Here is a 57,671-nt window from a genome sequence, read left to right as displayed (position 1 = left end):
ATGTCTGTATTTTTTATGAGAATAATGATACGGTCTTGCCGGTTTGTAATAATGCTTCTTATAATGTCTTGGAGCTTTATAATAAACTACTTTTTTATACTTTGGCTTGTGATGACCGTGATAATGATGCTTTTTATGTGATCCATGACCATGCCCTCTTTGAAGAGGTGCAGCCTGAGAAAGCATGATTGAGAAAACAATCAAGAATAGCCCAATTACTTTAGATAAGATTTTCATATTAACCAATTTCAAATTAAAAATCAAAATTACAATACTAGTGCCAATAATTGTTTACCACTGTATTTTTCACAATTTTTAAGAAATTTTATTATTATTTCAGAATAATCATAGTATAAAATCAATTATCTATTTCTATTTCTTGGATGATGCTCTTTTAATTTTTCAACTTTCTTATCATGACCGGGAGGCATTGGTCTTCGGCTCGGATGTGGAATACAGGAAGATATAAATCCTGCTGTAATAATGATAGCGATTGTATTTTTCAGGAGTTTCATAATTTTAAAATTTAAATTGATGAAATGAATGGTACAATCAAAATGCCAAAAGACTGCTATTTACTATTTAAAAAATATTCGGGCTCCTTTTTTCCAGCATAACGAGGTCTTTCCATTCACCATGAAGTTGACCAACTTTATCTCTTTTACCAACGATTCTGAAACCGTTTTTCTGATGAAATTTTATAGACGCTTCATTTTCAGGAAAAATATTTGATTGTAAAGTCCAGAATCCGTGGTTTTCACTATCGAGAATCAGTTTTTTTAAAAGAACCGAACCCAAACCTTTCCCAAGGTAATTATTATCAAAATAAATACTTACTTCGGCAACTCCTTTAAAACAATCTCTTTTACTTACAGGTTTTAAAGCGCACCAACCAATCACTTCGCTGTTTTCATTTTCCAAAACCCATCTGCAGTCATTTAAAAAGCTGGAATTCCAGGCTTCTGAACTTGGCAATTCGGTGTCGAATGTGGCAATTCCGCTGTCAATTCCCTGTTTGAAAATTTCTAAAACTCTGGTTTCGTCATGCGGAAGCATTTCTCTTATCTCGTAGTTCATTTTTTAATGATATTTTCTTTTATTTTTTCTTTTAATTCTCGAATAGTGAGTCTGTTGATCCTCTTTATCTTCAGAAATCACACTGATGTTTCCGTCTACCTCCAAAATAGCAAGCTTTACATTTTCCATTGTTTCTACTCCATGCTCTCTGATTGCTTCATTCAGTTCATCAAAAGTAATTTTCACTTTTCTTAAAGCAACCTGATCCACCCTTCCGTCTTTTACTAAAATTACAGGATCGGCTTCCATAAAACTCGCAAAGCTACGATTGGAAAACATCAATCTTTTTAAAGTAAAATTAGCAGCAAATAAAACAAGCGCCGCTACAATTCCACCTTCTAAAGAAATGTTTTCACCAACCATTGCATTCTGTACTGCATTTGAAATCAACAACAACAAAACAACATCTCCTGCGTTGAGTTGTGAAAGCTGATTTTTCCCAAACAAACGGATGGCGATTACCATAAAAAGGTAAACGCAAAGTGAGCGGATAACTACATCAAGAATAGGATTCACGGCAGATAATATTTAAAATCAAATGTATACAATTACCGGAAATAAAAAAACTGCTTTTTCAAGCAGTTTAAGGAAAATTATATACAATTTTATGTATTATTTTATCTATTGTTGATGTCTACTCTTACAGGCATTACAAAAGAAGAAGCCAGCATATTTTCATTCAGTCTGTTGGCATTTATTTTATACTGAAGATGAGACAATACATTTTCTATTTCTTTACTTACATTTTTGCAGTCTCCTTTTGAACGTACATTTACAATTTTACCATTTTCTGCAATATCAAATTTCACTTCAGAATTTACAATTCCTTGTTTATAATCCTGATTGGTAAAATCAAAATTAGCCATTAAGAGATTTCTGATTTCGCTGAATGCATCATTTTTATTTAATTGAATCTCTTCAATCGTATTGTTTGAACTTGTCTGAGCTTTTACGTTACCTGCGATTGCTGTTAATCCTAATGCGAAAAGAGAAGCAACAAATATTTGAATTTTATTTTTCATAATCATCTGATTTTAAATTATATATTAAACTAGTTTTGAATTCTAAATCAAAGATATAAAAAAATATTCATACAAATTTCACATTGAGTTAACATTGAGTTAACATTAAAATACAAAAAACTGATAATCAAAGCATTATTATTTAAAAATATTTAAAAAGTTAACATTGGAGAATAAATTAGTTTTAAATTATAGATAATTTCCAACTAATTTTAAAAGAAAAAAGCTACAAACAAAAGTTGTAGCTTTATATAATTTTAATATTAATTATTTTACTTATTTTGTCCGGGAGCAAAAGGTTTTGCAGATTTTGTCCCATAAATCTTTTTAGCCTGTCCCGGAGGAATAGGTTTTGATTTTGAAGTTTTAACATGCGTTGTTGATCTTACTTCACAAGACACAATAGTCAAGGAAAAAGCCAACAGGGCTAAATAAATTTTAATTGATTTCATAAGATTTTCTTTATATAAGGCAACTATGAGACCAATTTACATCTCCTTCTTCAAATACTTCCCTGTCAAAGATTTCTTAGACTTAATAATTTCCTCAGGAGTTCCTTTGGCAATAATCTCACCGCCGTATTTTCCGCCTTCTGGTCCAACGTCAATAATATGATCGGCTAATTTGATGACATCCATATTATGTTCAATAATAATAAATGAATTTCCTAGTTCTACCAATTTATTAATCGCATCCATTAGAATCTTCACGTCTTCAAAATGAAGCCCGGTTGTTGGTTCATCGAGAATGTATAATGTATTTCCGGTCTGTCTTTTTGCTAATTCTGTTGCCAGTTTGATACGTTGTGCTTCGCCTCCGGAAAGTGTGGTCGATTGTTGCCCCATTGTAATGTAACCCAAACCAACATCCTGCAGAGTTTTTACTCTTGCAAAAATTTTAGGAATCGGCTGGAAGAAATCTACTGCTTCATCAATCGTCATATCCAACACATCGGAAATCGATTTTCCTTTGTAACGAACTTCCAAAGTTTCTCTGTTGAAACGTTTTCCGTTGCAGGTTTCGCAATGCACATAAACATCCGGTAAAAAGTTCATTTCGATTACCTTCAAACCGCCACCTTGGCAAGTTTCGCATCTTCCACCTTTTACATTAAAAGAAAATCTTCCAGGTTTATATCCACGGATTTTAGATTCAGGCAATTCTGAAAATAAATTTCTGATGTCGGTAAACATTCCTGTATAGGTTGCAGGATTTGAACGTGGTGTTCTTCCAATCGGAGTCTGGTCTACATCTACAATTTTATCGATATTATCAAGACCTTCCACTTTTTTGTAAGGTAAAGGTTCCTGAACTGCTCTGTAGAAATGTTTGTTTAGAATCGGATATAAAGTTCCGTTAATCAAAGAAGATTTTCCACTTCCTGAAATTCCCGTAACCACAACCAATTTTCCTAACGGAATATCAAGCGTTACATTTTTAAGGTTATTTCCTGTTGCTCCTTTTAGTATAATATTTTTACCGTTTCCTTCTCTTCTCACTTCCGGAATGGCAATTTTTCTTTTTCCTGTAATATAATCTGCGGTAATCGTATCGGCATTCAGCAAATCTTTCGGTTTTCCCTGCCAAAGAATTTCTCCACCAAATTTTCCGGCTCTCGGACCAATATCTAAAACCTCATCGGCTTCCATGATCATATCTTTATCGTGCTCTACAACCAAAACAGAGTTTCCGATGTCACGAAGATTTTTTAATGAATTAATCAGTCTTTCGTTGTCTCTTTGGTGCAATCCGATACTTGGTTCATCCAAAATGTAAAGAACGTTGACCAATTGCGAACCAATTTGTGTTGCCAAACGGATTCTCTGAGATTCTCCACCAGAAAGGGTTTTTGAACTTCTGCTCAAACTTAAATAATCTAAACCTACATCCAGTAAAAACTGAAGTCTGGTTTCGATTTCCTTTAAAATTTCGTGAGCAATGATCGAGTTTTTTTCTGAAAATTTATCTTTTACATCAGCTAACCAATCTTTTAAGTCCGATAAACTTAAACCGTTGATTTCAGCAATATTTTTTCCATCAATTTTAAAACTCAAACTTGAAGGTTGAAGACGCGCTCCTTTACATTCCGGGCAGGTTTCTTCAGTAGTGAAATGTCTTTCCAGCAAAATTGCTTCGTAAGATTCTCTTTCCTCAATCAATTCTTCCATAAAAGGAATCAAACCATCAAAACTGATTTTGATTTTTTTGGAAATTCCTGCGTATTTTAAGTCTTTATTAAATTCCTTATGACAACCATTGTATATATAGTCCAATGCTTCTTCCGGAATATCTTTAAAAGACGTTGCCAATCCTAAACCAAAAATCTCAAGAATATTTTTGATTTGAGAAAGCACATATTTATTAGACTTAATATCTTCCAAAGGCAACAAAGCACCCTGATTGATTGATAATTTAGGATTTTCAACGAAATAATCGGTGTTGATTTTTTTAATTGTTCCTAAACCTTTACAACTTGGGCAACTTCCTTTCGGTGAGTTGAAAGAAAAAGTGTTTGGTTCCGGTAAAGCCAATGAATGACCAGTTTCAGCATCCATTAAATTTTTTGAGAAATATTCAATTTCTGTACTTCCCAGTTTTTGGATCCCGATTAAACCTTCCCCCATTTCCATTGCGGTACGCAACGATTTTTCCATTCTCGCTTCGGATGCGCTTTCTCCAATAATCCAACGGTCGATGACGATATCGATGTCGTGGGTTTTGTAACGGTCAAGTTTTAAATCATATTCAATGTCCTGCAATTCACCATCAATTCTTGCCTGTCCATATCCTTTTTTAGCCATTTGAACAAAAAGTTCGTGATAATGTCCTTTTCTGGAACGCACAACCGGTGCCATCAACATTATTTTTTCGCCTTTATAATTCTCTTTAATCGTATCAAGAATCTGATCTTCGGTATAGCTTACTAACTTCTTTCCAGTCGTTTGAGAATAGGCATCTGAAACTCTCGCAAACAAAAGACGAAGGTAATCGTAAAGTTCCGTAACGGTTCCTACAGTTGAACGAGGGTTTTTATTAGTTGTCTTTTGTTCAATAGCAATTACGGGCGAAAGACCTTCGATTTTATCAACATCCGGACGTTCCAATCCACCCAAAAACTGTCTCGCATAAGCAGAAAAAGTTTCGATGTAACGACGCTGACCTTCCGCAAAAATCGTATCAAAAGCCAATGAAGATTTTCCGCTTCCCGAAAGACCTGTAATTACAACCAATTCGTTGCGCGGAATTTTTACATTAATATTTTTAAGATTGTGTTCACGAGCTCCGTAAACTTCTATATATTCAGTTGATTTACTCATAATTTGGGGTGACCTTACCTGAAAATCACGATGTGCAAAATTACGGAATTTTATGGAATTTATCGTGTTAAAAAATGTTAGTTTCTCATCTGTGAAATTAGAGATATTTTATCCATTTTAATTTTAAATCTATAGACTTGTTATTAATAATTATGCCTATATATTTTAATTTTCTTTTTAGATTTTCGTTAATTCGAGTGTTTTTTCATAACGAAGTGGAGAAAAAATGTATCGAGAATAGAATTTGTTCTCGACATTAAGAGCTTCTCGATACAATTTTTTTCAAAATTCTACTCGAAGTGACGAAAACAAGTCAAAATGCACAATGGGTAATAATTACCTCTAAAAATTTCCCGTGTTTTCTGTATAAAAAAGTACCGATGAAATTTTCCATCGGTACTTTTTATTTAGATGATATTTTAATTTATTTCACAAACGAGTTGTAAGAATTTAAGACAGATTCGTAAGCAGAATCCATTTCCTGAATATTGCTATCCGGAATTTTTCCTGTAGATTTTGAATCTCTGATTAGTTTTCTGAATTTATCTAAAAAGTCAGAGGCTTTTTGGTTTACACTTTCAAACTGAGTTTTTTTGTAAGCGTACTGCTGTTCTTTTACATTAAAAACTTTTTTGCTGTTATCTGCAACCACTTTTTCAAACTCATCATACTTTTTCTGTGCTTCAGCTTCATTAAAACTTCCTGTATATTGCTTATCTAAAACATCCATCACAGAATCCATAGAACTCATCAAACCTTTAGAAGAAACTATAAACTCTTTCATCGGATGATCTTTAAGAATCACTTCTTCTGCTGCATCGGTTGCGGGTTTTATTTTTGTTAAAATATTTTCTCCCGCCGTAAAAAATGCCTGTGCTTCTGCAGTAATATCTTTTTGCAAAGCTTCAGCTTTCACACCTTTATCATCTTTATAATCTTCGGAAGTAATATATGATTTTAGTTCTTCGTATTTTTTTTCTATGCTTTCTCTTTTTGTTTTGTAGGTGTTAAAATCTGTCTCAATTACCTTTTTATCATTTTCAAAACCAGACGGAACATCTTTTATTTTGCTGAGCGAATAATCCATAGAGCCAATTACAACCGGCATGCTGTAAACTGTTTCGCCTTTAGATTTTTTAACGGCAGCTTCTGCATATTTTACGATATTTTCAATATGTCTGGAAGAAGTTTTGTAAGAATCTAAAAAGTCATTATTAAAATCTATAATCGCCTGAGATTCATTTTCTCCGGCTTTCAGAACGGCATTTCCTATTTTATCCATTCCTTTTTTACAGCTTACACTTGCTGCGCTCAGCGACAAAGCGAGTGCAACCATCATTATTTTTTTCATATTTTATATTTGGATGTTAAAATTAATTTTCAAAAAAATCGGTGTCTTCGTTGCTTATTTTCACGAGATACTCTATTCCGTCGATTGCTTTTGCTACGATTTGGTTCCGCAAAATGTTTGCCATATTTTCCCAATACATTCTTCCGTAGAATGAATAATTGTTGGGTACAATTTCCACCTCAACGGTTCTTACAAAACCTTCTTTTGGTTTGTTGCTGATCATGGTTCCTCGTTTTACACGAACATCTTTCAGTTCATCTTTCAAAACCATTCGGCAATAGTTTTTAACATCTTCCAGAGAAATGATTTTATCTCTAGTCGTTAAAGCATATTTATAAGCCTGAATACTGTCTGAACCTTTCTGTTCTTCTGCTCCGCCAATTGTTTCTGTCAGCAAAATCATAGACTGTGACTTCAACTGATTTGAAAGCTCAGTTCCGGGACGCATGTGATTGGCAAAAGTGCAATGCGTAATCCAAAATGCTGCGTAAGTATGATCTGTTTTTTCAACAGGTTCCATAATCACGTAATTGAGTTCCTGTCTGATGTTTCTTTTGGCGTTGTTTACTTTTTGCACCATCGATTTCATTTTATCAGACATTTCTCCCAACATTCCTTTTACATTATCACGGTTTAATAATGAAAATGCTGCAATTTCGTCTCTTGTCAGTTCAAGAACATTAGAAATCATATCTACTGCATTTCTGTTGTTGAAACGTTCCATTCCGCCTTTTCTTACAGTGTACAAACCTTTTTTAAGATTATCTGAAGGTGTGAAAGGGATTTCGGTATATTTTCTTCCCTCTCCATCCTGAACTTCATCTACATATAGGAAATATTCAGCTTCTTCGGTAATCAACGGAATATTATTTCCCATGATATCTAAACTGTATTCTGTCTTTTTCCAGCCACGGTTGTACACCGGAAAAGCATTTAAAACAAAAGTAAAGTTGTCTAAGATTTCTGCGGAAAACTGCGGAGGAAATTCAAAAGTTAACCATAAATATTCTTTTCCGTTCAGGTATTTCTCAATTTCTTCTCTTCCTTTTAAAAAATCTAAATCCTGCGGAAGTTCTTTTGTGAAAAGATCTCTTGAAAGACCTGTAACCTCAACAAACTTATGACTGTAAATGCTTTTGATATCCTCAATAATTTTTGTTTTTATTGATTGCTCATGAAATATCTGTTCATATCCTTCCCTTTCATTATTTTTCACATAAGATATTCCTTCCTTAATGAACATAGGATTTCCGTTGCTTGAGACCGTGCTGTAAGGTAAAAGCTTATACACAAAATCAAGATGTTCAAAGGCAGGATTTGAGCAATAAAGGCTTAACGTTTTCGGAAACTTTTCGTTGGTAAACTTCGAAACGTCGATTCCGATGGTTACTTTTCTGTAATCTTCCGGCCTTCCCTGAAATCTTGAGATTGGAATTTTATTCAATCTTTCATCTAAACTGTAGCATGTATTCCCGACAAACATAATGGCAGTCTGTGCTTTATTTGTTCTTACGCTTCCAATGGGTGTAAAAGGAATATTCAGCTGTTTATCTGATTCTGATTTTACCGTGGAGTTCATGTGTTTTTTGAAAAAAAACTCAGTGTGCTCCAGCAAAATTTCAGAGGACTCATCGGGTGAAGTATAAGCCAAAGCATGAGCCGGAATCGGGTGGGTATAAATTGACGGTGTTAATAGCTTGGCAAGTTTTTCTAAAATTCTTGCATTAACGGTTTGAATTTCATTATTCGCTTTAAAAACTTCGGTGCTGAATGCATCAATCAGTAATTTTACAAAAGGATCTAATGACTGTGGACTTTTCAGTCCCCAAACTTTTGTAGCATTCTGAAGCATTCTCGCTTTTACGGATTCTTTGGAATAAATATTCTGATCTAAATTCATAAAATTTTATTACAAATAAATATTTAGTCGATGGACATCGGGCTTAGAAAAAGTTCGGTAGAAAAACTGAAACGCTCGCCTGTAGCTTCCATTTTTGCATTGATTCCTATTTTTACTTTTTTCTTGATTTCCGTATGTTCTTTGGTATCATAGTTATGCTCTACAAGTTTTACATGAGCATCAACTTGTGGCTGTACAATTCGCGGCTCGTATTGTAAGATCTGTCTTTTAAGACTTTTTACAAATACACTTTCCCAAACTGCTGATGTTACGCCATTATCGAATTCCAGATTCCAAACATCGTTTCCGTAGTTGTCATCATATCTGTTTTCGCCTTTTTTTGTCGTGATTAGAAGCATGATGTTATGAGCGATGCTTTCCCCCATATCGCAGGTATCGATACTTCCCCCTTCAGACATGAGTGTAGAAGGCACAAAAGGCATTCTGTAATTTGGTGTGTCCATAAGTGATATTTCGTTATTTCTCTTTGGTGTTAATTAAAACGAAATACCAATTTAATCATTTTTGATAAATAATGAGTTATTGAATATTAAAATTATTATTAAAAGAAGGTTTTTTGTCCGTTTTGAAAATCTACGAACTTTCACATGAAAATTCATTGATGTATTAAGCGAGATTTGGAATAAAAATATTTGTGAATTTTTATATAACAGACAAAAACTTTTTAACGCAAAGATTTATATTGAAATTTTATATTTAAGAAGCAAAGGCAAATAAATTTGCTTCGCTAAGCTTGACAAAAAACTGTAAAATCAGCTTGGTGATTTTCTTTAATTATTTTTAAAGAATAGGAATTAAATTTTGTGTGAAAAAATACGCCGATAATAAAATAAATACTTTTCAGTTACTTCTTATTTGGACTGTTAAAAAAAAACCCTGTCAAGGTTTGAAACCTTGACAGGGTTGATCTTAAATTTGATCAGTTGATGAATGGGATACTTTTTTAATAGTGCCGAATTTTATAGCCCCGATTGAACGACATATTTGAGCTCTTTTTATTTCTTTTTTGGCGGCGGCTTTGCCGCCGCCAAAAAAGAAATAAAAAAGCGAGTAGTGAAAGCGGGAATTAGCTCCTAAAAAAATTATTGATCTGTTTTTTTATTTCTATTGATAAGATAATAAACAGGTAACCCGAGAAGAACAATTAAAAATCCCGGCCAAGTGTATTGTTGTTTATAAATTAAAAGCAATACGCAAAAAGCGGTTCCGATTAAAAGGTAAATTATCGGAGTAATTGGATATAGCCAAGTTTTGTAAGGTCTTTCGAGATTAGGCTGTTTAATTCTCAAGTAAATTACTCCGAAAACAGTGATCATGTAAAACAATACAATGACAAATGAAATCATGTCTAAAAGGTTTCCGTATTGTCCGCTCAAGCAAAGTAATGACGCCCAAATTCCCTGCATCCAAAGTGCATTTCCGGGAACCTGATTTTTGTTGTTGTCAACTGCAGATTTAAAGAACAATCCATCTTTTGCCATCGTCTGAAAAACTCTTGCTCCGGCTAAAATTAATCCGTTGTTACATCCGAATGTAGAGATCATCACCAAAACAGCGATAATTACTGTTCCTGCGCTTCCAAAAATATTCTGTGAAGCAGCAACCGCCACTCTGTCATTGGCAGCAAACGCAATAGAATCTCTGTCTAAAGCATTAATGTAAACAAAATTTACGGCGATGTATAACAACATTACTGCTGAAGTCCCCAAGATCATTGCTTTCACAACATTCTTCTTAGGATTTTCAATTTCTCCTGAAACAAAAGTTACGCTCTCCCAAGCAACCGAACTAAACACCGAACCAACCATTGCGGCAGCGATTCCGCCCATCAAAGTCATTCCGGAGATAGATTCCCAACCCGATTGTAAAAAGATGCCTTTATCGTCCTGTTTTAAGTTATTGAAAGAATCTGTTCCAAAGCTGAAATTTTCAGCCAGGTGAGAAACGTCTACTAATATGAATCCTAAAGCAATTAATCCAAGGAGCGCAATGATCTTCGATCCTGTAAAAACATTTTGAAGTAGTTTGCCACTTTCTACTCCTCTTGTATTGATGTAGGTCAATAAAATAATCACTGCGATTGCCAAGATCTGAATCCAGGTGATCTGAAATGTTCCGCTCTGGAAAATGGGTGCTGCATTATTTAACTCCGGGACAAGATATGCGGTAAACTTTCCGAATGCCATTGCAACAGCGGCAATTGTTCCGGTCTGAATCACGGTAAACAATCCCCATCCGTAGAGGAAACCCATTTTTTTACCGAAAATCTCTGTAAGATACGTGTATTGTCCGCCAGCTTTTGGGAAAAGCGATGACAGCTCACCATAGCTAATCGCTGCAGCAACGGTCATAATTCCGGTGATTACCCAAACAACGATCATCCAGTATCCGGAACCCAGATTCCGCATCATATCGGCGCTTACGATAAAAATTCCACTTCCGATCATCGAACCCATTACCAACATAATGGCGTCCCATAGTTTTAGTTTTTTCTGCATATTCAAATATTCCGTTCAAATATAGATAAATATGCAATTGTTTTTCATTTTTGTTTTCGATTTCTAAATGACCTGTTATTTATCAAGTTTATAATCATTCTAAATTCAAATATTATTGTTAATTTTGGAAAAAATATTAATAATGAAATTTAAAGCAATATTAGTTTTAGCAGCAGTAAGCGTATCGACTTTAGCTTTTGCTCAGGAAAAGAAAAAAATGGGTCCGCCGGAAGGTAATGCAATCGTAGGAGATACTTATGGTTCTGCGGTAGCTTCTTCTGTAGAATCTAAAGCTATCTCTGTTGAAAAATTAGGCAAAAAGCTTAAGAAAGAAAATAAAAAAGTTGAGAACGTAGCGGTAAAAGGAAAAGTAACTGACGTTTGCGAGAAAAAAGGATGTTGGTTAACTATTCAAACTGAAGATAATTCTCAGTTTTTCGTAAAGATGAAAGATTATGCATTTTTCGTTCCGACAGCTTTGAAAGGAAAAACAGTTGTACTAGATGGAACTGCAGAAAGAAAAGTAACTTCTATTGACGAGCAGAAACACTATGCAGAAGATGCTAAAAAACCTCAGGCAGAAATTGATGCAATTACTCAGCCTAAAGAGGAAATAAGATTCGTAGCCAACGGAATTAAAGTGGTCAACTAATCAGATTTAAAAATACTGTTTTAGTATGCTTTGATTTTGATCAGCATGAAAGAATATAAAAACAAAAACGCGGAACAAATTGTTCCGCGTTTTTTAGTCTTCTATTTTGAAATTTACTTCTGCATCAAGTTTGGGATATTTCGCATCAGAAACATATTTTTTTCCGGTACAGTCAATTTCCAACCAGCCCTTTCTTTTCTTCACATCTCCCGCCTCTATCACAAAAGGGATAAATGAAATTTCATCTTTACCTTCTTCATAAACTTCTCTGTACTGAACCGCAATGTCTAAAATGCATTCATGATCCGTATTTAATTTTACGTTTCTGTACACAACATCATAATGCGTTTCCTGATTCTCGGGAATCTCTTGATAAGCTTCCCAACCTGTAATATTTGAGTCAAGTTCACTTATTGATTTTAGAGCATAATACAAAGCAATCGTATAATATTTTCTGGTTTCTTTTCTGGAATAATCATCTACAAAATGTCCACCTTCAAAAAGGATGGTCGGCATTCCTGCTTTTATAAAATTATCTCCCGTAGAAGTGGGATAAAACTCATCAGAATATCTTCCAATTTGATTAGGAATTAATTCTTTCAAGTGGTTGTAAACATCCGCAATTACTGCCATGCATTTTTTCCGATTATCGGTAACAGTTCGCTCTACATTTTCTGATGGAGCCAAAAATGATAATGTTGCCGGATGAATTCCATCGGTGGTAAAAATCGTACGTTGCTCGTGAAGATTCAGAGCATAATCGTATTTCTTTGAAGTGGCCAGATTTTTCAGAAATTTGATCTCCTTACTTGCTTCATTATGGAAGTCTCTATTAAGATCTATTTCCGATGCATTAAGCCTCGTCCATTTTTCAGAACCATCTGGATTTAGCATAAAGATAAAGTCTAAACTTATCTTACTGAAAAGATCTTCTTTTAATTCGGGTGCTTTATCTAAACTCTTTAATAGATCCAACATCGCATGCGTTGCATTAGATTCATTTCCGTGCATTTGTGACCAAGCTAAAATATTGATCTTACCAGTTCCTATACTTAACTTATAAATGGGTTTATCTAAATAAGACCTTCCGATCTCTTGAATATAATCTTTGAGATTCGTCTGTAAGTAAGAAAATAATTTTTCAGGAGAAATATAGCGATTAGGAAAATCAGAATTTGCAGTGTAGAAATGTTCAAAGTTCATTAATAATAATTTACATTTTTCAAAATTAACCATTTTGGTTTTAAAAATAAAATTCACATTTGTAAAAAAGACAAACAGTATAAACTGCCATTTTGTCTGTTAGTAAAATTGTTAATTAACAATATTTTAATTTAATAACATCAATTAACTAATATTCAAATAATTACGATGTTTAAATAAAGCGAAAAACGAAATGTGCTTTAAGTGAATTTACACATGTTTTCATAAAAATGTGCTTAAATAAATTAAACAAAATATTTGTTGATAAAATCATTATTTAATCAATATACAAATGTTAATTGTGAATAACTTCAGTTCTAAATCACCTTAATAAGTATAGAAAAAGACTTTTAATTAAGATTTTTAGGAAAAACTCTAAAATAATTATTCATTTATTATTAAAAGTGTTTATCAATTGTAAATGACAACGGTGCATTAAAATTTATCGGTAAGAATAATGTTAAAACCTGCTTTTAATACTACTTAACTCAATAGAGTTTTTAAAGGGATTAACGGTACTTATTAATCTCAAAAAAAAGAATTTAACTATGTCGTTTATCTTCAATTATTATTCAAATTTACATTAACAATCTTGCTTCTTCAATTAGTTTAAGTGGAATCTTATCAGCAAAAGATTGTGGAAACGTTGTTTAATAATTTATGGGAATAAATTTTACATTTGTGTAAAAACACTGTACTACAGTAACTTATATCAATTTACTTTTGTATAATTATCAATTTATAGTTATTTACATCTGTATTTGCGTTTTGTAAATTTATTTTTTACATTTGTAAACGTTATTTTAAAGTTATTTTATGAGTTTAAATGAAAGAATTTCAAAAGTTATAGAATATTCAGGTTTTACTCCATCGGAATTTGCAGATGAAATAGATGTACAACGTTCGTCTATTTCTCATGTAACTTCAGGAAGAAATAAGCCGTCTCTAGAATTTATTATCAAAATAAAATCTCGCTTTCCAGAAATCTTATGGGACTGGTTGGTGACTGGTGATGGTGAAATGCTGAAGTCTGAACTTCCCAATACGGAAGAACCAGTAACGCAAGAAAAACAAAAACCAACTTCCCTACCCGATTTATTTACGATGATGAATAACGATAAAGATTTTGGCAGTAAAGAACCTGAAGAACCAGTCATAATTGAGAGCCCTTCAGAATCGGTTAAAACGCATCAAAATAAAGCAAACGAAAAAATATTCGATTCTCAGCGATTAGAAAAATTAAACGAAGAAATCATTAGTCAAGTTGTTGAAAATCAATCGAATAAGATAAAACGTATCATTTTATTTTATGAAAATGGAAAATTTGAAAGTTTTGAGCCATAAAATCTTGATTTAAAAAAAAATCTTTAAAGATGAAATTGTAACAAAATAAGTTTAACAATTTTTGTAGTTTCTTTACTTTTAACTTTTAAAATATATATCCATTACGGTAAATTTAATACAATATATTTTTCCTGATTTTTTTTAAATTCCCATAATTTCTCCAGCTAAATTCATAATTTTAATAGAGATAATTTGAACTTTTCAGAATTATTTATCTAAAAAATTCGAGAAAAAATCACAATAATTTAAACTCAATTTTTAGTTTTCAAAGACAAAAAAACAACTTTTATTTTAGCAATTCTCGACCTTAAAAACACACTTTTGTTCCGTCGATTTAATACAATTTGATCATCTAAAAATTTCAAAATTCCTATCTTTTCAATCGGTAAACACATAATTTTAATAGTGGAAGTTTGAGCTTTTTGATGAATATTTATCTTAAAAATTCGAGGAAATATCGTAATAATTTAAGCTCGTTTTTAGTTTTTCAGATATAAAAAAGTAACTGTTATTTTGGAAATTCTCAGCCCTGAAAATACACTTTTGTTCCTTCGATTTAATGCAATTTGTATATCTAAAATTTTAAAAATCTCCGTAATTATCTCTGCTAAATTCATAATTTGAATAGAGATAATTTGAGCTTTTTCAGGATTATTTATCTGAAAAATTCGAAAAAAAAATTATAGTAATTTAAGCTCTATCTTAGTTTTTAAACTCAAAAAAGCAACTGTTATTTTGGAAATTCTCAGCCTTGAAAACACATTTTTATTCCTTCGATTTAATACAATTTGTACATCTAAAACTTTTAAAAATTCCGTAATTTTTTCACAGTAATTTAATATTTTCAGTAAAGTTTATTTGAACTTTTCCAAGACTATTTTCTTGAAAAATTTGTAAAAAAACACAATAATTTAAGCTTCATTTTTAGTTTTCCAAACACAAAAAGTAACTGTTATTTTAGTAATTTTCAACTCTGAAAATGCATTTTTGTTCCTTCGATTTAATGCAATTTGCTCATCTAAAAATTTCAAAATTCACGTAATTATTCTTGCTAAATTTATAATTTCAATAGAGGTAATTTGAACTTTTTTCAGGATTATCTATCTAAAAATTTTGAGAAAAATCACAATTATTTAAGTTCAATTTTCAGTTTTCAAACACAAAAAAACAACTGTTATTTTGGAAATTCTCAGTCCTGAAAACGCACTTTTATTCCTTTTATTTGAGGCAATTTATTCATCTAAAACTTTCAAAATAACCACAATTTTTCCTGTTAAATTCATAATTTGAATAGAGATAATTTGAGCTTTTTCAGGAAAATTCGAAAAAAAAATTATAGTAATTTAAGCTCTATTTTAGTTTTTAAACTCAAAAAAGTAATTGTTATTTTAGTAATTTTCAACTCTGAAAATACATTTTTGTTCCATAGATTTGATGCGATTTACCCATCCAAATCTTTGAAAATTTCCGTAAATTTTCATACTAAGTACACAATTTTAATAGAGTTTATTTGAACTTTTCCAATGCTATTTTCTTGAAAAATTTGTAAAAAAACACAATAATTTAAGCTTCATTTTTAGTTTTCCAAACACAAAAAGTAACTGTTATTTTAGTAATTTTCAACTCTGAAAATACATTTTTATTCCGCCGATTTAATGCAATTTTTTCATCTAAAACTTTCAAAAGCTTCGTGATTTTCTCTACCAAATTCAGAATTAAAATAGAGGAAATTTGAGCTTTTTTAGGACTATTTTTCTTGAAAAATCTGTGAAAAAAAACAATAATTTAAGGTCTATTTTTAGTTTTTAAACCAAAAAAAAAAACTTTATTTTAGAAATTTTCAACTCTGAAAATGCATTTTTTGTTCCATAGATTTGATACGATTTACTCATCCAAATCTTTGAAAATATTTATAACTTCCACCAGTGAATTCATACTTTTAATAGAATTTATTTCAACTTTTTTAGGGCTATCTTTCTTTAAAATTTAAAAAAATCATAATAATCTAAACTCAATTTTAAGAATATTATACACTGATCTAAATTTTAAAAACGAAAAAGCTCGATCAAAATGACCGAGCTTTTATATTATTCTAAAGAGAAATTATTTTCTTCTTCTGTCTAATTCTTTTTTAATTAAACCCAACTCTCTTCCTGTTTGTCCGGCAACAGAAGTGTTTTCTCTGGCTCTTCTGGTAAGATAAGGAACTACGTCTTTTACAGGTCCATAAGGAAGATATTTTGCTACATTATAGCCTTTATCAGACAAATAGAATGTAATGTTATCACTCATCCCATAAAGTTGCCCAAAATAGATGTGAGGATTGTTATTTTCCAGTCCTTTAGCTTTCATTTTATCCATCACCAATTCAGATGAAATCTCATTGTGAGTTCCGAAAAATGCAGAAACTTTATCTAAATGATTCATCACAAAATCGATTCCGGCATTGTAATTTTTATCGGATGCATCTTTGGTTGGTTGAATAGGATCTGCATATCCTTTTTCTGCAGCTCTCGCTCTTTCTTTTTCCATGTAAGCGCCACGAACGATCTTATAACCAATAAAATAATTCTTTTCTTTGGCTCTCTGAAGATTCTGTTCCATATACTCAAGACGGCCGGTTCTGTACATTTGAATGGTGTTCCAGACAATCGGTTTTTCCTGATTATATTTTTCCATCATCTCTTCACAAAGCTGGTCTGCCGCATCCTGCATCCAGGTTTCTTCAGCGTCAACCATCACTTTTTTATCATGCTCATGACAAAGTTTGCATACCTCGTCAAATCTTTTTACCACTCTCGCCCATTCTTCTTTTTGGCTTGAAGTCAGTTCTGCATTTTTCCCGACAGCTTCATACAAGTCAATTCTTCCGAATGCGGTAGGCTTAAAAACAATAAAAGGAATTGCCGGATTTCCTACAGAAAATTTAATGATATCTTTAATTTCCTGACACACTGCATCAAAGGTTCCTTCGTCTTCTTTCCCTTCAATCGAATAGTCGAAAATACTTCCAACTCCTCTTTTGAAAAGCTGTTTTACCACTTTCATGCTCTCTTCACGAGTTTCTCCACCTACAAATTGCTCGAACAAAGTGTTTTTTACAATTCCGGTAACGAATGGAAAATTATTATGAACGGTAAAATTCAGGACAGAAGTTCCAAGACTTGTTAAAGCAGGCTGTTCAATCATTTTAAACATCCAATAGGCTTTTCTTAATTGTGCATCAGTTTTATCGGCAAATGCAACTTTGGTATCGTTGAAAATGGGCATTCCTTTTTGTTAATTTAATTTTGCAAATGTAAGAATAACCTGAGCTTTTTTAAAGCTTTTTTTCTACAATTTACCTTCAATTCCGTTAAGAAGCATGGCAAGAATTCCAATGAAAACCCAGAAACGTAAAACATTGAGCGTAAGAAACTTAGTTCGTCTTGAGGAGTTTAAAAGCAGATAAACACAGATAACCATCACAAACAGACCTCCGGTAAAATAATAAGACATAAAACCTGAAATTCCGGTTTTGAGAATAAGTTTCATCGAAACTGCCATCGTTACAATCAGCAAAGAGATAAGAATGATCTTGGTATTTTTACTTTTAAAATAGTTCGGAATTGTAGTATATCCAAAAGCTTTATCAACACTTTTCGTTAAAGTATCTTTCACAATATCAATACATAAAAGAATCAAAAACAGAAAAATAGCCATTAAAAAAACTTTCTTTGAAAAAGTCTGATAATAAACCATCATTCCAAAAAAAGGATACAATGTTAAACTAACAAAAGTGAGATTATTTAAAATTAAAATCCGGCTCAGTTTATGGCTATAAAACCACATAAAGAACTGATAAACCACAAAGAAAATCAAAACTCGGTACGAAATAAAGCTTGCTACTCCTAGCGAAATTACTGTTAAAGCCAAATACACATACAGAAAATATTTCTGCTGAATAAAGCTCTGAATTCTTGTACGGAACGGTTTTACAATATGATCTTTTTCAAAATCGTAGAACTGATTGATAATTCCTCCTGCAAGAATACTTAAAACAGTACAGAAAATAATGCCGTGAACTTTGAAGTCAAAGACAAATTTCCTGAAAGATTCTTCTTGGTTAAAAAGGAAAAAAGTAGAAACATACAGTGCAAAAGTAAGCAAAACAGCCACAAAAAAACGTGCGCCTAAAAGAAAGCCCACGAATTGTGATAATCTGTAAAATAACGATTTTCGGATATAATTTTTCTGTTGGAAACTCTCTTTTTCAGAACTCATTCCCAACTTTTTAGAATCTATAAATCACTTCTTTCTGGAAACCGTCAAGCATTTTTTCTGCTTTTTCGTAGTCTTTGGTGAAACCTAAAATATAACCACCACCGCCACTTCCACACAGTTTAAGGTAATAAGCATTAGAATCTAAACCTTTTTTCCAGATGTTGAAAATACTTTCAGGAATCATCGGACGGAAATGTTCGTAAGCCCAATAAGAAAGCTTTTTAAGGTTTCTAAAAAACGGATTCATATCTTTTTTAAGGAAAGAATCAATACAAGCATTATTGTAACGAATAAACTCTTCTTTCAGCGTTTTACGGAAACCTTCGGTCTTCATTTTTTCAAAGAAGATCTGAATCATCGGTCCTGTTTCGCCTGTAATTCCTGAATCAATCAAGAAAATTGCTCCTTTTCCTTGTTCTTCTTTTGGAATCGCTACTTTATCTAAATTTTCCTTGTTTTCAATAAGAATCGGAAGATTCATGTAGCAAATTAAAGGATCCATTCCTGAACTTTTACCATGGAAATAGCTTTCCATTTCGCCAAAAACGGCTTTTATATTTTTAAGATTTTCTTTTGAAATACTTTCAGGATCGTGTTTTGTGAAGCTATATTTTTCGAAAATAGCCGCAACCAAAGCTCCTGAACTTCCAACTCCATATCCTTGAGGAATATTAGAATCGAAGAAAAGTCCGTTAGAAATATCTTCTTTCAGACGATTTACATCTAATTTGAATTGTTCGGGAAGACTTAAGTTCTCCAGAAAATCAGCATATTTTTGTAAATGAAAGTTTGATTTTTTCTCAAATTCTGAATCTGAGTCTGAAAACTTTAAAGTGCCTTTATAAAAACTGTAAGGAACTACAAGACCTTGTGAGTCTTCTATCATTCCGTACTCTCCGAAGAGGATAATTTTAGCGTAAAATAAAGGGTTCGTCATTTTGTGTTAAAAATCTTTATGCAAAGTTACTATTATTCTGCTGAATATTAACAAATTTTAAGCCATTGTAGAACTTATATCTTCGTTTTTAAGAATCTGATAAGAATTGCTCCTGCTGCAAAAAATGCCGACATCGAAATAAATGCATATTGCATATTATGAAACCTTTGAATAAATACACTGAAAATAAGCATTCCACAGATGATAGCAATTTTTTCCAGTACATCATAGAAACTAAAATAAGTTGTATTTTCCATAGAATTTTCTGGTAAAAGTTTTGAATAAGTTGATCTCGACATTGCCTGAAGACCACCCATTACCAAACCAATCAAACCAGCTAATCCATAAAACTGAAGCTGTACATTTGGATTTTCTTTGTTTAAAGAATATGCAGATAAACAACAAGCAATCCAGATAATCACAGCAATAGTAATTACATTCTTATTCCCAATTTTTTTAGATAATCTTGAAAATAAGAAAGCACCGAAAATCGCAATGATCTGAATAACTAAGATTGTAATAATCAACTTGTATTTATCAGCTTCTTTAGGGAAAATTACTGTACTTCCGAAAGGAACTGCCATTAAAAAGATGGTCTGCATTCCGACACTGTAAAAGAAGAAACTCGACAGGAAAAACTTCAAAGCTTTATCTGAAAATAGCTTGTTTCCCACACTGAATAATTCTCTGAAACTCTCTTTCGCAATATCTTTATAGAAACTGATATTATCTTTTAATACTTCAAAAAAACCTCCCTGTTCCTGGTGTTTTTTAAAGATGTTTTTATAGTTTAAAAGCACTAAATCTTTAGGAAGTTTTTCTTTCACATCACCAAACTGCGGTAAATGTTTGAATGTATATTGTGAGAAGCCAAACCACCAAGCTCCCGTTAATAAAAAGCTGATTCTGATATAAATTTTAGCCTGATCCGGTCCTTTTGCAACCACCTGAATTAAAACCAAACAGATAATCAATAAAACTACAGAGCCAATATATCCGTAAATATATCCTTTTGCAGACAATGCATCCTGTTTATCCGGAGTAGCGATATCTGGTAAAAATGAATTATAAAACACCAAACTTCCCCAAAAACCTACACTCGCCGTAATACTGAACAGCAATCCTAAAAAGATATTTTCCATGCCTGTAAACATGGCTAATCCCATACAAGAAGTTGCTCCTAAGTAACAGAAAAACTGAAGAAAAGATTTTTTGTTTCCAATCGTATCTGCCAAAGAAGATAAGAATGGTGACAATAAAACGACTAAAAAGAATGAGATTGCGTAAGAAAAACTTAAAACCGCTTCCGGCTCATAAGCGTCTCCGAAGATCTTAATCATATTTCTTACAGGAATTTCCTGAACTTCTCCTGCTTCCGGAACAAACTCCTTTTTATTGTAAGCTGTCGTAAGAATCGTATAATAAATCGGGAATATCGCAGATGTAATTACCAAAGAATACACAGAGTTTGCCCAGTCGTAGACCGCCCAAGCTTTCATAATCTTTGGATTGTTTTTTATATTTTGAGTAGGTTGAATTTCAGTTTCAGACATTTTCAAACGAATTAGTTGCACAAAAATAGAAAAACCGCTGAACATTCGGCGGTTTTTATTTTTTTTAGTCTAAATTTTATTGATTTGTTAAAATTAGAAGTGTTTTAAAAATGCATAAGCATTGATAAAGGTGTCGCTCCTCCGGAGCTCAAAATATTCTGGGAACTTTATCTACAAAGGTTTTGCTCCTACGGAGCAAGTTTTTTTATTATTAGATATAAAAAAATCCGAAAACTTTCGCTTCCGGATTTCCAAGATTTATATAAAAACAATAATTATATATTTTCAATAACGATTGCCGAAGCACCACCACCACCGTTACAGATAGCTGCAGCGCCATATTTAGCGTTATTTTGTTTTAAAACATTAATCAATGTAACAATGATTCTTGAACCAGAACTTCCAAGTGGATGTCCTAAAGCTACCGCTCCACCGTTTACGTTTACTTTAGCAGCATCTAATCCTAAGATTTTATTGTTTGCCAAACCAACTACAGAGAAAGCCTCATTAAATTCGAAGAAATCGATATCTGAAATTTCCAAACCTGCTTTTTTAAGAGCGATTGGTAAAGCTTTTGCCGGAGCTGTTGTAAAGTTCTCAGGCTCGTGAGCTGCATCAGCATAAGAAACGATTTTTGCTAAAGGCTTCAATCCTAATTCTTCCATTTTCTCTTTAGAAACAAGAATTAAAGCAGAAGCACCGTCATTTAAAGTAGATGCGTTAGCTGCAGTAACCGTTCCTTCTTCTTTTTTGAAAACGGTAGGAAGTGTAGGAAGTCTGTCGAAATTTACCGCTTTATATTCTTCATCTTCAGCGAAAATGATAGGATCACCTTTTCTTTGTGGAATTGAAACGGGAACAACTTCTTCAGCGAATTTCCCTTCGCTCCAAGCTTTTGCAGATCTTGTGTAAGATTGTATTGCAAAATTATCCTGATCTTCTCTTGTAATGCTATAATCTGTTGCACATTTTTCTGCGCAAACTCCCATGTGAACTTTGTTGTAAACGTCTGTAAGACCGTCTAAAATCATTCCGTCCTGCATTTTTACATCACCTAATTTTGTAGCATTTCTTGCATTATAGTAATGAGGAACCATCGACATGTTTTCCATACCTCCTGCAACAATTACGTCTGCATCACCAGCTTTAATTGCCTGTGCAGCCATTGAAACAGCTTTCATTCCTGAAGCACAAACTTTATTTATAGTTGTAGATGGAGTTTCGTTTGACAACCCTGCTCCTAAAGCAACCTGTCTTGCCGGAGCCTGACCTTCGCCTGCCTGAAGAACATTCCCCATATAGATTTCCTGAATGTTTTTAGGATCTAGATTAATTTTATCTAATGCTCCTTTTACCGCTGCAGCGCCCAATTTTGTAGCAGGAACTGTAGCCAAACTACCCATAAAACTTCCTATTGGAGTTCTTACTGCGGAAACGATGAATACTTCTTTCATATTTTTTCTCTTTTATACTATAGTTTAATTTTCTCTTTTAGATTTCACGAAAAGCATAATTAATGCTCCCAAAAACTCTGCAAACCATCCCCATTGCAGTTTTACTGTTCCGGCCAAAGCTTTCGTCCAAGATTTGAATGGTAAAAAACTGAAGTAGCTTGAAGCCTGATATTTTATTGCAAATAAGCTAAATACAAATAAAATAAGTAGAAATACAGCAAAAGTATTGACAAGTTTTGCGCGGTTATTTACAATCCCGAAAAGTGCACATGCACAGAATATCCAGCAGAAAATTGCCAAATAATGATCGAGTTGCCAGTAGTTCCAGTTTCCTATAATAGGAACATGAACGAGTGGTAAAAAGCTGCCCACCACGACCAAAAGCAATCCTAAAAGCTGTAAATTTTTCATTACTTTATTTTACAATTTTAAATGAATCTCAGAATGCCAAAATACAAAAAAAAACATACTTTTTGAAAGTATGTTTTAAAATCATTTATTTAAGAATGATAATATTATTTAGACAAAAGTATTGCGGAAAATTTATCAATTATTTAATACTAATTTAATTTTGATAGATATTTAAAAATTAATATTTACTATTCATAAACCAATTTACAATCAATATTAACTGTTTACGAACCATTATCATTAAAAGTATTGTAAAATCTTTCTGAAAATTAAAATGTTATTGCCCAAAGATCTATACCAATCTGCACTCCTCTTTTGTTACCAATCAATGCATCATTATTGAAAATAGGTGTAAAATCTTTCATTACAAAAATATTAAACCCAAAATATTCTATCGAAATTTTACCTCCAAATATAAAAGGATTCAATCCTTTTGATACTCCTTCACGGTTATAAACACGATTTCCAAAATCATTTTTGTATTGAAGATGAATTTTGTCATTTATTTTAGTTCCACCATAAAGCCCTAATCCTATACGCAATTGTTTTTTGGTATTATCAATATAACGTACTCCTTTGTACTCTTTATATTTTGGATTTAACACGAAAATTGCTTCTACAGGAACATAGATATAATCGGTTCTTAACCACGCACTCTTAAAATTATTGCCCGTAAAATCTGTCAAATAAAGGTTTTTATCGTCTTGTGCAAAAATTCTGTCGTTGGAAGGAATTATGCTTTCAAGTCTCCATCCTAATCCTACACGATAAAAAACAGGGCTTGTCGTTTTACCCAACTGATTTTCGTAACGGAGAGTAAAATTTCCAGACATAGAATTTTTCAGTTCGTTTCCTTTAGAGAAATTAAAAAACTTATTATCTGTGAAGTTAATTAGGGAAATTCCTGCAACGTATCCAAAACTTTCAAGATAATTTTTAGGATCTTCGGGATCATCAAACTCAGGCTGTTCGAATGTAAGATCCAGTAAAGCACCTCTTGCTGTTCTGAATAGATTATTATTTTTAGTAATATTGCTTTTGAAAAGCGCTCTTCTTACCGTTTTCCCTGTTATTTCTTCGTATTCATCTTTCTGCCGATCAATCTCATCATTAATAATCGCTTCGTATCGAATGGCTGCTGTATTTTTCTGTTCATTCATCTCTTTTTCAGAGATTTCACCGGCTTTCATTTTCTTTTCAAGCAAATCAAATTCAGCATTCATTTTGTTTCGTTCTTCAACAACCACGCTGTCGATTTTGTTTGTATAATTCTCCATCTGTTTTCTCAAAGTTGTTTTACTTTGGGAAAAGCCGATTAAGAACAGGAACATAAAAGCTCCTGTTAATAGTATTTTTTGTTTCATATCTGATGAGTTATTTTTGTTCGCTTGTATTATTATTGCTACCGTTAAAAATGGTAATAAACTCCGGACTTACGTTGATTCTGTTAATCGTAATAATCCCAAGCCTTTTCCCATTTTCCTGAGCATTTTCCTTCTTTTCAGTGCTGTATTTTCGTTGGAAAATAAGATCATTTGCAGTAACATATTTTACTTTGTTAGCTTTCACAACAGGTTGTGTGGTTGCTAATTGATGAGATTCGGGGATTTGCTGTTCAGGTTTGTTATTAATCTCAACTTCAGGTTTTAGATTGATTTGAGGTTCTGTATTGACGATTTTCGGAGTTTCTTTTAAGACTTCAGATTGTATATGAACTAATATTTCCGATTGTTTTTTCTGAGCTTTTTCTGATTTAATACTTATTTCAGAAGTATTGTTGAGTTCCTCAATTTTATTATCAGCAACAGATTCAATCCTGTCTTTTGGCTTACTGTTATTTTCTACAGGCTTTTTAACTGCAATTGTTTCTTTAGGTTTAAAAAACTGATCAGAATTGTAGTAAAACAAGGTTCCAAATGATAGTAAAAGAACAATTACTGCAGCATATTTCGACCATTGAAACGAGGGTCTTTGCGCCGTTTCAGAATCATTATCTAATCCAACTTCAATTTGGTCCCAAAGATTCACAGAAGGTTTTATTTCGAGGTCTTCGTAGTCAGTTTTTAACTGTTTCCGTATTTTTTTGTTCATTTTCTTTTGATTTTAAATAATCAGCAACTCATTTTTTGGCTTTGCTGAGCTGACTTTTACTTGTACCTTCTGAAATATTCAGAATTTCTGCGATTTCCTGATGTTTTTTATCTTCAAAAACGTAGAGATTAAAAATCAATCGGTAACCCGTCGGCATTTTAGAAAAAATTTCTTCGATATTGATTTCACTTAAATTGTCATCCAGTTCTTCTTCAGAAAATTCATCAGCAACTTCAATATCTGTGTACAAAATATTCTTGTTTCTCCTGATAAAGGATATTGAGTCATTTACTACAATTTTTCTCAGCCAAAACGGAAAGCTTTTCCAATCTTTGCAATCGTTGATTTTATTGAAACATTTCAGAAAAGCATTCAACAAAACATCTTCTGCATCATGAATATTATTAGTATAAGAATTTGCAACCGCCAACATTTTAGCTGAAAATAAATCGTAAAGTGCTTTCTGAGCTCTCCGATCGTATTTTTTAGCAAGTTTAAAATTCTCTTCTAAATGCTTCATTGATTAGTTTCTATCTATAAGACGGCGTAATTTGAAAATGGTTGCCTAAAAGTAAAAAAAAATTGCACTTTTTTTCAAAAGTGCAATCTATATTTAGTTTATCATCAAAATTAATGACTAATATTTTCGACAGCTTTAGGATCGTGTTTATGTTTAAATAATACCCAAAAAAGGATAGAAAGAACCAAAGCATAAGCTGCAAAAGAAAGCCAGATATGATGCCAGTCTTTCATCATCACTACTGTTGATAAAGTTCCGTCTGCATTTACCACAGAATTAAAACTATTTTTAAGAATATCTAAAAATGACTGATTATCTGGTGTTGTTTCAAGGTAAGTTGATAACTCAGCTGCTGTTGTAAATCTATGTGTGAAAAATTTATCAATCGCCCAACCTGCAATATAACTTCCGAAAACCGCTCCAAAACCGTTGGTCATCATCATAAATAAACCTTGTGCCGAAGAACGGATTTTTTTATCTGTAGTAGTCTCAACAAAAAGAGAACCTGAAATATTAAAGAAATCGAATGCCATTCCGTATACAATACACGACATGATAATTAAACCCAAACCGTAACCTTCAGGAACGCCATAAGCAAAGAATCCGAATCTTAAAACCCAGGCAAACATTGAGAAAAGCATTACTCTTTTAATCCCAAATCTTTTCAGGAAAAACGGAATTGCCAAAATAAATAAGGTCTCTGAAACCTGAGAAATCGACATAATAATCGTTGATCTCTGTACTACAAAAGAATCTGCATATTTCGGAAAGTGTGAAAACTCACTCAAAAATACATCTCCATAAGCGTTTGTCAACTGTAAAGCTGCTCCCAAAAGCATTGAAAACAAGAAAAATAATGCTGTTTTATAGTTTTTGAAAAGCTTAAAAGCATTTAACCCAAGTTGTTCAGATAAAGGCGCATCTTTATCAATGAGTTTCTGAGGTGGACATTTTGGTAATGTTAAAGCATAAATTCCAAGAATGATTGCTGCAACTCCACCAATATAGAATTGACCTTCTGTCGCTTTGTTTCCTGTAAGATTGGTAATCCACATTGCAACAATAAATCCTACAGTTCCCCAAACTCTGATGGGTGGGAAATCTTTTACAACATCTAAATTACTGTTCTTTAAAACCGTATAAGAAATAGAGTTTGCCAAAGCAATTGTAGGCATATAAAAGCACATTGCGACCAACATTACAGAAAAGAATGAGTTGGGATCGTCACTATGCGGTAAAATAAAAAGGGTGATTCCGTAAAGAATCTGTAAGGCAGAAAATATTTTTTCGGCATTTATCCATCGGTCAGCAATAATTCCGGTGATGGTCGGCATAAAAATCGAAGCAATTCCCATGGTTCCAAAAACAGCACCGAACTGCGTTCCGTCCCACTGTTTTGTTCCGAACCAAAAATTTGCCATCGTAATAAGCCAGGCTCCCCAAACAAAAAACTGGAGAAAGCTGAGGATGGTCAATCGTAATTTTAAATTCATTTTTTAATTGTAAATATCTCTTTAATCTATTTTCTTTTTTCGCCTTTTGATCTCCTCCTGAATTTCAAGAGCGGTATCAAAATCTTCTTCTTTTACGGCTTCATCCAGCAATTTCTGTAATTCTTCCATTGAGACAGACGTCAAGCTGTCTTCTGGTTGTACTGTTTCAGAAAAAGTTTCTTCTTCTTTAGCTACTTCTTCCAGTTCCAATAAAATCCCGGCTTCGTTTAAAACCTGCTGTGTTGTGTAAATTGGTGCATCAAATCTTACTGCCATTGCAACAGCATCTGAAGTTCTTGCATCAAGAATCAGCTCTTCCTCGGTTTCGGAATTTTTAAAATTAATATTTGAAAAGAAAACGCCGTCTACAATCTGATAAATGATTACCGAAACCAATTTATAATTCGTAGAAATAATAAATTTTGTAAATAAATCGTGTGTAAGCGGACGTGGCGGATGAATGTCTTTTTCTAAGCCTAAAGAAATGGATTGCGCTTCAAAATTACCGATAACAACGGGCAATTTAATGTTTGTTTCTTCATGTTCCAATAGCAATGCGTAAGCGCCCGATTGGGTCTGGCTGTACGATATTCCGCGTATGATTAGCTGTTTATAATCCATGACTACAAATATAAATTAATTTTTTATTGTAGGTTTTACTTTTTAGACAAAAATAAAAGCCCGGAAGCCGAGCTTTTATTGTAATTATTTAAATTGTGAATGGTCAAATGTCAATTCACTTCGTTGTCAATTTTAAAATTCACTATTGACTTGCGAAGCAAAATTCCCCATTAACCTTTCTATCCTTTAAGTGCTTTAATTTTCTCAGTTAATGCAGGGATAATCTGGAAAGCATCCCCTACAACACCGTAATCAGCCGATTTGAAGAACGGAGCTTCAGCATCACTGTTGATTACCACGATTGTTTTAGAAGAGTTTACTCCAGCTAAATGCTGAATTGCTCCAGAAATACCAATTGCAATATAAAGATTAGGTGCAATTGCTTTACCAGTTTGACCTACGTGCTCTGTGTGAGGTCTCCATCCGATGTCTGAAACCGGCTTTGAACAAGCTGTTGCAGCACCCAAAACATTTGCTAAATCTTCTACCATTCCCCAGTTTTCAGGACCTTTCATTCCTCTACCTGCAGAAACTACTACTTCAGCTTCTTTCAAGTCTAATTTACCTGCACTCTGCTCGTGAGAAATTACTTTAGTATCTTCATTAGCAATAGAAAGATTTTTCACCTCTTCTGAACCAGAAACTGCATTTTCTTTAACACCGAAAGCATTTTGAGAAACAGTAAGAATTACTCCTGTTCCTTCAGCTTTTGCATGCATGAAACCTTTCCCAGAGAAAGCTTTTCTTTTCACCTGAAACGGAGACTGACTTTCCGGAGCTTCCAAAACATTAGTAATTAAAGAATAATTCTTCATTACAGCCAACATTGGTGCTACAGAAGAAGCATCTGTTGTGTGAGGAAAAACAAGGATATTTCCGTCTGCAACTTCACTTACAGCTTGTGCATAAGCTTTTGCTGAGAAATTTTTAAGACCTTCGTCTTTAATGTTGATTAAGTTTGTTGCTCCATATTTATACAATAAATCTGAAGAATCTGTTGGGTTTACAGAGATTGCCGTAACGGTATCACCCACCTGATCTGCCACTGCTTTAGCATAAGAAACTGCTTCAAAAGCTGCTTTCTTGTAAACACCGTTTATATTTTCTGCGTATACGAATACTGCCATTTTAATTTTGTTTAAAGTTTAAGGTTTAATGTTCAAGATTTGAGATTTGACGTTTGAAATTTAAACTCCGAATCAAACCACTTGAATCTTTTTACTTTTTACTTGGTTCTTATTAAATAACTTTAGCTTCCTCGTGAAGAAGTCTTACCAACTCATCTAAATTATCCGGAGAAACGATTTTCACAGCTGCTCTTGGTGGAACAGAGTCATAAGAAACTCCCTGAACTTTCACTTCAGAAGAAGTAGGCTCTACAACCTGCAAAGGTTTTGTTCTTGCAGACATAATTCCTCTCATGTTTGGAATAATCAAATCTTTTTCGTCAACTAATCCTTTCTGTCCAGCAATTACAGCAGGTAATTTCACAGAAATAGTTTCTTTACCTCCTTCAATTTCTCTTACTGCAGTCGCCTCAGCTCCGTTCACATCTAAACCAACAGAAGCGTTTACAAAAGGCTGATTCAACAACTGAGCAACCATTCCAGGAACAGAACCTCCATTGTAATCAATCGATTCTTTACCACAAAGAATTAAGTCGTATCCTCCATTCTGAGCTACAGAAGCAATTTCTTTCGCTGTAGAATAGCTGTCTTTCGGGTCAAGATTTACTCTTACTCCGTCATTTGCACCAATTGCCAAAGCTTTTCTGATTACCGGCTCAGTTCCAGCATCTCCTACGTTTAAAACCGTAACAGTTGCTCCCTGAGATTCTTGTAATTTAATTGCTTTCGTTAATGCGAATTCGTCTAACGGATTGATTACCCACTGAATTCCGTTTTTGTCGAATGCAGATTTATCTGCTGTAAAATTGATTTTTGAAGTAGTATCCGGAACACTACTGATGCAAACTAATATTTTCATATGTAGATTTTATTGTTTTTAATTGCCATATGTTATCGCTTGTTTTCATTGGTAAAAGCGTTTCCAATTCATGGCGATTTCATATGTGGTTTTAATTATTTTCATTTACCAAATGTCACCTTACGGCTCCATGTGTGTTATAAATTTTTATTTTCAGCCTATTAAAATCCTGAGATTTTCGGAAGCTATTTTTGTTTGTTAAGTTTTGTAAATATAAATAAAAAATATATTATGCATGCATAATACTTATTTAATTATTATTCAGCGCATTATAAGTTTCTAAGACTTTGGTTTTGTTGCTCTAAACTCTATCTTGCTTGGTAAAACTCTTGGATTCATCTTCAAAATATCCAATACCAAATTCCCCATATCATCCGGCTGAATTTTCCAGGCATCTTTTTCAGAGGGGATATTTCCGTTAAAATTTGTAGCAACCGAACCCGGCATTATTACGGTAGATTTGATATTATACTTTCTTAAATCGATCATAGCAGCCTGAGTAAAGCCCACTACGCCGAATTTTGAAGCATTATAACCTGTTCCGTTTTCAAAGAAATTAGCTCCCGCTAAACTTGAAATCGTAATATAATATCCTTCTGTTTTTTTTAATTCTTCAACTGAAGCTTTTAAAGTATGAAAAACTCCGGTTAAGTTGGTATCAATCATCTCATTCCATTCTTCAGAACTTAGTTCATCAACAGGTTTGAAAATTCCTAAACCTGCATTAGCAATGACAAAATCTAATCTTCCGAATTTGTTTATGATGCTTTTGACTGCATTAGACTCATTGTCCAGATTTTAAACATCTGAAATCAAACCTAAAACATTGGCTGAATATTCTTTTAATTCATTCTCTACTTTGTCAACCTCTTCTTTTTTTCTTCCCGAAAATGCAACTGAAACACCATTTTGAAGCAATACTTTTGCAATTCCGTATCCTACTCCTTTTGTTCCTCCTGTAATATATGCTGCTTTATTTTTTATCATTGATTAATCTTTTAAAACTCTAAAATAACAAAAACGCCCCAATTGGAGCGTTTTTAATATACTGAGATTGATCAGTAATTTATTTTTTGATGAATTTTTTAGTTTTCTTCCCTTCTTTAGTTTCAATGTTAATAATATAGCTTCCTGCCTGTAGATTTCTCACATCTATCTTATCATTATTTAATACAGCATTAACTTTTCTGCCAGTTATGTCAAAAATTTCAATATTTCTAATATCAGTTTTAGATTTGATTTGTAAATAATCAGTTGTAGGATTAGGAGAAATAATCAGATCTGTTGTTGAGCTATACAACTCACTTGTTCCTAAAACTGCAGTTTCACCCTCAATAGAAAAAGCAAGACCGTCAAGAGCTGCACTAGGAGTAAGTGCAGAAATATCAGTCCATGTAGTCGCTCCCGCTCCAAAAGCATCGCTTGGGTCTACAAGTTTAGCCGCATTTCCAGCTACTTGGCCAGCAAACCAGTTAAACCTCGTTGCAGCAGTATATGCTGTCAAACTTGTTTTTGGAGCAAAAACTAACCAATATACTGTATTTTGCTGTAAAATTACAGGAGTACTTAAAGCTGCAGTAAAATCAATTTCATAAGTATAATTACTACTGTTTTTTACTAAATTATAACCTGCAGCTCCTTTATTAATATTTATACTTGCTATTGGAGCTACTGCTGGATTATTAGGAATTCCAGCTGGACTACCAGCATTATTCGCATAGATATAGAGCACTGCACCTGTACCTATCGTTGTTTCTAAATTTGATTGATTCTGAAACCCTTGAACCTTTATTTTAGTAATTTTACTTGTCAAAGGGAGTGTAAAATCATCAGCTGCTGCTACAAAATTCCCATTTGACAGCACGTCAGAGACAATACCATCTGTCGTGGTTGTAGGTTGATTAAAAATAATTGTTTGTGATTTTAGACCTAAAGTAGAAACTATTAGGCCAAGGAAGTAATATTTCTTCATTTTTAATAAGTTTTATTTAAATATAAAGATATAAAAAAAAAATATCCAACAAAAAATATCAACACAAAATGAATAATCCTCAAGAAAAAATTCTTAAGGATTATTATTTAATAAATTAATTCACTTTTAAGGCTTATAATAATTCTCAAAACATTGGGATATTTTAAAAATTAAACAACCAATAATGTCAAGAATCAAGAACCACTCTAAAATAAAGTCAGGAATGAAATTCTGTTTGGTTTTTTTCTCATCAAAAAAACGCTCCAAATAGAGCGTTTTTTTTAATATACTTAGATTGATCAGTAATTTATTTTTTGATGAATTTTTCCGTAGAAACACCATCTTTTGTTTCAATATTGATTAAATAAGTTCCTGCAGGAAGACTTCTAACGTCTACTTTATCACCATCTAATTTTACATTCACTTTTTTACCTGTAAGATCTGCAACAGAAACTGCATTAATTTTAGAGTTAGTTTTGATATTTAAAAAATCAGAAGTTGGATTGGGAGAAAAATACGTTTGTTTTTTTACAATATCATTTGTTGCAAGCGTATTTGCAGATGTTACTTTAATATTATCTAATAACATTATGTATTCGTCATTACTGTCATCTCTGAAAGCTATATAAACATTCTGCCCTACATATGAATTAAGATTAACTGTGTGATACGTTCCAGTAACTGATTCATTAGTTACTGTTTTCAAAATTGTAGTAAAATTTGCAACTTGGTTACCTGTAGTAGAAATATATACTTTATAATTCTCTAAATATGCAGCTGCACCCATACTAGTTGCCGACCATGTTAAGTTTACACCTGTTGCTCCTGCCGGAATATTAATTTGTGGAGATACAAGCCAATCATTTGCCGTACCTGCCGGATCATACCAAGAATTTGCTACTGCTACATTACCTGCCATACCTGTTGCTCCTGCTGGATAGGTATATGTAGCCAAGTTTGGTCCAGAGTTTTGAATTTGAGTTAATGACAAAACATTCCAAGCATTTGTAACAAGAGCTGGCAATCCATCGTTATTAGCATCAAAAGGATCAATTGGTGTAAGACCATCTACATTATAAAGAGTCCATGAGCCAATTCCTGGACCTTGACCATCCCAATTTTCTTGAAAAAGGGTTGATTGAGCATTCAATAATCCTAACCCTAAAAGGGCGCTTAATAGTAAAATTTTTTTCATAATATTCTCATTCAAAGTTATATGCTAAAATTAAAGAAAATAATTCAATCCAACAAAAAAACACCAATATAAAATAAACAATCCTCAAGAAAAACTTCTCAAGGATTATTATTTAATAAATCAATTCACTTTTTAAGACTTCGAATAATTCTCAAAAAACATTGGGATACTCTCAATTCCTTTATAGAAATTAAACAATCCATAATGCTCGTTTGGAGAATGGATCGCATCAGAATCTAAACCAAATCCCATCAACACTGATTTAGCTCCTAAAACCTGCTCAAACATTGAGGTAATTGGGATACTTCCACCTCCTCTATATGGAAGAACTTCTTTTCCGAAAGCAGTTTGCATTGCATTTTTAGCAGCCAAATACTCTTTAGTATCAGTTGGTAAAACATAAGGCATTCCACCGTGATGTGGGGTAACTTTTACTCTTACATTTGCAGGAGCAATTTTCTCAAAATATTTTGTAAACTTTTCTGTAATTTCTTCAGGAGTCTGATAAGGTACTAAACGCATCGAAATTTTAGCTGAAGCTTTAGACGGAATTACCGTTTTTGCGCCTTCACCTGTATAACCACCCCAAATTCCGTTGCAATCTAGTGTAGGACGGATTGAAGTTCTCTCTAAAGTTGTATATCCTTTTTCACCTTCCACATCATTTAAACCAATCGATTTTTTAAATTCTGCAGGATTATCTTTCAGCTTATTCATTTCAGCTCTTTCTTCATCAGAAACAGTTTCTACGTTGTCATAAAAACCATCAATTGTGATTTGTCCGTCCTCATCAATTAATTTTGCAATCATTCTTGAAAGCACATGAATAGGATTCGGAACTGCACCTCCATAAAGTCCTGAATGCAAATCTCTGTTTGGTCCTTCAATTTCAACTTCCACATAGCTTAAACCTCTTAAACCAGTTGTAACTGTTGGTTGTTCGTTACTGTAAATATGAGTATCTGAAATCAATATGCAATCACAAGAAAGCTTTTCTTTATTCTCATTTACCCAATCTCCTAGGCTTATAGAACCTACCTCTTCCTCTCCTTCTAAGATAAACTTTACATTACAAGGCAGAGAATTAGTTTGCATCATTGCTTCAAAAGCTTTCACCTGCATAAAAAACTGTCCTTTATCATCTGCTGAACCTCTTGCAAAGATCGCACCTTCAGGATGAAGATCAGTTTTCTCAATATAAGGCTCAAAAGGTGGTTTTTTCCATAGTTCCAAAGGATCTGCAGGCTGTACATCGTAATGACCGTATACCAAAACTGTCGGAAGATTTGCATCAATTAGTTTTTCACCGAAAACGATAGGATATCCTTTTGTTTTGCATATTTCAACATTATCCGCTCCTGCATTTTTAAGGTGTTCTGCACAAACTTCAGCACATTTTAAAACGTCGTTGCTGTAAGCCGGATCGGCAGAAATAGAAGGAATTCTAAGTAACTCAAACAATTCATCTACGAAACGCTGTTTGTTTTCGTTGATGTAATTTAATGTTTCTTGCATTGTAAATTAAATTTTGTTAAAATTAAAAAAATTGTATCGCCACAGCAAACAAATTAGCTTTAATTTCTTTTGAAAAAATTTAATCTTGTTTCAACAAAAAAATCCTGCAAAAAAGCAGGATTCATATATTTTATTTTCAGAAAATTAGTGCTCTGCTTTTGCAGGCTCTTGTTTCTTTGCAGCAGTAGAATCAGTTTTTGGAGCTTCAGTTCCGTGAGCATCTTTAGCTGGTTCTGCATGTGCAGGAGCCGCCGCTTCGTGAGCTGTACCATGAGCTTCTGAACCACCTTGGTGATCATCAGAATATCTTTCTGTACCTTCTTCCAGTTTGATGATATTTTTATTCCCTCCAGCCTGGATTTTTTTACAGCTTACCGCTACCGTTGCAAGAGCTAAACATATAACTAATTTTTTCATATGCAGATATTTATTTTTAAATCTAATGAAATCACTTTATCGATCAATGTTTGTTGCTCAAACAATCTTTGCGATTTCTTCTATAATTTTTTATTGCCCAAAAGTAAGAAATATTGCATTTTTCGGCAACATTTTTAGACTGATTTTAATATTATTTTACCTTTTTTGGATTGTGTAAAAATAAGATATTGATTTCCGCCATCTTTCAACTGATATTTCTTCTTGATTTCTTCAGGTTTTAAAGGATAATTTTTTGAAATCAGATTAAACTGTTCTTTCTTTTTAATCTGTTTTGAATCAATCATTTCCATTTCTAAAATTCTTCCTGGAAAATCTTCAATTTTAACATCCGAAGTATATAAATGGGTATTCGGATGTAGTTTTTTAAGTTTAAACTGTTCTGAAATCAGATTGAAAATCCCTGCTTTGAGAATGGTATTATTCGGAATATAAATAAATTTTTGAGGTTCTGAATATTCAGCTTCTGAATGTTTTTCAGCATTTATTTCAAAACTAAAATCTTTTTCATCGCTTTCAAGATTAATACATTTACAAATAATTTCTCCTGAATAATTTTTAGAAAGAAAAACCACAATCTCTTTTACATCATTTTTAACGGCGATAATTTCAATTTTAGAAATGTTTTTTAAAACCGAAATCAGATATTTTAAATCAATTAAAGGCGAGAGTTTTATAATTACTTCTTCCGAAATAGACAGCAATTGATCCTGAATTTCCAAAACATTTGGTGAAAGATCTTCAAGCAGAAAAACTTTATTTTTATTCTGATCTCTTCGTGCGGGATCAAGGTAAATTACATCAAAATTTTCTTTGTTTTCATTAAGAAAATCTTCCATTTTTAAGTTAATAAAGCTTGCTTTCTTGCCTAAAACATTCCAATTATGCTTTACAATATCTAAAAGTTCTTTATTTTGTTCAACTAAAGTAATCTCATCAAAATTTTTCGATAAATAATAGGCATCAATTCCAAAACCGCTCGTTAAATCGATAAATTTGTTTCCTTTTAAAATTTCTGATTTATAAAGAGCTGTTTTTTCTGAAGAAGACTGTTCAAGATTAAGTTGTGGCGGAAAAACAATTCCGTCTTGTAAAAGAAATGGAAACTTTTTCTGAGCAACCTGTTTTCCTTTAATCTGCTGAACAATTTCCTGCATAGAAACTTCAGAAAACGGAGATTTTTTTAATAATAAAGAATGCAGATCTGCGGTGAGATTTGCATTGATGTAGTTTTGAATTTCTTTGTTTGAATGCCACGAATGCACGAATATCTTTTTTAAAAATTAGTTACTAATTATAAAATTATTCTTTTATAATTTAATTTTGATTCACCAAAATTTACAATAATTGCTAATTTATTATCAGAAACTTTTAAATAATTAATTGCCTGTGCGAGATCTGTTTCTGCAATCTGATTTTTTCCTTTTATTTCCAGGATAATCTTCTCGTTAATTACAAAATCTGCATAAAATTTATGGGGAAGTACAATTTCTTTATATACCACTTCGTATTCTTTTTCCCTTTCATAAAAGATTCCAGCTTTTCGAAATTCTATTTCCAAAGCATCTTTATATACAATTTCTGAAAATCCATGTCCCAAATAATTATGAATTTCCATACAGATTCCTATAATTTGATATGATTCTTCTTTGTAAATAACACTCATATATTTAATCCATTTGTGTTCGAAAACAAATTTAATAAATATATTCGTGCATTCGTGGCATCAAAATACGATTACTCTTTACTCAAACATTTCAGCCCAACGAACGGCGTTTAATTCATTTTGATGATATAATTCCTCAATAGATTTTTTTAGCTCTAATATGGGGTATAAATTAACGCCAATCAGTTTTATTTTACCTTCTTCCACCCACTTTTGTTCTTCAACAGCATGATCGTAGATGTTTTTCTGGATAATTCCTTGTTTTAAAAGTTCCAAATAACCTCCTTTTTCTTCTATTTCAACAAAGAATTTCCAAGATTTCTCAGCGATTTGATTGGTAATATCTTCTATGTAATAACTTCCGTTGGATGCATCTTCAAACACATTGATGATACTTTCGTAAGCCAAAACAATCTGTTGTTTAAAAGAAATTTCTTCTGAATTTTCTGTGCTTTTTTCAACAAGATAATTCGTACTGTAAACCGCATCTGCTCCACCAATCATGGCAGAAGCCAATTCTAAAGTCGAGCGAATAAGATTATTTTCGTTATCTAAAATTGATTTATTTCTAAGTGAGGTTTCAGCAAAAATATATGGAATCTCGTTTAAATCATATTCTTTAGATAACTGATTAAAAACCAATTTAAAAGCACGGATTTTAGCCATTTCAAAGAAATAGTTTCCTCCGACAGCAATCCTGAAAATCAGCTTATTGATGATTTCTGCTCCGTAAATTTCAATCAATTCTTTCGTTTTTGCCAAAGCAATCCCCAATTGCTGATAAATTGCAGCTCCGGCATTTTGATGAAGGGAAATATCTACACAAATATTTCTTTTAAAATCTTTTGCCAAAAGCTCTTTTACCAGCTGATCATTAATTTCTGCATTTTGCTCATCAAAAACATCAATCAGAGAGAAATATTGGTCTTCATCTTGCGGACTGATGTGCTCTGCCAAATCTTTATTGTTAACAAAAACAGTTTTTCCTACAAGATTTTCTACATTTTCATTCAATAAAAATGCAAAAACATCATCTTCAAGACTTTCGTGGTATGTTGCTACCAAATGGGTGCTTTCTTCTACTTTCGGAAGGTTGACCATTGGTTTTTCCACAGAATTATAAAAAGGTTTCACATCAATTCCTTCTAAATTTTCTTTTTTAAGGATCGTGTAAATATCTTCCGTTTTAAGTTGTTTTTTAACAAGATTTTCCCAGCTTGAGAAAGTTTCTGAATTTGACATAAATGATGGGTAATATGTAATGGGTAATGAACAATTTTGATTCGTGGATTTATTTTAAATTGACAGCGACTCTAATTGACATTCACAGTTCACGTTAAAGTTTATTTTTTAGCAATATTTGCGCTGTCTACAACGAGAATGAAGATCTCTTCGTTGGGCTTTTTCATAAAATAATTTTCTCTGGCGTATTTTTCTTTTTCAGACTTATTATTCATCAGTTTTTTGTAGAATTTATCATTCTTTTCGTATTCTGATTTATAATAATCGAGCTGTTCTTCGTACTTGTTAATTTCGCCATTGAGCTCATGGATTACCAAAAAAGAAGTTTGATCAAAGAAAATCATCCACACCAGAAACAGGAAAATCGTCAGAATATATTTGTTTAAAACATAACTCTGAAAAAATTTAAAAATTTCCGATTTTGGTTTGATATCTTTAATAAGTTCTTTTTCTGCCATTTTTTTAGTGTTTTCTTAATGAATTTTTAATAACGGTCGTTAAAAAATCAATTGCGACAGAATTCTGTCTCATGTTTGGAATAATTAAATCGGCTTCGTTTTTTGAAGGCTCGATAAATTCCTGATGCATTGGCTTCAAGGTAGTCTGATAACGGTGTAAAACCTCGTTCAGATCTCTTCCCCTTTCCTGTGTATCTCTTTTGATCCTCCTGATCAGTCTCTCGTCTGAATCTGCGTGAACGAATACTTTTAAATCAAATTCTTTAAGCAATTCCTTATTGGTTAAAACCAGAATTCCTTCAACTACCAAAACATTTTTCGGCTCAACGGTTATATGATCCCCTGTTCTTCCGTGCGTTACAAAGCTATAAAGAGGTTGCTCGATTGTTTCGTTATTTTTCAAAGCTTTTACATGTTTAATCAATAAATCAAAATCGATGGATTTCGGATGATCATAGTTTAAAGCTTCTCTTTCTGTAAGTGTAAGATTGTGATTATCATTATAATAATTATCTTGAGAAAGAATATTCATTCCCTCAATATCAAGCTGTTGAATAATCTTATCAACAACGGTAGTTTTGCCCGATCCTGTACCTCCGGCAATTCCTATTACAAGCATTCTATTTATTTCTTTAGAGTTTTTACAAAGATAGTATTTATGATGGAAGTTTGAAGTCTGAAGCCGGATGTTTTTTTAGCTTGAAAAAAGATTGTATTTTTTGATAATTAAATTTAAATTAAACAAAAAACTCCGACATTTATGTCGGAGTCTGTATTATACGATTTCGCTTGTTAAGCTTCTTGCAATTAATTTTTCGTGCATCGGCTTCAAAATATCTATTGAGCCTGTTTTTACGGTGCATTTACCTTTAAAATGAACCAACATGGTGCATTGCTCTGCCTGTATCGGATCGTGTTTACAAATCTGAATCAACGCTTCAATTACATCGTCAAAAGTATGAATATCGTCGTTATGCAGAATCAGTTTGTACACTTCATCTGTATCATCCAAAACCAGAACTTCCTCTTCGTACTGTCGTTTTGGATCTTCATAATCTTTTATGCTGTTATAAAAAATCATTATTTATGTATTTAAACGTCTAATTTATCTAAAATATCGTCTACTATATTCGGTTCAATATACACCAATTCAACCATTTCGACGCTCTTATTGTTCATTTTCAAAATCTTGAAATGATAATTTTCCAAATCAAATTCCTGGTTTTCTTCCGGAATATCTTCCAAAGCATGCAAAATAAATCCCGCTAATGTATTGTACTCGCTTTCTTCAGAAACAGTCAATTTTTTAGGCAAAGATTCGTTGATTTCATCCAATGGCTGAGTAGCTTTTACCCAATAGGTATTTTCAGCAATTTTATCAACCAATTTTTCTTCATCATCCTCTTCATCCTGAATTTCACCCACCAATTCTTCCAAAATATCTTCTAAGGTAATAATTCCTTCAGTTCCACCAAATTCATCAATTACAATAGCTAAATGCTGCTTTTTCTGCTGGAAAATCTTCAATAAGTCTGAGATTTTCTTGCTTCCTACCACAAAGAAAGATTCACGCATTAATTCTCGAAGATCATCGTGACTCAGCTCTCCTTTTCTTTTAACGAATTCTCTGATGATTTCTTTTGTATAAAAAACACCAATGATGTTATCAATCGAATTTTCGTAGACCGGAATTCTGGAATATCCGCTTTCCATGATTTTATTGATAATATCATTTAAATCATCAGAAAAATCGATAGAAGTAATATTTTGTCTCGGAACCATGATTTGTTTTGCAGAGTGATCGGTAAAATCAAATGCATTTTTAATGATTTCGTAGTTTTCTTCCTCAATTTCTCCGCTATCGGCAGACTGCTTTACCAAAAGCTGAAGTTCTTCAGTAGAGTGAATTTCCTGCTCGGAAGCCGGATGAATTTTGATTAATCTTAAAACCCCGTTAGACATTAAGTTCATCAACCAGATAAATGGTTTGAAAACTGTGTAAAAAACTCTCAAAGGAACTGCAGTTGCCATTGTAGTAGCTTCAGCCTTTCTTATCGCAATAGATTTTGGAATTAATTCACCAAAAACAATATGCATTACTGTAATAATCAGAAAGCTTAAAACCAAAGAAACTGTTGTAACAGTAGATTCAGCAAGATTTATATTTAAAGAATGAAATACATTATCAATAACGTGGTGCATCGCACTTTCGCCCACCCAACCTAAAGCAAGAGAAGCTAAAGTAATACCAAGCTGTGTTGCAGAAAGATACTCATCAAGATGTTTGATAATATGCTCTGCCTGTTTTGCCATAGAATCGCCATCGGCAGCTTTAAGCTGAATTTGAGAGTAACGAACTTTAACAATTGAAAATTCTGCGGCTACGAAAAAGCCATTCAGTAATACAAGAAACAAGGCTAGCAAAAGCCTGACTATGTCAGAATCCATTTAGAAATTATAATTATTTATGCAAAGATATACAAAATAATAATAACAAAAAAAGCACCGAAGGTATCGGTGCTTTCATATTTTTTGAATATTTTATTACGAGTTTTTCAAAGCTTCTGCTCCTGAAACAATTTCTAGGATCTCGTTGGTAATTGCAGCCTGTCTTGCTTTGTTATAGAAAATCTTAAGATCATTTCTAAGGGCTTCAGCATTATCTGTTGCTTTGTGCATTGCCGTCATTCTCGCACCGTGTTCTGAAGCTACAGAATCTAAAACAGCTTTGAAAACCTGAGTTTTAATAGATTTAGGAATCAAATTATCCAAAATCTCATTTCTATTAGGTTCAAAGATATAATCAGTTTCTGTTTGTCCTTCTTCTTTCTCAGTTTCAACCATTGAGATCGGAAGAACTTGCTCTGTGATCACTTCTTGAGTTGCAGCGTTGATAAATTTATTGTAAACAACATAAACTTCATCAAATTTACCTTCAATAAAACTTGTCATTACACTTTCTGTAATGTTTGCTACTTTATCGAAAGTAAGATTATCAAAAATTGCACTTTCATTTGAAAACACCGAACGGTTTTTTCTTACAGCATCATAAACTTTTTTACCAATAGTAAGAATTTCAATTTCGTACTGAGCATTGTTCTGAAACTGGTGGTTTAATTCTTTTACAACAGATGAGTTGAAAGCACCTGCCAAACCTCTGTTTGAAGTTACAGCAATAAATAGTACTTTTTTTACTTCTCTTTTCTGAGCGTAAACAGAAACCTGATCAGGATCTGAACTAGAATTTACATTCTGAATGATCTCCTGAAGTTTTTCAGAATAAGGTCTCAACATTACGATGGCATCTTGTGCTTTTTTTAGTTTCGCTGCCGAAACCATTTTCATAGCACGTGTAATTTGCATCGTAGATGAAATTGAAGTGATTCTTCCTCGTATTTCTTTTAAGTTTGCCATATTGGGTTAGTTGTTGGTTGTCGGTTGTTGGTTGCTAGTTTTAGAAAATTCTGTCAACTATCAACCAAAAACCATCAACTAATTTTTAGTTATATTTTGAAGCTAAATCTGTAGCAACTTGCTTAAGAACACCTGTAATATCGTTATCGATTTTTCCAGCTTTAAGGGCAGCCATAGTTTCAGGATGCTTAGATCTTAGGAACTCGATATATTCGATTTGGAATTCTTTCACTTTCTTGATAGGAACGTTTCTCATTAAATTCTCTGTACCTGCATAGATCATAGCAACTTGGCTATCAACAGGAAGTGGAGAGTTAACCGGCTGCTTCAACAACTCTACGTTTCTTTCTCCTTTAGAGATAACTGCTAAAGTAGAAGCATCAAGATCAGAACCGAATTTAGCAAACGCTTCCAATTCTTTATATTGAGCCTGGTCTAATTTAAGAGTACCAGAAACCTTTTTCATTGATTTAATCTGAGCATTCCCTCCAACACGAGATACAGAAATACCTACATTGATTGCTGGACGAACCCCTGAGTTGAACAAGTCAGACTCTAAGAAAATCTGTCCGTCTGTAATAGAGATTACGTTTGTTGGAATATACGCAGAAACGTCACCCGCCTGAGTTTCGATAATTGGAAGTGCAGTTAATGAACCACCACCTTTTACTAAAGGTCTTAGAGATTCAGGTAAATCATTCATTTGGCTTGCAATAGTATCATCAGCGATTACTTTTGCAGCTCTTTCCAATAATCTTGAGTGAAGATAGAAAACGTCTCCAGGATAAGCCTCACGTCCCGGTGGTCTTCTCAATAGTAGAGAAAGCTCACGGTAAGCTACCGCTTGTTTAGATAAATCATCATAAATGATCAAAGCCGGTCTACCAGTATCTCTGAAGAATTCACCGATAGAAGCTCCTGCCATTGCAGAATAAACCTGCATAGGAACCGGATCTGAAGCATTAGCTGCAACAATTACTGTATAAGCTAAAGCACCTTTATCTGATAAAGTTTTTACAATCTGAGCTACTGTAGAAGCTTTTTGTCCGATTGCAACATATATACAATATACAGGATTTCCTGCATCAAAAAATTCTTTTTGGTTGATGATCGTATCAATAGCAACAGTAGTTTTACCTGTTTGTCTGTCACCAATGATAAGCTCTCTCTGACCTCTTCCTACAGGGATCATAGAGTCGATCGCAACGATACCTGTTTGTAAAGGCTCAGTTACTGGCTGTCTGTAGATAACACCCGGAGCTTTTCTTTCTAATGGCATTTCGTATAGATCTCCTGTGATAGGACCTTTACCATCGATTGGGTTACCTAAAGTATCAACTACTCTACCTAACATTCCTTCTCCTACTTTGATAGAAGAAATTCTGTTTGTTCTTTTTACTGTGTCTCCTTCTCTTACCAATTTACTTTCACCCAAAAGAGCAACACCTACGTTGTCTTCTTCAAGGTTTAGTACGATACCTTCTACATCGCTAGCAAATTTCACCAACTCACCGTATTGTACATTTTCTAACCCGTAAACACGAGCAATACCATCACCGATGGTAAGAACTGTACCTACTTCCTCAACATTAGATTGAGTATCGAAGTTGGCCAATTGCTGTTTTAAGATCGCAGATACTTCTGCTGGATTTATTTCTGCCATTGTATGGTTGTTTTTTTCTTAATTTAACTGAAAGTCTTTTTTAATCTTATTCAATTTTGATTTCACAGAAGCATCAACTTGCTGATCTCCTACTCTTAAAATGTAACCTCCTAAGATTTCTGGTTTTACATTTACCTCAACATCTGCATTATTACTTGCATTTACCAAAGAAGTAGATTTTAAAATCTGATCGATATTTTCCTGAGAAAGTGGTGTTGCGGTAGTAATCGTAACTCTTTGAACTCCTTTAATATCTTCAACTTTATTGATATACTGCTGTGCAATATTTTTAATTTGGTTTTCTCTTCCGTTTTTGATGATAAGTTTAATTAAATTCTGAGCTACAGGCGAAAAACTTTTAAAAATTTCGTTGGCAATCTCAGTTTTCTTATTAGCATCAATGTAAGGTGTAAGGAAAAATTTGTTCAAATCTTTAGATTCAGACATCAGCTTCACTACATCCTTCATTTCAGAAAAAACCGCTTCAGTTTGCCCAGATTCGTTTGTGAATTCTAGTAAACCTTGTGCGTATCTTTTAGCTACTTTAGATGTAAGCATTCTTAGTTAAGATTTGATTTGTTTAAATAATTCTGAACCAACTCGTTTTGAGCTTCGCTATTTTCAAGCTTTTGCTTTAAGATAGATTCTGCGATATTTACAGACAAAATACCGATTTGAGATTTGATATCTGCCATTGCAGCATTTTTCTCTTCGTTGATTGTTTGTCTTGCAGCTTCGATCAATTTATCTCCTTCAGACTTAGCTGCATCTTTAGCTTCAGCTACAATTCTGTCTTTAATTTCTCTAGCTTCTTTCAACATAGCATCTCTTTCGATTTTAGCCTCACGCATAATTCTTTCGTTATCCGCTTTAAGAGTTTCCATCTCTTTTTTAGCCAATTTAGCTTGGTTAAGAGCATCCTGAATATTGTCTTCTCTTTCTTTCACAGCACTAAGGATAGGCTTCCAAGCAAAAGCTTTAAGAAGAACTACCAATAATAAAAATACTACTGCTGTCCAGAATATGTTACCAATTGAAGGAGTTAATAAATCCATTTTATATCAATTATTATTTTTAATTTGTTTTTTAACTTTTTTAAAAGGATTCCACAAACCAACCGTTTGTAGAATCCTATTTGTTTACTATTCTTATTTACCTAGTAATGCTACTACGATACCGAATAGACCAGCACCTTCGATAAGAGCTGCTGCGATAATCATTGCAGTTTGGATTTTTCCTGATTGCTCTGGCTGTCTTGCAATACCTTCCATTGCGCTACCACCAATTTTACCAATTCCTAATCCAACTCCGATTACTGCTAAACCAGCTCCGATTGCTGCGATACTACCTGTCATAATATTATATTTAAAAAGTTATTTTTTTTTAATTCTAATTTTAATTAGTGATCGTGGTGAGGCTCTTCTACAGCCGACCCGATAAATAATGCTGTCAACATTGTAAAGATATAAGCCTGTAAAGCCGCTACCAATACTTCCAATACATAGATAAATAATGCTAAACCTAATGATACCGGAGTGATGAAGTAAGTTTTCATGATAAAAATCAAAGAAATCAAACTCATGATAATGATGTGTCCTGCAGTCATGTTAGCAAAAAGACGAATCATCAATGCAAAAGGCTTAGTAATAATTCCTAATAATTCTACAGGAATAAGGATAATATAGATTAAAATTTTCCCACCGAATGGCATGTTTTTTCCTAAAGGATCTAACATGTGCATCCAATATGTTTTTCTACCGCTTAAGTTTACAATTAATAATGTAAATACTGAAAGAACCATTGTAAATGCAATGTTACCCGTTGTATTTGCAGCTCCCGGAAGTAAACCTAAAATATTAAGAAGCCAGATGAACAAAAATAAAGTAACCAAATAAGGTACATATTTTCTATATCTCACAGACCCGATGTTTTGTAAAGCAATATCATCTCTTACAAAAACTACAAGAGGCTCGATGAATTTTGCAATTCCTGAAGGAACCTGAGATTTTTTATAACTTGCTGCCGAAGCAAAGCCGATAATTAATAAAATAATAGCAGCCAAAATCATTTGAGCAACTACTTTAGTGATAGAAAAATCTAAAGGCTCATTGTTTGTTGGATGCCCGTCGTGCATATCCAAAGTTCCGTTAGCATCTGTCGAATAAATTTTGTTGTGGTGTACTTTGTAGAAATTACCATCTACTTCAGCAACTTTTTCTTCTTCATGTCCGAATTTTTCAGAGCTGAAAACTTTCAAACCATTATCCCAAAGAATTACAGGTAAAGAAATTCCTACAGAATTGTGGCCTTCACCCCAAAGATGCCAATTGTGTGCATCCGCAATATGGTGCATAATAAATGGAACCGGATTGTATACTTCATCCTTTGCAGCTTCCGCAGTACCTTCATGTGTTTCTGCAAAAGAGAAGCAGAAGACAAAAAGATAAAGGGCGATTAACAGTTTTTTAAAACTCATGACTAGACTTTTATTTCTAAAATTTTTGCAAAAATATAAATTTTTATTCGATTTTTAGCAATTCTTCAATTTTATATTACATGATATTAGTCTTGTTTTTTAACTAATTTTAAAACAAAAACTACTTCTATCAATAGGTAAATCCAGTAAATAACGAAGTAAGGTATAATATTCAGCTCAAAATCTTTCTGAAACACAGCAATATAGCCGATTGCGAAAATTTTAAATACAACAAACCCAAGAAAAATAAAGCCTATTATATTCTTTTTTTCTAAGGCAAAAACCACTAAAATCGTTACTAAACTAATTAACGTAATAAAAAATATAAGAATATGGATTTTATAATTGAGCACCACTACATTATTTTCTGCCAATTGCCACTGTGCAATAAATAATAATGCCGACAAGAGTAAAAAAAATCCTAATCCTTTTAAGACAACTAAAAACTTTTCCATTGGTTGCAAAACTACCAAAATTTATCAATATCATTTAAACAATATAAAATGACATTTCGCAGATTGTTGATCGTTGAATTTTATTTTAATGATACAAAAGAATAAGTCATAAAAATTCATTATTAACTACGCGTTTTAATCATTTCTCTTGATAATTATAAAAAACTCATCAATAAATTAAAATTTAAAATTGACTGAGATTTGCTTTATCTTTGAGAGAAAAACCCCTATTCTATCGTGATGAAAATATTTTTACAGTTAGCTTTATTTTTAGTAAGTACTACAATGTGCTCTCAACAAAATATTCCCAGTAAGCAAATTAATGAAAACCTCGACATCGGAGCATTTTCAGAACCTTCTGAAGATAGAAATGTATTAAAAGGAAATGTATTTTCTGTAAAAAGCTACACTTCCGACAGCAACCAAAAAAAATCAAAAGACGACAAAGTATTTGAAGGAAAAACTTTGCATTTAATAAATCATACTATTTATAGAAAAGATGGCAGAAGAAGTTTTCGAAAAGAAATTTCAGGAAGCGGTGTTTCAACTTCAAAATATTATTATAATGAATCTTCTGGAAATTTAGTCTTAAAAGAAAGTCAGTACGATAGAGAATACGGAAAATCACAATATTCAAGTTGGTTTTTTTATGATAAAAACCAAATCATTTCTGAAGAAATCAATTTAGAAAAAAATGAAGCCAAAATATCTTTAAACAATTACACAAAATATAAAGTAGAAGATTCTGCAAGCCAGAAAAAAATAACGGTTTCTCAAATTGGTTCAGATAGTCTTTCAGATCCCGATAAAACCTATATTTTCAATCAGAAAAATTTAATCAAAATCAGTCCGCTTTACCAATCTAAAGTTCAGAAATTATCTTTATTGAATGGTATTTATAAACTTGATGAAATTGAAGATTATGTTGTAGAAGGCAGAAAAGTTTATTTTAAATATGATAAAAAAGGACACCTCATCTCAGAAATTTGGTACAATCAAAAAGGATTAGAAAACAAAACAGAATTCACTTATAATGATGATTATACAGAAGCTATAGAATCTCGTTATCATCTTTTAGGAACAGAGATTAGCTCAAAAAATTATAAAAAATTTGATCAATATGGTAATATTACTTTTGACCAGACCAAATATTACGATGGCTCAATTGGCAGTATCGAAGAATTCGAATATCAATACGACAAAGAAGGAAATTGGATCGTTAAAAAAAGATTTTACAGCGAAGCAAATAATGGGATTATTGGAAAGAAAAAACTGACGACTGTTGAAACTCGAGAAATTGAATACTACACAAAAGACAGTCAACAAAAGAATGATGAACTTCCTCAAGTACCAGAAATCATTAATGAAATAAGAAAAAACATCCCAAAAATTGCCAAAGAAAATGACTCTTATTTGAATGAAAAAAAACGTGCTATTGAAGCCAATTCTTATGATGCAGAAATCACGGTAAAAGAATCTGATGATATTAAAAACTTCACTCCAAAATACTGGGAACTAAAAGAAATTGCCTACGGAAATTTAGATGAAGATGAAAACGAAGAAGCTGTTGCAGTTTACGAAATGCCAAACACAGATCGTGAAGATGCTGAACAAATACTTGCTATTTATAAAAAACAAAATGAAAAGTGGAAAATCACTCACCAAACCTCTTCTCCTCTACTTTCTTCACAAAGTGGAGGAATGATGGGAAATCCTTTTAACGGAATTTCTATTGCCAAGAAAAGCATTGTCATCAATCATTTTGGAGGAAGCAGAGATAAATGGGAATATACGCATCGCTATCGTTTTCAGAATGGTGATTGGTATCTCATTGGTGCATCGGCAAGTTTTGGGGCGCCGTGTGATTATTGGCTAAAATTTGATTACAACATCAGTACAGGCGATGCTACTTATCAGAAAACTGTTGAAAATTGCGAAAATGGAGAAAAGAAAGTTGTACAATCTCAAAAATTAAATAAAAAAATAACACCTCCGAAAATGGACTCAGTAATTCCCGGCAATTCTACTTTTAAATTCCCGAATGTGAAAAATGAAATTTATTATTAATTTTAAAAAATGAATATTAAATAAATTAATTTCAATACAAAATGATGAAACTGCTCCACTTTCCTCTGTTATTTTTGAGTTTATTAATTCTGGCTTGCAATCATGATAAAGAGTCAAAGAAAACACCATCTTTAAAAAACAAATCTGAAGAAAAGAAGAATCTTCATTTTGAATCTGATACAAAAACCATCCATATTTTTGTTGCCTTATGTGATAATAAATATCAGGGAATCGTTCCTGTTCCCGAAAAAATTGGAAACGGGCAAGACCCTGGGAACAATTTGTACTGGGGTTGCGCTTTTGGTGTACGTTCTTATTTTAAAAAGAGTAAAGAATGGAAATTTTTAGAAAGCAGAAAATTAAACTCTGAAAAAATTGAAAGAATTATCTTTAAGCACATTACAAAAAATTATTATTTGGTCGCCGACGCCTATGACGGAAAATTCATTAAAGAATCTACTATCGATTTTCTAAACAGCAGTTCAGGAAAAACTAAAGATACTTTGAAAATTGGTAAAACAACAATAGGAATTGGTGGAAATTCAAAATTATTAGCTTATGTTGGTCACGACGGTTTGATGGATTTTCAATTAAATGAAACTTTCGAAAATACCGACAAAGAAAAACGTGATGTCATTATTTTGGCGTGCTACAGCAAAGATTATTTCGCACCACATTTAGCAAAAGCTAATGTAAACCCTTTGGTTTGGACAACCGGTTTGATGAGTCCCGAAGCATACACTTTACATGATGCTATTTCAGGATATTTATTGAATGAAACTAATGAGCAAATCAGGACGAGAGCCGCAAAAGCATATTCAAAATATCAAAAATGCAGTGAAAAAGCAGCGAGAAATCTTTTAGTAACAAATTAGGTAATAAAAGAAACATTTTAGCAAAAAAATAGCGTCTAAAAAAATTCAGTCTAAAACATTGCTAACCAAAAACATTCAATACCGCTTTTATAGCTGAATGAAATTCCCTATTTTTGCACACTATAATTTACAATTAATATGTTTAATAGTTTACAGGATAAATTAGACAAAGCCCTTCATAATATTTCCGGACGTGGAAAAATCACCGAGATTAACGTTGCGGAGACCGTAAAAGAAATTCGTAGAGCATTGGTAGATGCCGATGTTAACTATAAAGTTGCTAAAGATCTTACCAAAAGAGTTCAGGATAAAGCTTTAGGACAAAACGTTTTGACTTCGCTTACTCCGGGACAATTGATGACGAAAATTGTTCACGACGAGTTGGTAGATTTGATGGGAGGTTCTCAGGAAGGAATCAATCTTTCAGGGAAACCGTCTGTAATTTTAATTGCAGGTCTTCAAGGTTCGGGTAAAACTACTTTTTCCGGGAAGCTTGCTAATTATTTAAAAACTAAAAGAACCAAAAAGCCTTTATTGGTTGCGTGTGACGTTTATCGTCCTGCTGCAATTGATCAGTTGAAAGTTCTTGGTGGACAGATTGGTGTTCCTGTTTTCACAGAAGAAGGCTCTGTAGATCCTGCAAGTATTGCTCAGAATGCTATTATTTTTGCTAAATCTAATGGTCATGATGTTGTAATCGTCGATACAGCAGGTCGTCTTGCAATTGATGAGCAGATGATGAAGGAAATCAAAACCGTTCATTCTACGATTCAACCCAACGAAACGCTTTTCGTAGTAGATTCAATGACAGGTCAGGATGCGGTGAATACTGCAAAAGCCTTCAACGATACTTTGAATTTTGACGGAGTTGTTTTAACGAAATTAGACGGTGATACTCGTGGTGGAGCTGCTTTAACGATTCGTTCTGTAGTTGAAAAGCCAATCAAATTCATTTCTACAGGTGAGAAAATGGAAGCTTTAGATCTTTTCTACCCAGAAAGGATGGCAGACAGAATCTTAGGAATGGGAGATGTTGTTTCCTTAGTGGAAAGAGCTCAGGAACAGTTTGATGAAGAGGAAGCAAAAAAACTTCACAAAAAAATCGCTAAAAACGAATTTGGTTTTGATGATTTCTTAAAGCAAATCAATCAGATCAAAAAAATGGGTAATATGAAAGACTTGATGGGAATGATTCCGGGAGTTGGAAAAGCCATTAAAGACGTTGAAATCAGTGACGATGCATTCAAACATATCGAAGCGATTATTCATTCTATGACTCCGGATGAAAGAAGAAGACCTTCTATTATCAATACTCAGAGAAAAAACAGAATTGCTAAAGGTGCAGGAAGAAAAATTGAAGACGTAAATGCTTTGATGAAACAGTTTGACCAAATGGGAAAAATGATGAAGATGATGCAGGGTCCTCAAGGAAAACAAATGATGCAGATGATGAGCAAGATGCCAAATATGCCGGGAATGGGCGGAATGTTTGGAAAATAATCGATAGATTTTTTAAAATATACAAACTCTCAGAATTTTTTCTGAGAGTTTTTTGTGTTTATAAAAAAACTTAGCTTAAACTAATTGGTATGATTTTAACTATATAAATTTCATCAAAATAAATGAATGGACTTGACTTAAGACTTCACATAAAAAGACTTTAATAATATCTAAAGTAAGTTTTTTAGAACATAAAAAAACCTGAGAAAAAATCTCAGGTCTTATATCAATTTAATGATTTACTAATTACTTAGCAAATACATATTTAACACCGATACCAACATTAGCAAGGTTTAAACCGAAGCTATAGTTGTTTGTAGCATCACCTTCTTTTGGTTTGAAGTTATTGTAACCAAATTCTCCGATTGTAGCTTCGATAGTCCAGTTTTTGTTTAAGAAATAATCTAGACCTGGTTTTACAGTTACACCAACAGAAGTATACTTAGCTTCTGAAGAAATAGAAGAAGTAGAGGTAGTATTTCCAATAGTAGTTACAGAAGAATTTTCAACTTCAACTTTTCCGAACTGCATTGGTACAGCTAACTGACCGAAGAAATACAATTTATCAGATAAAGTCCAGTATTTTCTTACAAAAGGAGCTACAACAAATGCAGGATATTTCTCTTCTAAAGTGTTTACTGTAGTTGATAAAGCTGTAGTAGTAGTTGAAATATTAGTATCCTTTTGAGTTTGGAAACCAACTCCTAAACCTACTGCTAAGTTTGGTGCTACGAAAAATCCAGCTGTAGGAAGTACGTTAAAGTTTTCAACTTTAGAATTTCCGTTGTTAGTTTCTTCTTGAGAATAACCAACAGATCCTGATAAATATACTGTTCCTTTAGCAATCTGAGCGTTTGATAACCCGAAAAGTGCAACAGCACTTGCAATTAATAATTTTTTCATTTTGAATAATTTTATACTTTCTTGAGTGCAAATGTATAATGACCTTATTTAATACTAAAATTTGTTAACATGATTAATATCACCCAGTAATACTCATTTTTTTCGAATTAAAATCGCACTCTCGAGAAATAATTAAATTTAATTTAAAAATATTCATAAAAAAACTCCAATTTTTCAACTGGAGTATAAAATATGGTATTATATAAATATTTTACTTTAAAAAGAAGTTCACGCCCAAATTGATAGCACCAAAATTAGAATCAATTCTTCTGTCTCTATCTCTGTCCCAATCTCCTCTTTCGCTTCCAATGTTTTGATACCCTAAATACAGTTCTGCTTTAGGTAATTGAAATCCTACTTTCGGATATACATACAAACCACTATCAATACCATCTTTAGTAGAAATTGCACCTCCTAAGTCAAGACCTACAAAAAGAGGTAGCCCATTAAATTTATATTTTCCTGAAGCTGCTAAAGGAATAAATCCGAAATCTTCCCAACGATCTTTTCCGAAAAAATGAGAATATCCTGTAGTAACACCTACATCTAAACCTTTGGTAATATTCCACATATATGCAGCATCAACGCCTAATGTAACCGAAGCAAAATCTGCAGCATCACCTACAGGTGCGCCAACATGAGCTCCCAGTTTAAAACCCTCCTGAGCTTGTAAAGTCCCACCAAATAATGCAAATGCACCTAGTAATAGTAATTTTTTCATTTTAAAAATTTAAATGTTTATTAACTCAATGATCTTTTATAGCAAACACAATGCCGTAGGAATATATTTCAATAAAAAAGCAAGACAAATAATTGCCTTGCTTTATAATAATTTAAAAAGTTTTCTTTAGTTTCCTCCAAATTTGAAACCTATACCAATTTGGAAAAAGCTGTTTTTTAACGTTTCATTTCCTTCTGGATTTTTAATAAGATTTGATACACCTAAGTTATATCTTGCATCGAAAAATAAACCATTTTCTAAGGTATATTCAGCGCCAACAAAAGGCGCCAAGTTTAAGGTATTAATATTATCCTTGATATCTTCACTTCCACTTTCAGATTCAGAAGCAGATCCACCCATTCCGTCTACAGAGCCCGTCAATGTATAATCAGTTTTTGCAGAAGTAATAATGCCAACATTAAGACCTAAAGCAAAAGCTAAACTTTCTGTAGCAAAATATTTTGCACTTACTGGAACTTGTACACTTCCAAGTTTAAAATCTGTTTTTGCTGTAGCATTAACGGTAACACCCATAATTGTTTCAGTGTAGCTTTCTTCTTGTTTTCCCCCAATTGGAGAATACAATACCTCCCCTTGAATCCCGAACTTATCATTGAATTTATACTCTACAAAACCTCCTACATAAAATGTTGATTTAGAATCAAATTTATAAGACTCTCCATCTCCTTCAGCCTTTAGCATTGATAATGAATACCCTGCCTTTGGACCAAATTTAAGTTCTTGAGCCTTCACTACTGAAGTTCCAATTAGAGCGATAGCTGCAATAAGTAATAATTTTTTCATAGTTTAAAGTTTTTTTTAACATATTTTAAGATTCCAAATATATCACTTTTACTGGAATCACAAAATAATTTTAACCTTTTTTGAAAAATTATGAAAAATCACATTATTCTCTTGTTCGCTTATCTTCTTCGTTATAAGCCAAAATAATTTTTTTCACCACAGGATGACGTACCACGTCTTCTTCTGTTAAATACACAAAACCAATTTCTTTCACATCTTTCAAAATTCGCATCGCTTCTTTCAAACCAGAATGCTGTTTAGGAGGTAAATCGATTTGAGTAGGATCTCCAGTGATAATAAATTTAGCATTCATACCCATTCTTGTTAAAAACATTTTCATTTGGGCATGCGTTGTATTTTGAGCTTCATCCAAAATCACAAAAGCATCATCCAAAGTTCGTCCTCTCATAAAAGCTAAAGGTGCTACTTCAATCACTTTTTTCTCCATAAAACCTTCCAGTTTTTCATGAGGAATCATGTCGCGAAGTGCATCATACAAAGGTTGTAAATAAGGATCAAGTTTTTCTTTCAAATCTCCCGGCAAGAAACCAAGACTCTCTCCGGCTTCTACTGCAGGTCTTGTCAAGACAATTCTTTTAACCTCTTTATCTCTTAAAGCTCGCGCCGCTAAAGCAACACTGGTATAAGTCTTCCCTGTTCCGGCCGGACCAATTGCGAAAACCATATCCTTTTTCTCGGTTTCTTTAACGAGTTTTTTAAGATTGGTTGTCTTAGCCTTAATAATTTTTCCGTTGACACCTTTTACAATAATGTCCTGGTCAAAAACCAAATGTTTCTCATTCTCATCTTTAAGATTGAGGAAGTTTTCGATATCTTTTAATCCGATAGAATTATTTTTGGAAATAAACGACACAATGTCGTCGAGCTTTTGTTTAAATATATCTAAAGCTTCCTGATTTCCCATCGCAAAGATAAAATGATCACGACCCGTGATTTTAAGTGTCGGAAAGCTTGATTTTATTAAATTGAAATATTGGTTATTAACTCCATAAAAGTTTTTTGAATCAATACCTTCTAAATCATACGTTAATTCAAACATGCAAATATTTTTAGATTAGAATTTAAATTTAAATGTTTTTTTTCAATTTTAAATTAAATTCTTATCCACAATAGCCGTTTCTTTCTTTTTATTTTAGATAAATTTGCAATTCTATCCCTTTTATTCATGTCAATTATTACCCTTACATCAGATTTCGGAAGTTTAGATTACAGAGTTTCGGCTATGAAAGGAAAAATCCTGTCTTTAAATTCTGAGGTAAATACTATTGATATCACCCATGATATTCAGGCATATAACTTAATTCAAACGTCTTATATTGTAAGAAACGCCTATAAATATTTTCCGAGCGGAACCATCCACATTCTTTCTGTTGACAGTTTTTTTCATAAATCAAGAAAAAATATTTTATACAAAGCAGACGGACATTATTTTTTAGCAGCAGATAACGGACTCTTAAGTTTAGTCTTTTTTGACATTAAACCTGAAGCTATTTACGAAATTACCCTCAATAACAGGTTTGATGACATAGTAAACTTCACTTCAACCGATGTTTTTGTACCTGTTGCGGTACATTTAGCCAATGGCGGACTGCCCGAAGTAATTGGCAGAAAAATAGAAACTGTAAAACAGCTTTTGTTTCCAAAATCGGTTTATAACGAGTCTGAAAAAATGATTATTGGTGAAGTCATGTATATTGATAATTTCGGAAATATAATCTCAAATATTAATAAAGATTTTTTTGAAACTTTAGCTAAAGGTTTTGAAAGTTTCACCATCAAATTCAGGAACTTAAGTCTTTCAAAAATATATTCAAGTCATACAGAATTGGTGGTAGACTGGGAAAGAGAAACCGAGTATCACGGGCAATCTGCAGCCATCTTTAATGACAGCGATCAACTTGAATTAACCATCTATAAAGGCAGTAAAAAAAATGGTGCAAAAACACTTTTTGGACTGAATGTGGGAGAAAATATTTACATAGAATTTTTCTAAAATTATCTATTTCATAAAAAAACCGATTTTTTTTATATATTTGTCAAAATCTAAAATTTAAAAATGGCAGAATACAAATTATTGCTTCCTTCTATGGGTGAAGGCGTGATGGAAGCTACAGTTATCACTTGGTTATTCAATGAAGGCGACCAGGTAAAGGAGGATGATTCAGTAGTGGAAATTGCAACAGATAAGGTAGATTCAGACGTTCCGACACCAGTTTCGGGGAAAATTGTAAAAATCCTTAAACAGAAAGACGAGGTTGCAAAAGTAGGTGAAGCCATCGCTATTTTAGAAATCGAAGGAGAAGGCGGAAACACAGCTTCTGAAGAAGTAAAAGCTGAAACTTCGGCTCCGGATGCAGCAACAATTCAAGCAATAGAAGAGCCTTTAAACTCAACAGCTACTTCTCATGTAGAGTTTTCGGGAGATTTATACCTTTCTCCGCTTGTAAAATCTATTGCTCAACAGGAAAATATTTCTGAATCTGAACTGAAAACTATCAAAGGAAGCGGTTTGGAAGGAAGAATTACCAAGGAAGATATTTTAGCACACGTTGCCAACAGAGGAAACGCAGTTCAACAACAAGCTGCACCTGTTCAGGCAGCTTCTACTCCAGCAGTAAAAGCGGTATCAACTCCGGCAACAACTATTTCTACTTCTGCAGGTGATGAGATCATCCCTATGGACAGAATGAGAAAAATCATCGCTGAAAACATGGTGAAAGCAAAACAAATTGCTCCTCACGTAACCTCTTTCATCGAAACAGACGTAACCAACGTTGTAAAATGGAGAGCTAAAAACAAAGATATGTTCGAAAAACGTGAAGGTGAAAAGCTTACGTACATGCCAATTTTCGTAAAAGCTATTGTAAAAGCTATTCAGGATTTCCCAATGATCAATGTTTCTATCAATGGTGAAAACATCATCAAGAAGAAAAATATCAACATCGGTATGGCAACAGCTTTACCAGACGGAAACCTTATTGTTCCTGTAATTAAAAATGCTGATCAGTTATCGCTTTCAGGTTTAGCAAAAGCAATTAACGACTTAGCTTACAGAGCAAGGAACAAAAAATTAAGACCAGAAGATACTCAAGGTGCAACTTATACGATTTCTAACGTAGGAAGCTTTGGAAACTTAATGGGAACACCTATTATTCCACAGCCTCAAGTTGCTATTATGGCAATCGGAGCTATCGTTAAAAAACCTGCAGTTCTTGAAACTAAAGATGGTGATGTAATCGCAATCCGTCAGTTGATGTTTATGTCTCACTCTTACGATCACAGAGTAGTAGACGGTTCTCTTGGTGGAATGATGTTGAAACATGTTCACGATTATCTTGAAAATTGGGATCTTAACACAGAAATATAAGTAATGAGTAATTGGCGATGAGCGATTTGCTTACTGTCGATTTTAAATATAAACCTTCGAATTTTTTCGGAGGTTTTTTGTTTCTTTAATACTTAAATTAAATTCAAAAGTTAGCTTAAAATTAAAACTATTATGAATTTCAGAATTTAGTTCTCAAAATTAGACTTAAAATTTTCATATCCTTAAAAATTAGTTTAGATTTGAAATATGCGTAGAATATTGGTCTACATCCGAAAAGGGTTAAAAAAATCTTTTGACAACATCCGAAACGAACAACTGAAACATAATTTGCTTCAGGCAATTCCCTTTTGGATAGGTTCGGTGATTACAGGTTTTTTTGCTGTAATGTATGCTAAGCTATTTGCATGGGGAGAGCATCTGCTGCATTTCATAATGAACTGGCATGCGTGGATGATCTTTATCATTGCGCCCATAGGTTTTGTTCTTTCCTGGTGGCTGGTGAAAGAATTTGCTCCGAATGCCAAAGGCAGCGGTATTCCACAAGTTATGGCAGCCGTGGAGCTTGCCAATCCAAAAGAGCACACAAAAATCAGAAGTCTTTTAAGTCTTAAGATTATCGTTTTCAAAATTATTTCATCCGTTATTCTTGTTATTGGAGGAGGCGCTGTTGGCCGGGAAGGACCAACGGTTCAGATTGCGGGTTCAGTATTCAGAAAGGTCAATGAATATCTTCCGCACTGGTGGCCTAAAATATCAAAGAAAAACATGATCATGACAGGTGCGGCAGCAGGACTTGCAGCAGCATTTAACACCCCTTTGGGAGGGATTGTATTTGCTGTTGAGGAACTATCAAAAACACATATCAACTATTTCAAGACGGCTTTATTTACGGCGGTAATCATTGCCGGTTTAACTGCTCAGACTTTGGCAGGATCCTATTTATATCTGGGATACCCAAAAACACATGATGTTTCTTTAATGGTGATGTTTCCGATTATTCTTGTAGCAGGAACTTCTGGGATCATGGCCAGCCAACTCGCTGTAACCATGCTTAAGATGAATGACTGGAAAAAGAGAAAACTTAAAACAGATAAAGCCAATGTTGTCTTTCTGGTCATCTGTGCGCTATTTATCGCTTCTATTGCCTATTTTATCAACAGAGAGATTCTTGGATCCGGAAAGGAAATTATGGAACGGGTTCTTTTCACTAAGGATAAACATGAAGAATGGTATGTTCCGATATTAAG

General features: G+C 33.0%; 55 protein-coding genes and 1 pseudogene (2 of these 56 running past the window's edge). 8 read left to right on the top strand and 48 right to left on the bottom strand.

The window, feature by feature from the left end; translation table 11 throughout:
* The 11 genes from FDY99_RS20360 to FDY99_RS20315 form a co-directional block, all read right to left on the bottom strand.
* On the bottom strand, nt 1-237 hold the 5' portion of the coding sequence (locus tag FDY99_RS20360) for a hypothetical protein (RefSeq protein WP_139423491.1). Its footprint begins 45 nt before the window's first position; the window shows 237 of its 282 coding nt (coding positions 1-237); its start codon is at nt 235-237; its stop codon lies off the left edge, out of view.
* A 125-nt stretch (nt 238-362) separates the two neighbouring features.
* The gene (locus FDY99_RS23070; RefSeq protein ID WP_159437584.1) at nt 363-515 is read right to left on the bottom strand and encodes a hypothetical protein; all 153 of its coding nucleotides are present in this window, start codon (nt 513-515) and stop codon (nt 363-365) included.
* 67 nt (nt 516-582) lie between these two features.
* The gene (locus FDY99_RS20355) at nt 583-1,077 is read right to left on the bottom strand and encodes a GNAT family N-acetyltransferase (protein WP_074229058.1); all 495 of its coding nucleotides are present in this window, start codon (nt 1,075-1,077) and stop codon (nt 583-585) included.
* 3 nt (nt 1,078-1,080) lie between these two features.
* Entirely contained in the window at nt 1,081-1,593 is a 513-nt protein-coding gene (locus FDY99_RS20350; RefSeq protein ID WP_139423490.1) for a DUF421 domain-containing protein, read from the bottom strand.
* Between the two features lie 101 nt (nt 1,594-1,694).
* Nucleotides 1,695-2,099 carry a hypothetical protein gene (locus FDY99_RS20345; RefSeq protein WP_139423489.1) on the bottom strand — a complete coding sequence of 135 codons (405 nt, stop codon included), beginning with the start codon at nt 2,097-2,099 and terminating at the stop codon, nt 1,695-1,697.
* Nucleotides 2,100-2,371: 272 nt separating this feature from the next.
* Complete coding sequence (locus FDY99_RS20340; RefSeq protein WP_074229061.1) at nt 2,372-2,551, bottom strand: hypothetical protein; 180 nt, start codon at nt 2,549-2,551, stop codon at nt 2,372-2,374.
* A 36-nt stretch (nt 2,552-2,587) separates the two neighbouring features.
* The gene (gene uvrA / locus FDY99_RS20335) at nt 2,588-5,416 is read right to left on the bottom strand and encodes an excinuclease ABC subunit UvrA (RefSeq protein ID WP_102980261.1); all 2,829 of its coding nucleotides are present in this window, start codon (nt 5,414-5,416) and stop codon (nt 2,588-2,590) included.
* Between the two features lie 424 nt (nt 5,417-5,840).
* Complete coding sequence (locus tag FDY99_RS20330; protein ID WP_139423488.1) at nt 5,841-6,767, bottom strand: DUF3829 domain-containing protein; 927 nt, start codon at nt 6,765-6,767, stop codon at nt 5,841-5,843.
* Between the two features lie 22 nt (nt 6,768-6,789).
* Nucleotides 6,790-8,667, bottom strand: coding sequence for a type VI secretion system baseplate subunit TssF (locus FDY99_RS20325; protein WP_139423487.1), 1,878 nt, complete (start codon nt 8,665-8,667; stop codon nt 6,790-6,792).
* Nucleotides 8,668-8,690: 23 nt separating this feature from the next.
* Nucleotides 8,691-9,131: a GPW/gp25 family protein gene (locus tag FDY99_RS20320; RefSeq protein WP_066676605.1), complete on the bottom strand. Its 441-nt coding sequence runs from the start codon at nt 9,129-9,131 to the stop codon at nt 8,691-8,693.
* 639 nt (nt 9,132-9,770) lie between these two features.
* A complete protein-coding gene (locus tag FDY99_RS20315; protein WP_102980257.1) occupies nt 9,771-11,186 on the bottom strand; it encodes an APC family permease in 1,416 nt (471 codons plus the stop codon).
* Nucleotides 11,187-11,328: 142 nt separating this feature from the next.
* On the opposite strand from FDY99_RS20315, the gene FDY99_RS20310 reads away from it, so the two are divergent.
* Nucleotides 11,329-11,838 (top strand): DUF4920 domain-containing protein, encoded by a 510-nt coding sequence (locus FDY99_RS20310; protein WP_066676601.1) that lies wholly within the window; start codon nt 11,329-11,331, stop codon nt 11,836-11,838.
* A gap of 93 nt (nt 11,839-11,931) precedes the next feature.
* On the opposite strand, the gene FDY99_RS20305 is transcribed toward FDY99_RS20310, so the two are convergent.
* Nucleotides 11,932-13,041, bottom strand: a complete 1,110-nt coding sequence (locus FDY99_RS20305; protein ID WP_139423486.1) for a M14 family zinc carboxypeptidase — start codon at nt 13,039-13,041, stop codon at nt 11,932-11,934.
* Nucleotides 13,042-13,857: 816 nt separating this feature from the next.
* Between FDY99_RS20305 and FDY99_RS20300 the strand changes: the two genes are divergently transcribed.
* Nucleotides 13,858-14,385 (top strand): helix-turn-helix domain-containing protein, encoded by a 528-nt coding sequence (locus FDY99_RS20300; RefSeq protein WP_139423485.1) that lies wholly within the window; start codon nt 13,858-13,860, stop codon nt 14,383-14,385.
* A 2,103-nt stretch (nt 14,386-16,488) separates the two neighbouring features.
* Here FDY99_RS20300 and FDY99_RS20295 read toward each other — a convergent pair.
* The 32 genes and pseudogenes from FDY99_RS20295 to FDY99_RS20140 form a co-directional block, all read right to left on the bottom strand.
* Nucleotides 16,489-17,655, bottom strand: a complete 1,167-nt coding sequence (locus FDY99_RS20295) for a proline dehydrogenase family protein (protein ID WP_139423484.1) — start codon at nt 17,653-17,655, stop codon at nt 16,489-16,491.
* 63 nt (nt 17,656-17,718) lie between these two features.
* Nucleotides 17,719-18,648 (bottom strand): UbiA family prenyltransferase, encoded by a 930-nt coding sequence (locus FDY99_RS20290; protein WP_139423483.1) that lies wholly within the window; start codon nt 18,646-18,648, stop codon nt 17,719-17,721.
* Nucleotides 18,649-18,658: 10 nt separating this feature from the next.
* Complete coding sequence (locus tag FDY99_RS20285) at nt 18,659-19,585, bottom strand: mevalonate kinase family protein (RefSeq protein ID WP_074229079.1); 927 nt, start codon at nt 19,583-19,585, stop codon at nt 18,659-18,661.
* 74 nt (nt 19,586-19,659) lie between these two features.
* The gene (locus FDY99_RS20280; protein ID WP_139423482.1) at nt 19,660-21,138 is read right to left on the bottom strand and encodes an MFS transporter; all 1,479 of its coding nucleotides are present in this window, start codon (nt 21,136-21,138) and stop codon (nt 19,660-19,662) included.
* A 275-nt stretch (nt 21,139-21,413) separates the two neighbouring features.
* Entirely contained in the window at nt 21,414-22,592 is a 1,179-nt protein-coding gene (locus FDY99_RS20275) for an acetyl-CoA C-acyltransferase (RefSeq protein WP_139423481.1), read from the bottom strand.
* Nucleotides 22,593-22,616: 24 nt separating this feature from the next.
* A complete protein-coding gene (locus FDY99_RS20270) occupies nt 22,617-23,003 on the bottom strand; it encodes a hypothetical protein (protein WP_074229085.1) in 387 nt (128 codons plus the stop codon).
* Nucleotides 23,004-23,272: 269 nt separating this feature from the next.
* A complete protein-coding gene (locus FDY99_RS20265; protein WP_139423480.1) occupies nt 23,273-24,367 on the bottom strand; it encodes a hypothetical protein in 1,095 nt (364 codons plus the stop codon).
* 10 nt (nt 24,368-24,377) lie between these two features.
* Nucleotides 24,378-25,094, bottom strand: a complete 717-nt coding sequence (locus FDY99_RS20260; RefSeq protein WP_139423479.1) for a hypothetical protein — start codon at nt 25,092-25,094, stop codon at nt 24,378-24,380.
* 28 nt (nt 25,095-25,122) lie between these two features.
* Nucleotides 25,123-25,614, bottom strand: coding sequence for an RNA polymerase sigma factor (locus FDY99_RS20255; RefSeq protein ID WP_139423478.1), 492 nt, complete (start codon nt 25,612-25,614; stop codon nt 25,123-25,125).
* 110 nt (nt 25,615-25,724) lie between these two features.
* Nucleotides 25,725-27,107: a nucleoside permease gene (locus tag FDY99_RS20250; protein WP_139423477.1), complete on the bottom strand. Its 1,383-nt coding sequence runs from the start codon at nt 27,105-27,107 to the stop codon at nt 25,725-25,727.
* A 21-nt stretch (nt 27,108-27,128) separates the two neighbouring features.
* Complete coding sequence (locus tag FDY99_RS20245) at nt 27,129-27,728, bottom strand: bifunctional nuclease family protein (RefSeq protein WP_074229095.1); 600 nt, start codon at nt 27,726-27,728, stop codon at nt 27,129-27,131.
* A gap of 179 nt (nt 27,729-27,907) precedes the next feature.
* Nucleotides 27,908-28,855 (bottom strand): electron transfer flavoprotein subunit alpha/FixB family protein, encoded by a 948-nt coding sequence (locus tag FDY99_RS20240; protein WP_139423476.1) that lies wholly within the window; start codon nt 28,853-28,855, stop codon nt 27,908-27,910.
* A gap of 112 nt (nt 28,856-28,967) precedes the next feature.
* Nucleotides 28,968-29,714, bottom strand: coding sequence for an electron transfer flavoprotein subunit beta/FixA family protein (locus FDY99_RS20235; protein WP_074229099.1), 747 nt, complete (start codon nt 29,712-29,714; stop codon nt 28,968-28,970).
* 279 nt (nt 29,715-29,993) lie between these two features.
* Nucleotides 29,994-30,701 (bottom strand): annotated as a pseudogene (locus FDY99_RS20230) (SDR family oxidoreductase).
* Between the two features lie 79 nt (nt 30,702-30,780).
* On the bottom strand, nt 30,781-31,686 hold the full coding sequence (locus FDY99_RS20225) for a T9SS type A sorting domain-containing protein (RefSeq protein ID WP_139423475.1): 906 nt from the start codon (nt 31,684-31,686) through the stop codon (nt 30,781-30,783).
* Nucleotides 31,687-31,993: 307 nt separating this feature from the next.
* Nucleotides 31,994-32,881, bottom strand: a complete 888-nt coding sequence (locus FDY99_RS20220; RefSeq protein WP_139423474.1) for a T9SS-dependent choice-of-anchor J family protein — start codon at nt 32,879-32,881, stop codon at nt 31,994-31,996.
* A gap of 132 nt (nt 32,882-33,013) precedes the next feature.
* A complete protein-coding gene (locus tag FDY99_RS20215) occupies nt 33,014-34,396 on the bottom strand; it encodes a dipeptidase (protein WP_139423473.1) in 1,383 nt (460 codons plus the stop codon).
* A 144-nt stretch (nt 34,397-34,540) separates the two neighbouring features.
* Entirely contained in the window at nt 34,541-34,813 is a 273-nt protein-coding gene (locus FDY99_RS20210) for a hypothetical protein (protein ID WP_074229106.1), read from the bottom strand.
* Between the two features lie 134 nt (nt 34,814-34,947).
* Nucleotides 34,948-36,096 carry a class I SAM-dependent methyltransferase gene (locus FDY99_RS20205; RefSeq protein WP_228448879.1) on the bottom strand — a complete coding sequence of 383 codons (1,149 nt, stop codon included), beginning with the start codon at nt 36,094-36,096 and terminating at the stop codon, nt 34,948-34,950.
* A 29-nt stretch (nt 36,097-36,125) separates the two neighbouring features.
* The gene (locus FDY99_RS20200; RefSeq protein ID WP_139423472.1) at nt 36,126-36,497 is read right to left on the bottom strand and encodes a GxxExxY protein; all 372 of its coding nucleotides are present in this window, start codon (nt 36,495-36,497) and stop codon (nt 36,126-36,128) included.
* 78 nt (nt 36,498-36,575) lie between these two features.
* Nucleotides 36,576-37,739, bottom strand: coding sequence for a methylmalonyl-CoA mutase family protein (locus FDY99_RS20195; RefSeq protein ID WP_139423471.1), 1,164 nt, complete (start codon nt 37,737-37,739; stop codon nt 36,576-36,578).
* Nucleotides 37,740-37,840: 101 nt separating this feature from the next.
* Nucleotides 37,841-38,197, bottom strand: a complete 357-nt coding sequence (locus FDY99_RS20190) for an FtsB family cell division protein (RefSeq protein ID WP_074229112.1) — start codon at nt 38,195-38,197, stop codon at nt 37,841-37,843.
* A gap of 4 nt (nt 38,198-38,201) precedes the next feature.
* Nucleotides 38,202-38,816: a uridine kinase gene (gene udk / locus FDY99_RS20185; RefSeq protein ID WP_074229114.1), complete on the bottom strand. Its 615-nt coding sequence runs from the start codon at nt 38,814-38,816 to the stop codon at nt 38,202-38,204.
* A gap of 156 nt (nt 38,817-38,972) precedes the next feature.
* On the bottom strand, nt 38,973-39,278 hold the full coding sequence (locus FDY99_RS20180) for an ATP-dependent Clp protease adaptor ClpS (protein WP_139423470.1): 306 nt from the start codon (nt 39,276-39,278) through the stop codon (nt 38,973-38,975).
* 11 nt (nt 39,279-39,289) lie between these two features.
* On the bottom strand, nt 39,290-40,645 hold the full coding sequence (locus tag FDY99_RS20175) for a hemolysin family protein (RefSeq protein WP_139423469.1): 1,356 nt from the start codon (nt 40,643-40,645) through the stop codon (nt 39,290-39,292).
* 96 nt (nt 40,646-40,741) lie between these two features.
* Nucleotides 40,742-41,611, bottom strand: coding sequence for an ATP synthase F1 subunit gamma (gene atpG, locus FDY99_RS20170; protein WP_074229120.1), 870 nt, complete (start codon nt 41,609-41,611; stop codon nt 40,742-40,744).
* A gap of 85 nt (nt 41,612-41,696) precedes the next feature.
* A complete protein-coding gene (gene atpA, locus FDY99_RS20165) occupies nt 41,697-43,274 on the bottom strand; it encodes a F0F1 ATP synthase subunit alpha (RefSeq protein WP_074229121.1) in 1,578 nt (525 codons plus the stop codon).
* A gap of 18 nt (nt 43,275-43,292) precedes the next feature.
* Nucleotides 43,293-43,832, bottom strand: a complete 540-nt coding sequence (gene atpH, locus FDY99_RS20160; protein WP_074229123.1) for an ATP synthase F1 subunit delta — start codon at nt 43,830-43,832, stop codon at nt 43,293-43,295.
* Between the two features lie 2 nt (nt 43,833-43,834).
* On the bottom strand, nt 43,835-44,329 hold the full coding sequence (locus FDY99_RS20155) for a F0F1 ATP synthase subunit B (protein WP_066676870.1): 495 nt from the start codon (nt 44,327-44,329) through the stop codon (nt 43,835-43,837).
* 93 nt (nt 44,330-44,422) lie between these two features.
* The gene (atpE, locus tag FDY99_RS20150; protein WP_066676872.1) at nt 44,423-44,629 is read right to left on the bottom strand and encodes an ATP synthase F0 subunit C; all 207 of its coding nucleotides are present in this window, start codon (nt 44,627-44,629) and stop codon (nt 44,423-44,425) included.
* A gap of 44 nt (nt 44,630-44,673) precedes the next feature.
* Complete coding sequence (atpB, locus tag FDY99_RS20145; RefSeq protein WP_079464685.1) at nt 44,674-45,750, bottom strand: F0F1 ATP synthase subunit A; 1,077 nt, start codon at nt 45,748-45,750, stop codon at nt 44,674-44,676.
* Between the two features lie 86 nt (nt 45,751-45,836).
* Entirely contained in the window at nt 45,837-46,205 is a 369-nt protein-coding gene (locus FDY99_RS20140; RefSeq protein ID WP_074229125.1) for a hypothetical protein, read from the bottom strand.
* A 240-nt stretch (nt 46,206-46,445) separates the two neighbouring features.
* On the opposite strand from FDY99_RS20140, the gene FDY99_RS20135 reads away from it, so the two are divergent.
* The 3 genes from FDY99_RS20135 (at nt 46,446) to ffh (ending at nt 50,647) form a co-directional block, all read left to right on the top strand.
* Nucleotides 46,446-48,272 carry a hypothetical protein gene (locus FDY99_RS20135; protein WP_139423468.1) on the top strand — a complete coding sequence of 609 codons (1,827 nt, stop codon included), beginning with the start codon at nt 46,446-46,448 and terminating at the stop codon, nt 48,270-48,272.
* A 41-nt stretch (nt 48,273-48,313) separates the two neighbouring features.
* Nucleotides 48,314-49,147, top strand: a complete 834-nt coding sequence (locus tag FDY99_RS20130) for a hypothetical protein (RefSeq protein WP_228448877.1) — start codon at nt 48,314-48,316, stop codon at nt 49,145-49,147.
* 138 nt (nt 49,148-49,285) lie between these two features.
* On the top strand, nt 49,286-50,647 hold the full coding sequence (gene ffh / locus FDY99_RS20125; protein WP_074229127.1) for a signal recognition particle protein: 1,362 nt from the start codon (nt 49,286-49,288) through the stop codon (nt 50,645-50,647).
* Between the two features lie 246 nt (nt 50,648-50,893).
* On the opposite strand, the gene FDY99_RS20120 is transcribed toward ffh, so the two are convergent.
* The 4 genes from FDY99_RS20120 to FDY99_RS20105 all read right to left on the bottom strand — a co-directional run bounded on the left by FDY99_RS20120 (nt 50,894) and on the right by FDY99_RS20105 (nt 54,135).
* Nucleotides 50,894-51,550: an outer membrane beta-barrel protein gene (locus FDY99_RS20120; protein ID WP_116094243.1), complete on the bottom strand. Its 657-nt coding sequence runs from the start codon at nt 51,548-51,550 to the stop codon at nt 50,894-50,896.
* A gap of 211 nt (nt 51,551-51,761) precedes the next feature.
* Nucleotides 51,762-52,271, bottom strand: a complete 510-nt coding sequence (locus tag FDY99_RS20115; RefSeq protein ID WP_115950100.1) for a hypothetical protein — start codon at nt 52,269-52,271, stop codon at nt 51,762-51,764.
* A gap of 126 nt (nt 52,272-52,397) precedes the next feature.
* Nucleotides 52,398-53,075 (bottom strand): porin family protein, encoded by a 678-nt coding sequence (locus FDY99_RS20110; RefSeq protein WP_139423467.1) that lies wholly within the window; start codon nt 53,073-53,075, stop codon nt 52,398-52,400.
* Between the two features lie 103 nt (nt 53,076-53,178).
* Nucleotides 53,179-54,135, bottom strand: coding sequence for a PhoH family protein (locus tag FDY99_RS20105; protein ID WP_074229134.1), 957 nt, complete (start codon nt 54,133-54,135; stop codon nt 53,179-53,181).
* Between the two features lie 126 nt (nt 54,136-54,261).
* Between FDY99_RS20105 and FDY99_RS20100 the strand changes: the two genes are divergently transcribed.
* From FDY99_RS20100 to FDY99_RS20090, 3 genes are all read left to right on the top strand, one after another.
* Nucleotides 54,262-55,089 carry an SAM hydrolase/SAM-dependent halogenase family protein gene (locus FDY99_RS20100; protein ID WP_139423466.1) on the top strand — a complete coding sequence of 276 codons (828 nt, stop codon included), beginning with the start codon at nt 54,262-54,264 and terminating at the stop codon, nt 55,087-55,089.
* Between the two features lie 63 nt (nt 55,090-55,152).
* Nucleotides 55,153-56,463 carry a dihydrolipoamide acetyltransferase family protein gene (locus tag FDY99_RS20095; RefSeq protein WP_139423465.1) on the top strand — a complete coding sequence of 437 codons (1,311 nt, stop codon included), beginning with the start codon at nt 55,153-55,155 and terminating at the stop codon, nt 56,461-56,463.
* A 207-nt stretch (nt 56,464-56,670) separates the two neighbouring features.
* A protein-coding gene (locus FDY99_RS20090) for a chloride channel protein (protein WP_139423464.1) crosses the window boundary here: on the top strand, nt 56,671-57,671 show its 5' portion. It continues 346 nt past the right edge of the window; only the first 1,001 of its 1,347 coding nucleotides appear in the window; its start codon is at nt 56,671-56,673; its stop codon lies off the right edge, out of view.

It is taken from the genome of Chryseobacterium mulctrae, assembly GCF_006175945.1.
GTDB classification, from domain to species: Bacteria; Bacteroidota; Bacteroidia; order Flavobacteriales; family Weeksellaceae; genus Chryseobacterium; species Chryseobacterium mulctrae.
Note: the sequence above shows the minus strand (reverse complement) of the source record. Positions and strands in the feature narration are given on the sequence as shown.

What these genes read in the sequence shown, in the direction of transcription:
- FDY99_RS20255 (WP_139423478.1), bottom strand. Translation starts at nt 25,614, where the DNA reads ATGAAGCATTTAGAAGAGAATTTTAAACTTGCTAAAAAATACGATCGG.
- FDY99_RS20210 (WP_074229106.1), bottom strand. Translation starts at nt 34,813, where the DNA reads ATGAAAAAATTAGTTATATGTTTAGCTCTTGCAACGGTAGCGGTAAGC.
- FDY99_RS20295 (WP_139423484.1), bottom strand. Translation starts at nt 17,655, where the DNA reads ATGCCCATTTTCAACGATACCAAAGTTGCATTTGCCGATAAAACTGAT.
- FDY99_RS20275 (WP_139423481.1), bottom strand. Translation starts at nt 22,592, where the DNA reads ATGAAAGAAGTATTCATCGTTTCCGCAGTAAGAACTCCAATAGGAAGT.
- FDY99_RS20235 (WP_074229099.1), bottom strand. Translation starts at nt 29,714, where the DNA reads ATGAAAATATTAGTTTGCATCAGTAGTGTTCCGGATACTACTTCAAAA.
- FDY99_RS20340 (WP_074229061.1), bottom strand. Translation starts at nt 2,551, where the DNA reads ATGAAATCAATTAAAATTTATTTAGCCCTGTTGGCTTTTTCCTTGACT.
- FDY99_RS23070 (WP_159437584.1), bottom strand. Translation starts at nt 515, where the DNA reads ATGAAACTCCTGAAAAATACAATCGCTATCATTATTACAGCAGGATTT.
- FDY99_RS20140 (WP_074229125.1), bottom strand. Translation starts at nt 46,205, where the DNA reads ATGGAAAAGTTTTTAGTTGTCTTAAAAGGATTAGGATTTTTTTTACTC.
- FDY99_RS20175 (WP_139423469.1), bottom strand. Translation starts at nt 40,645, where the DNA reads ATGGATTCTGACATAGTCAGGCTTTTGCTAGCCTTGTTTCTTGTATTA.
- FDY99_RS20245 (WP_074229095.1), bottom strand. Translation starts at nt 27,728, where the DNA reads ATGGATTATAAACAGCTAATCATACGCGGAATATCGTACAGCCAGACC.
- FDY99_RS20215 (WP_139423473.1), bottom strand. Translation starts at nt 34,396, where the DNA reads ATGCAAGAAACATTAAATTACATCAACGAAAACAAACAGCGTTTCGTA.
- atpB (WP_079464685.1), bottom strand. Translation starts at nt 45,750, where the DNA reads ATGAGTTTTAAAAAACTGTTAATCGCCCTTTATCTTTTTGTCTTCTGC.
- atpG (WP_074229120.1), bottom strand. Translation starts at nt 41,611, where the DNA reads ATGGCAAACTTAAAAGAAATACGAGGAAGAATCACTTCAATTTCATCT.
- FDY99_RS20260 (WP_139423479.1), bottom strand. Translation starts at nt 25,094, where the DNA reads ATGAACAAAAAAATACGGAAACAGTTAAAAACTGACTACGAAGACCTC.
- FDY99_RS20290 (WP_139423483.1), bottom strand. Translation starts at nt 18,648, where the DNA reads ATGAGTTCTGAAAAAGAGAGTTTCCAACAGAAAAATTATATCCGAAAA.
- FDY99_RS20180 (WP_139423470.1), bottom strand. Translation starts at nt 39,278, where the DNA reads ATGATTTTTTATAACAGCATAAAAGATTATGAAGATCCAAAACGACAG.
- FDY99_RS20200 (WP_139423472.1), bottom strand. Translation starts at nt 36,497, where the DNA reads ATGAGTGTTATTTACAAAGAAGAATCATATCAAATTATAGGAATCTGT.
- FDY99_RS20130 (WP_228448877.1), top strand. Translation starts at nt 48,314, where the DNA reads ATGATGAAACTGCTCCACTTTCCTCTGTTATTTTTGAGTTTATTAATT.
- FDY99_RS20330 (WP_139423488.1), bottom strand. Translation starts at nt 6,767, where the DNA reads ATGAAAAAAATAATGATGGTTGCACTCGCTTTGTCGCTGAGCGCAGCA.
- FDY99_RS20240 (WP_139423476.1), bottom strand. Translation starts at nt 28,855, where the DNA reads ATGGCAGTATTCGTATACGCAGAAAATATAAACGGTGTTTACAAGAAA.
- FDY99_RS20155 (WP_066676870.1), bottom strand. Translation starts at nt 44,329, where the DNA reads ATGGATTTATTAACTCCTTCAATTGGTAACATATTCTGGACAGCAGTA.
- FDY99_RS20095 (WP_139423465.1), top strand. Translation starts at nt 55,153, where the DNA reads ATGGCAGAATACAAATTATTGCTTCCTTCTATGGGTGAAGGCGTGATG.
- FDY99_RS20250 (WP_139423477.1), bottom strand. Translation starts at nt 27,107, where the DNA reads ATGAATTTAAAATTACGATTGACCATCCTCAGCTTTCTCCAGTTTTTT.
- FDY99_RS20265 (WP_139423480.1), bottom strand. Translation starts at nt 24,367, where the DNA reads ATGAAACAAAAAATACTATTAACAGGAGCTTTTATGTTCCTGTTCTTA.
- FDY99_RS20135 (WP_139423468.1), top strand. Translation starts at nt 46,446, where the DNA reads ATGAAAATATTTTTACAGTTAGCTTTATTTTTAGTAAGTACTACAATG.
- FDY99_RS20195 (WP_139423471.1), bottom strand. Translation starts at nt 37,739, where the DNA reads ATGTCAAATTCAGAAACTTTCTCAAGCTGGGAAAATCTTGTTAAAAAA.
- FDY99_RS20220 (WP_139423474.1), bottom strand. Translation starts at nt 32,881, where the DNA reads ATGAAAAAAATTTTACTATTAAGCGCCCTTTTAGGGTTAGGATTATTG.
- FDY99_RS20105 (WP_074229134.1), bottom strand. Translation starts at nt 54,135, where the DNA reads ATGTTTGAATTAACGTATGATTTAGAAGGTATTGATTCAAAAAACTTT.
- ffh (WP_074229127.1), top strand. Translation starts at nt 49,286, where the DNA reads ATGTTTAATAGTTTACAGGATAAATTAGACAAAGCCCTTCATAATATT.
- udk (WP_074229114.1), bottom strand. Translation starts at nt 38,816, where the DNA reads ATGCTTGTAATAGGAATTGCCGGAGGTACAGGATCGGGCAAAACTACC.
- FDY99_RS20115 (WP_115950100.1), bottom strand. Translation starts at nt 52,271, where the DNA reads ATGAAAAAATTACTATTACTAGGTGCATTTGCATTATTTGGTGGGACT.
- FDY99_RS20310 (WP_066676601.1), top strand. Translation starts at nt 11,329, where the DNA reads ATGAAATTTAAAGCAATATTAGTTTTAGCAGCAGTAAGCGTATCGACT.
- FDY99_RS20285 (WP_074229079.1), bottom strand. Translation starts at nt 19,585, where the DNA reads ATGACGAACCCTTTATTTTACGCTAAAATTATCCTCTTCGGAGAGTAC.
- FDY99_RS20300 (WP_139423485.1), top strand. Translation starts at nt 13,858, where the DNA reads ATGAGTTTAAATGAAAGAATTTCAAAAGTTATAGAATATTCAGGTTTT.
- atpH (WP_074229123.1), bottom strand. Translation starts at nt 43,832, where the DNA reads ATGCTTACATCTAAAGTAGCTAAAAGATACGCACAAGGTTTACTAGAA.
- FDY99_RS20325 (WP_139423487.1), bottom strand. Translation starts at nt 8,667, where the DNA reads ATGAATTTAGATCAGAATATTTATTCCAAAGAATCCGTAAAAGCGAGA.
- atpE (WP_066676872.1), bottom strand. Translation starts at nt 44,629, where the DNA reads ATGACAGGTAGTATCGCAGCAATCGGAGCTGGTTTAGCAGTAATCGGA.
- FDY99_RS20120 (WP_116094243.1), bottom strand. Translation starts at nt 51,550, where the DNA reads ATGAAAAAATTATTAATTGCAAGTGCTGTTGCACTTTTCGGGTTATCA.
- FDY99_RS20270 (WP_074229085.1), bottom strand. Translation starts at nt 23,003, where the DNA reads ATGAAAAATTTACAGCTTTTAGGATTGCTTTTGGTCGTGGTGGGCAGC.
- FDY99_RS20320 (WP_066676605.1), bottom strand. Translation starts at nt 9,131, where the DNA reads ATGGACACACCAAATTACAGAATGCCTTTTGTGCCTTCTACACTCATG.
- FDY99_RS20305 (WP_139423486.1), bottom strand. Translation starts at nt 13,041, where the DNA reads ATGAACTTTGAACATTTCTACACTGCAAATTCTGATTTTCCTAATCGC.
- FDY99_RS20225 (WP_139423475.1), bottom strand. Translation starts at nt 31,686, where the DNA reads ATGAAGAAATATTACTTCCTTGGCCTAATAGTTTCTACTTTAGGTCTA.
- FDY99_RS20355 (WP_074229058.1), bottom strand. Translation starts at nt 1,077, where the DNA reads ATGAACTACGAGATAAGAGAAATGCTTCCGCATGACGAAACCAGAGTT.
- FDY99_RS20100 (WP_139423466.1), top strand. Translation starts at nt 54,262, where the DNA reads ATGTCAATTATTACCCTTACATCAGATTTCGGAAGTTTAGATTACAGA.
- FDY99_RS20280 (WP_139423482.1), bottom strand. Translation starts at nt 21,138, where the DNA reads ATGTCTGAAACTGAAATTCAACCTACTCAAAATATAAAAAACAATCCA.
- uvrA (WP_102980261.1), bottom strand. Translation starts at nt 5,416, where the DNA reads ATGAGTAAATCAACTGAATATATAGAAGTTTACGGAGCTCGTGAACAC.
- atpA (WP_074229121.1), bottom strand. Translation starts at nt 43,274, where the DNA reads ATGGCAGAAATAAATCCAGCAGAAGTATCTGCGATCTTAAAACAGCAA.
- FDY99_RS20110 (WP_139423467.1), bottom strand. Translation starts at nt 53,075, where the DNA reads ATGAAAAAATTATTACTTATTGCAGCTATCGCTCTAATTGGAACTTCA.
- FDY99_RS20190 (WP_074229112.1), bottom strand. Translation starts at nt 38,197, where the DNA reads ATGGCAGAAAAAGAACTTATTAAAGATATCAAACCAAAATCGGAAATT.
- FDY99_RS20345 (WP_139423489.1), bottom strand. Translation starts at nt 2,099, where the DNA reads ATGAAAAATAAAATTCAAATATTTGTTGCTTCTCTTTTCGCATTAGGA.
- FDY99_RS20315 (WP_102980257.1), bottom strand. Translation starts at nt 11,186, where the DNA reads ATGCAGAAAAAACTAAAACTATGGGACGCCATTATGTTGGTAATGGGT.